This is a genomic window from Streptomyces sp. NPDC031445, assembly GCF_055581365.1.
Genome location: NZ_JBVIJO010000002.1, coordinates 1 through 55814, shown reverse-complemented (window position 1 = coordinate 55814; position 55814 = coordinate 1). Strand labels below are relative to the sequence as shown.

Genomic DNA, 55814 nt, shown 5'->3' with positions numbered 1-55814 from the left:
GACGCCGCCGGCCACCGGGACGTCGTGATCGCCGGCTTCATGACCCACATGTGCGTGCTGTTCACCGCGCAGGGCGCGTTCCTGCGCGGCAACCGCCCCACCGTGGTCGCCGACGCCTGCGCGACCCGCCCCCTGCGCACCCCGCTCGGCGAGGTCCCCGCGACCCAGCTCCACCACAGTGCCCTCGCCACCGTCACGGACCTCTACGGCGTGGTCGCACCGTCGGCGTCCGCGCTGACCTGAGCCGGGAACACCGGGAGGTGACGGTGCGGCGCTGCTGCCTTGGAGTCCCGGTCAGCGGGCCCTTCCGATGAGTGAAAACCAGACGTCAGCGGTGATCGCGGAGCGGAGTGTTTGGGCGGCGGCAGGGAAGGGGTCAGAGCGGGAGGGAGGACAGGAGACGACCGTGACCGTCCTCGCGATCTTTCTACTCATCATCGGTACGCTCTTGGTCCTGATCGGGACGCTTCTGGTCCTTGTCGGGACGTTCCTGATCGCCATTGGGGTGGCCTTGATCTTGATCGGGGCGGCCCTGATCGTCGCGGGCACGTTCTTGCTGATCCGGAGACTTCTAGGCGGTCATCGAACGCGGTCTCACTCCTGGTGAACCCGAGGGCGGCCCTTCGGCGCAGCCACGACCGCCACCCGGCGGCCGGGCGTCCGCCCGGAACAGGCCGTCGGCCGTGCCCTTCCCGAGGAGGAAGAACACGGCCGACGGCCCACAGCCGGCCCAGGGGAGCGGCTTCCCGCTCCGGCCTGGGGCGACATCACACGTCGAAGTACAGCTCGAACTCGTGCGGGTGCGGGCGCAGCTGGAGCGGGGCGATCTCGTTCGTGCGCTTGAAGTCGATCCACGTCTCGATCAGGTCGGACGTGAACACGTCGCCCTGGAGGAGGAACTCGTGGTCGGCCTCCAGCGCGTCGAGGACGGCGTTCAGCGAGGTCGGGACCTGGGCGACGTTCGCGTGCTCCTCGGGAGCCAGCTCGTACAGGTCCTTGTCGATCGGCTCGGCCGGCTCGATCTTGTTCTTGATGCCGTCCAGGCCCGCGAGGAGCAGGGCCGAGAACGCCAGGTACGGGTTGCCGGAGGAGTCGGGCGCGCGGAACTCGACCCGCTTGGCCTTCGGGTTGGAGCCCGTGATCGGGATACGCATCGCGGCGGAGCGGTTGCGCTGCGAGTACACCAGGTTGATCGGCGCCTCGAAGCCCGGCACCAGACGGTGGTACGAGTTCACCGTCGGGTTGGTGAAGGCCAGCAGCGACGGGGCGTGCTTGAGGATGCCGCCGATGTAGTAGCGCGCCATGTCCGACAGGCCCGCGTAACCGGCCTCGTCGTAGAACAGCGGGTCGCCGCCCGACCACAGCGACTGGTGCACGTGCATGCCCGAGCCGTTGTCACCGAAGATCGGCTTCGGCATGAAGGTCGCGGTCTTGCCGTTGCGCCAGGCGACGTTCTTCACGATGTACTTGAAGAGCTGGAGGTCGTCGGCGGCGGCGAGCAGGGTGTTGAACTTGTAGTTGATCTCCGCCTGGCCGGCCGTGCCCACCTCGTGGTGCTGGCGCTCGACCTTCAGGCCGGACCGCTCCAGCTCCAGGGAGATCTCGGCACGCAGGTCGGCGAAGTGGTCGACCGGGGCCACCGGGAAGTAGCCGCCCTTGTAGCGGACCTTGTACCCGCGGTTGTTCTCGACGGCGCCGGTGTTCCAGGCGCCCGCCTCGGAGTCGATGTGGTAGAAGGACTCGTTCGCGGAGGTGGCGAAACGGACGCTGTCGAAGACGTAGAACTCGGCCTCGGGGCCGAAGTACGCGGTGTCCGCGATGCCGGTCGACGCCAGGTACGCCTCCGCCTTCTTCGCCACGTTGCGCGGGTCACGGGAGTACTGCTCGCCCGTGATCGGGTCGTGGATGAAGAAGTTGATGTTGAGCGTCTTGTCGCGGCGGAACGGGTCCACACGCGAGGTGGACAGGTCGGCACGCAGAGCCATGTCGGACTCGTGGATGGCCTGGAAACCACGGATCGACGATCCGTCGAAGGCCAGCTCCTCGTCCGGGTCGAACGCCTCAACGGGCACCGTGAAGTGCTGCATGACGCCCGGCAGGTCGCAGAAGCGGACGTCGACGAACTTGACGTCCTCGTCCGCGATGAACTTCTTGGCCTCGTCGGCGTTCTGGAACATCCAGCTCCTCCTACTCCCGACCGTCCTCGCCGGGGTGGTAGATCGTTCGTGCGGCCAGTGCGGTGGCACACGCTGGTCTCGACCCTAGGGATGGGTGATTTCTCGGGCGTGACCCATTTGTTTCGCAGAAGTTAACCGGCCACGTGTCCACCGTAGCCCTGACACACCCCTGTGCGTAGTGCCCGAAACCGGGCACAGTACCGTGGAGGCGTGGACAACAGGCAGGCAATCGGATCGTGGCTCTCCGGGCCGCGCGCGGCCTTGGAAGAGGCGGGCGCCGACTTCGGGTACCGGGGCGAACAGCTCGGCCTCCCGGAGCACGGGCCGAACTCGATCGCACGGCCCGGACGGCGCCTCGGCGCACTCGCCGTGGACTGGGCGCTGTGCGTCCTGATCGCATACGGCCTGATCACGGGCGGCTACCGGGCCCCCGCCACCAGCAACTGGGCGCTCGGTGTCTTCTTCGTCCTGAGCATCCTGACCGTCGGCACGGTCGGCTTCACCCCCGGCAAGCGGCTCTTCGGCATCCGGGTCGTGGCCCTGCGGACGGGCACGGTCAACCCCGGGCGCGCCCTGCTGCGCACCGTCCTGCTGTGCCTCGCGATCCCCGCCCTGATCTGGGACCGCGACGGCCGCGGCCTGCACGACCGGATCGCGCAGACGGTCGAGGTACGCATCTGACCGAACGCCCCCGCGGCTCCTCCGTGACCGGTCGCGCCGTGGGGGCCGGGCGGCACGGGGTCACGGCCCCGCCTCAGCGAAGCCTCACGGCGTCATGCGGGCCGCGTCATCGGGGCCGGGTCGTATGGGGCACGGCCTCGTGGCCCAGCGGTGCGCGACGGCGTGATGGCCCCGCCTCAGCGAAGTGCCACGGCGTCATGCGGGCCGCCCGTGGTCGGTCGCGTCGTCGGGGCCGGGGCGCACCGGGTCACGGCCCCGCCCCAGCGGACACGCCACGCGGCCCGCCCGTGACCCGTCGCGCCGTCGGGGGGGAGCCCCGAGGTGCCGCGGCCCCGCGGAGCGCCACCGCGCCGGGCCCGGCCGCCGGCGGCAGCCACCCGCGGCGGTCAGCCCCGCACCGCCGTCACCTCCTGCGCAGCACCGCCGCCAGTACCGACCGCAGCTCCGTCTCCGGGTCGGTCGCGGCGCTGGTCGCGCGCCAGGCGACGAAGCCGTCCGGGCGTACCAGCACCGCCCCGTCCGACGTCGTGCCGTGCAGCGCGGCCCAGTCACCGCCGTCTCCCGTGCCGTCCCCGTCGTAGGTGAGGTCGGCGTCCGCGCCCGTACCGACGCGGTACGCCTCCAGCCGTACGCCGTCCGTGCGGGCGATCTTCCGGGCGGCGGCGTGCCAGGCCCCGCCCGCGGCCGACCCGGCGTCGCAGAGCAGCACCAGCGAGCGCTCGTAGAGGTCGATCGTGGAGAGCCGGTCACCCGCGCGGCGCAGCCACAGGTGCGGCGCCCGGCTGCCCGGGTCCGCGGTCAGCCGCACCCCGTCGGGTACGACCGGCTGGGCGGGGTCGGCGCCGATGACGGCCCCCTCCAGATAGCGGTAGGCGAGGACGACGGGGAGGATGCCGCTGCGCGGGCCGCCGCCGACGCCGGGCGTGGGCGCGAAGCCCGGGTGGCTGTGCTCCACCGAGCGGGCGGAGGCGCGGGCGCTGGTCGCCATCGCGACGGGCCGGCGCTCGGTGTCGTAGGTCTCCAGCAGGTCGGGCCCGGCCCAGCCGTCGAGGACGGCGGAGAGCTTCCAGGCCAGGTTGTGGGCGTCCTGGATGCCGGTGTTGGAGCCGAAGGCGCCGGTCGGGGACATCTCGTGGGCGGAGTCGCCGGCCAGCAGCACCCGGCCGGCCGTGTACCGCTCGGCGACGCGTTCGGCGGCACGCCAGGACGCCTTTCCGGTGATCTCGACGTCCAGGTCGGGGACGCCGACGGCCAGCCGGATGTGCCGCTGGAGCCGCTCCTCGGTGAACTCCTCCAGCGTCTCGCCCTGCTCCGGGTGCCAGGGCGCGTGGAAGACCCAGTGCTCCTTGTTGTCGACCGGCAGCAGGGCGCCGTCGGCCTCGGGATTGGTGAGGTAGCAGCAGATGAAGTGCCGGTCGCCGACCGTCTCGGCGAGCAGCTTGGACCGGAAGGTGACGCTCACGTTCGCGAAGAGGTCGCCGGGGCCGCTCTGCCCGATGCCGAGTCGGCGCCGTACGGGGCTGCGCGGGCCGTCGCACGCGACCAGGTAGTCCGCGCGGACCGTGTACAGCTCGTCGCTGTCCCGGTCACGGACGAACGCCGTCACTCCTTCGGGGTCCTGTTCGAAGCCCTCCAGCTCATGGAAGTAGCGCAGGTCCCCGCCGAGCGCGCGGGCCCCCTTCAGCAGCACCGGCTCCAGGTCGTTCTGGCTGCACAGGCACCACGCCGTGGGGCTGAACCTCGCCAGCCCGCCGCCCGGGTCGATGTGCTTGAACAGCCATTCGCCGGCGTCGCCGACCAGGGTCGGGGTCTGCAGGATGCCATGGTTGGCCGCGAGCAGCGAAGCCGCCGCCTTGATGTCCGGCTCGATGCCGGCGACCCGGTACAGCTCCATCGTCCGCAGGTTGTTGCCGCGGCCACGCGGGTGGATCGAGGTCCCGGAGTGCCGCTCGACGAGCATGTGGGGTACGCCGAGACGGCCCAGGAACAGGGAGAGGGACAGGCCCACCAGCGAACCGCCCACGACGAGGACGGGCACCTGGTGATCGGCTTTGTGCTGCATCAAGGCTCCAGAGGCAGGGGGCGGGATGTGAGGCGCATTGCTGTTTCTGTGCCCTCTGGGACGGCTTTCGCGTGCTCAATCACCCACGTGGTTCACGCGAGTCGCGCGTTGTGCGGGGAGCGGCACAGGATCAAGAAGCGCTGACGTCGCGTCATCGGCGGCCGGCGTTCGCCTCTGCCCCCGTGAAGGAGATGCGCAGCATGACCACCTTGTCGGAAAAGATGTCGGACCAGTCGACGCGTCAGGTGTCGACGAGGGTCTCCCAGTCCGTGTTCGACGGCTCCCGTCTCCGGGTCGTCCTGCTCGTGGACGTCAACGACGGCGCCCAGCAGCAGTTCCTGGAGGCCTACGAGCAGCTGTGCAACCAGGTGGCGCAGGTGCCCGGCCACGTCAGCGACCAGCTGTGCCAGTCGATCGAGAACCCCTCCCAATGGCTCATCACCAGCGAGTGGGAGAGCGCCCCGCCGTTCCTCACCTGGGTGAACAGCGAGGAGCACGTGCGGATGGTGGAACCCCTGCACAGCTGCGTCCGGGACACCCGGTCGCTGCGGTTCCACATCGTCCGCGAGACCGGCGGCGAGCCGGCCGGGGCCGCGTCACGGCGCCGGCTCCAGGCGTCCCCGCGGATCGGGGACGGCGTGATCCGGCACGCGCTGACCTTCACGGTCAGGCCGGGCAGCGAGGAGAAGGTCGCGAAGATCCTCGCGGACTACGCCTCGCCCCAGGCGCGGGTCGACGAGACCACCCGGCTGTGCCGGACCTCCCTGTTCATGCACGGCAACCGGGTCGTGCGGGCCATCGAGGTGCGCGGCGACCTGCTCGCGGCGCTGCGGCACGTCGCCCGGCAGCCCGAGGTGCGGGCCGTCGAGGAGGCCATCAACCCCTACCTGGAGCAGGAGCGGGACCTGAACGACCAGGAGTCCGCACGGGTGTTCTTCACCCGGGCGGCGCTGCCGGCCGTGCACCACGTCACCGTGGACGAGTCCGCCGAGGGCGAGCGGCAGGCGCTGTACTACCCGGCCCGGCCGGACTGCGGGATGCGGCTGGCGGAGCTGCTCGCCCAGCAGGACGAGGCGGCGACGGAGGACCCGGACAGCCCGGTGCTGCGCAGCACGATCTTCCAGCGCGACGACGTCGTCGTCCGGCTGGTCGACGTACGCCCCGGCACCGGCGCCCGCGTCCCGCTGCCGGAGCCCGGCCGTCAGGCCGCGCTGAGCGCCCTGCTGGACGGCGAGCCCGTCGGCATGGGCCTCGTCACCGACCGCCGCTCGCCGGACGCCTGAGCCCGGCAGGCCAGCACACCAACGGAGGAACGTCGTGATCAAACCCCTTCCGAAGATCGTGGACCTCAGCGAGATCGAGCCCAACACCCGGCGCGGCGGCGATCTGCGCGCCATGCTCACCCCGGCCACGGTGGGCTCCACCAGCGGCTTCATGGGCGTGGCCATCGTGCAGCCCGGCGACCGCATCGGCGAGCACTACCACCCCTACTCCGAGGAGTTCGTGTACGTCCTGTGCGGACAGCTGGAGGTGGACCTGGACGGTGAGCCGCACCCGCTGCGGCCCGAGCAGGGGCTGATGATCCCCATGAACATGCGGCACCGCTTCCGCAACGTCGGCAACGTGGAGGCGCGGATCGTCTTCCACCTGGGCCCGCTGGCCCCCCGGCCGGCCCTCGGCCACGTCGACACCGAGGAGACGGAGGCCGTCGCCGTCGCCGTCGATCCGGCCGACCGGGCACGGGTCGGCTCATGAACCGGCGCGTGGCGGTCACCGGCATAGGCGTCGTCGCCCCGGGAGGGATCGGCGTACCGGCGTTCTGGGATCTGCTCGCCGACGGCCGTACCGCGACGCGGGGCATCACGTTCTTCGACCCGACCGGGCTGCGGTCCCGGATCGCCGCCGAGTGCGACTTCGAGCCCACCGCGTACGGCCTGGACGCCGAGCAGGTCGAACGGGCGGACCGGTACATACAGTTCGCCCTGGTCGCCGGCGCGGAGGCGGTCCGGGACTCCGGTCTCGACCTCGGCCAGGAGGATCCCTGGCGGGTCGGTGTCTCCGTGGGCACCGCCGTCGGCGGCACCACCCGGCTGGAGCACGACTACGTCCTGGTCAGCCATCGCGGGCAGCGCTGGGACGTGGACCACACCGAGGCGGAGCCGCAGCTGCACCGGGCGTTCTCGCCGAGCACCGTGGCCTCCGCGGTGGCGGAACGCTTCGGCGCCCAGGGTCCCGTGCAGACCGTGTCCACCGGCTGCACCTCGGGACTCGACGCGGTCGGCTACGCCTTCCACACCGTCCAGGAGGGCCGCGCCGACATATGCATCGCGGGAGCCTCGGACTCTCCGATCTCCCCGATCACCATGGCCTGCTTCGACGCGATCAAGGCCACCTCACCGAACAACGACGACCCCGCGCACGCCTCCCGCCCCTTCGACAACAACCGTGACGGCTTCGTCATGGGCGAGGGCGGCGCGGTGCTCGTCCTGGAGGAGCTGGAGCACGCCCGGGCCCGCGGCGCCCACGTGTACTGCGAGTTCGGCGGCTACGCCACCTTCGGCAACGCCTACCACATGACCGGCCTGACCAAGGAGGGCCTGGAGATGGCGCGGGCCATCGACACCGCACTGGACCAGGCGCGTCTCGACCCCACGGCGATCGACTACGTCAACGCGCACGGCTCCGGCACCCGGCAGAACGACCGCCACGAGACGGCGGCCGTGAAGCGGGCGCTGGGCCACCACGCCTACGACACCCCGATGAGCTCCATCAAATCCATGGTGGGGCACTCCCTCGGGGCGATCGGCGCCATCGAGCTCGTCGCGTGCGTCCTGGCCCTCGCCAAGCAGGTCGTCCCGCCGACCGCGAACTACGAGATCCCCGACCCCGAGTGCGACCTGGACTACGTCCCGCGCGTCGCCCGCGAACGGAAGCTGACCAGCGTGCTGTCCGTGGGCAGCGGATTCGGCGGATTCCAGTCCGCGGTGATCCTGACCCGGCCGAGGGAGTGAGGACACGATGAGCGAACCGCAGGACCGGCAGGCGGCCATCACCGGTATCGGGGTGGTCGCGCCCAACGGCACCACCACCGGCACTTTCTGGAAGGCCACGCAGGAGGGTCTCAGCGTCCTCGACCGGGTCACCCGCGAGGGCTGTGAGCACCTTCCCCTCAAGGTGGCCGGTGAGGTCCGCGCCTTCGAACCGGCCGCCACGATCGAGGAGCGCTTCCTCGTCCAGACCGACCGGTTCACGCACTACGCCATGGCCGCGGCCGACTTCGCACTGGACGACGCCCGGCTCGCGCTGGGCGACATCCCCGACGCGCCGTACTCCATCGGCGTGGTCACCGCCGCCGGGTCCGGCGGCGGCGAGTTCGGCCAGCGCGAACTCCAGCAACTGTGGGGCAAGGGGAGCCGGTTCGTCGGGCCGTACCAGTCCATCGCCTGGTTCTACGCCGCGAGCACCGGCCAGGTGTCCATCCGCCGCGGCTTCAAGGGACCCTGCTCGGTCGTCGCCTCCGACGAGGCCGGCGGCCTGGACGCCCTCGCCCACGCGGCACGGGCCGTGCGGCGCGGCACCGACGTGATCGTGGCCGGCTCCACCGAGGCGCCGCTCGCGCCGTACTCGATGGTCTGCCAGCTCGGCTACGAGGAACTGAGCCGGGAGACGGACCCGTCCCGGGCCTACCGCCCGTTCACGGACGGCGCCTGCGGGTTCGTGCCCGCCGAGGGCGGCGGGATGCTCGTGGTCGAGGCGGCCGGCGCCGCCCGGTCCCGCGGCGCCGACATCAAGGCCGTCGTGGCCGGACACGGGGCGACCTTCACCGGCGCCTCCCGCTGGGACCGGTCCCGCGAGGGGCTCGCCCAGGCCGTCCGGCAGGCCCTGGCGGAGGCCGGGTGCGCTCCCGAGGAGGTCGACGTCGTCTTCGCCGACGCCCTCGGGGTACCGGAGGCCGACCGGGCCGAGGCGCTGGCGATCGCCGACGTCCTCGGCGAGCACGGCACCCGGGTCCCGGTCACCGCGCCGAAGACCGGGATCGGCCGGGGGTACTGCGCGGCCCCCGTCCTGGACACCGCGGCGGCCGTGCTCGCGATGGAGCACGGCCTGATCCCGCCGACGCCGAACGTCTTCGACGTCTGCCACGACCTCGACCTCGTGACCGGCAGCGCCCGCGCCGCCGAACTGCGGACGGCGCTGATCCTCAGCCGCGGACTCATGGGGTCGAACTCGGCGCTGGTGCTGCGACGCGGCACCGCGCAGTGAGCACAGAAGGAGGAGAGCACATGCCCCAGATCACCGTGGAAGAACTCGCCGCGCTGATGAAGAAGGCCGCCGGCGTGACCGTCAGCCCCCAGCAGCTGAAGGAGAAGCCGGACACCGGCTTCGACGTCCTCGGTGTCGACTCGCTCGGCCTGCTCGGCATCGTCGGCGAGCTGGAGAACACGCACGGCACCCCGATGCCGGTCGACGCCGAGCGCTGCAAGACACCCCAGCAGTTCCTCAACCTCGTCAACAGCACCCTGATGGCAGGAGCCTGAGATGGCAGGACACACCCAGAACGAGATCACCATCGCCGCCCCGCTGGACCTGGTCTGGGACATGACCAACGACCTGGAGCGCTGGCCCCAGCTGTTCAGCGAGTACGCGTCGGTGGAGGTCCTCAAGAAGGAGGGCGACAAGACGACGTTCCGGCTCACCATGCACCCGGACGAGAACGGCACCGTCTGGAGCTGGGTCTCCGAGCGCGAGCCGGACCGCGCCACCCGCACCGTCAAGGCCCGCCGGGTCGAGACCGGGCCCTTCGCCCACATGAACATCCATTGGCGGTACGAGGAGGTCCCCGCCGGCACCCGGATGGTCTGGACCCAGGACTTCGCGATGAAGCCCGACGCGCCGGTCGACGACGACTGGATGACCGACAACATCAACAAGAACTCGAAGATCCAGCTGGAGCTGATCCGGCAGAAGATCGAGAAGGCGGCGGCCGGTGAGCGGCCCGCCCCGGCCCTGGCCGACTGAGCCGGACGACAGGAGACGACCGTGCACCAGGCCCTGATCGTCGCCCGCATGGCCCCGGGCTCCGCCCCCGACATCGCCAAGGTGTTCGCGGAGTCCGACCGGGGAGAGCTGCCCCACCTCGTCGGAGTCGTCCGGCGCAGCCTCTTCCAGTTCGGCGACGTGTACATGCACCTGATCGAGTCCGAGCGGGAGCCGGGACCGGCCATCGCCAAGATCACCTCCCACCCCGAGTTCAAGGAGGTCAGCGAGCGGCTGACGGCGTACGTCAGCGCGTACGACCCGCAGACGTGGCGGTCCCCCAAGGACGCCATGGCAGAGCGCTTCTACCTCTGGGAGCGCGACGCCGGCTGAGCGCTCCGCCGGACAGCGGCGAGGCAGTTCCCCGCGCCCCTTCGGGGCGCGGGGAGCCGGTCATGCGGGGACGATGCAGTCGAACGCGTGCAGGTACGGGTTGACCGGCCGGATGTCGCGGACCGCCAGGCCCGCCGCCTCCAGTCGGCCCACCATGCTGTCGGTGGTGTGCTTGGCCCCGCCGACGTTCAGGAGCAGCAGCAGGTCCATGGCCGTGCTGAACCGCATCGACGGGGTGTCGTCGACGAGGTTCTCGATCACCACCACCCGGGTGCCGGGACCGCCCGCCTCGACCACGTTGCCCAGCAGCCGGGCCGTGGACTCGTCGTCCCACTCCAGGATGTTCTTGATGATGTAGACGTCGGCCTCGACCGGGACGGCCTCCCTGACGTCGCCGGGCACGATCCGCGCGCGGTCGGCGAGGTCGCCGCCCTCGCGCAGCCGCGGCAGGGCGTTCTCCACCACCCGGGGCAGGTCGAGCAGGCTGCCGCGCATCGCCGGGTACTTGTCCAGCAGGCACGCCACCACATGCCCCTGGCCGCCGCCGAGGTCCGCGACCGAGCTGCTGCCGGACAGGTCCAGCAGGGCCGCCACCTCACGCGCCGACTGCTCGCTGGAGCGGGTCATCGCGCGGTTGAAGACGTCCGCGGACTCGGGGGCGTCCTCGTTGAGGTAGCTGAAGAACTCCTTGCCGTAGAGGTCCTCCACGACGTTCCGGCCGGTGCGCACGGCCTGGTCCAGCAGGGGCCAGGCGTCCCAGGTCCACGGCTCGGTGCACCACAGGGCGATGGCCCGCAGGCTGTCCGGGTCGTCCTCGCGCAGCAGCCGGGACATCTCGGTGTGGGCGAACGTGCCGTCCGGCCGCTCGGCGAAGACGCCGTAGCAGGACAGGGCGCGCAGCAGCCGGCGCAGCGGCTTCGGCTCGGCGCGCACCGCGGTCGCCAGGGTTTCCACGGTCATGGGGGCGTCCCCGAGCGCGTCGGCGACGCCCAGCCGGGCGGCGGCGCGGACCGCGGCGGCGCAGGCCGCCCCGAACACGAGCTCGCGCAGCCGCATCGGCGGGGGAGGGGAGGGGACCGTCCCCGGCTCCGGGGGAGCCGAGGGCGCGCGGGATGGTGCGGTCATGTGCCGCCTTCCTTCCTTGCGTGGATCGGGTTCGGCCGTCCGGTCAGCACAGGCCCGCGGGCTTGGAGACCCGGCAGGCGTTTCCGGTGAAGGCGTTGCCGGTCTTGGTGGCTTCCTGGTTGACGAGGTCCGCCGGGGAGTTGTCCGCCAGCTGGTTGCCGGTGATCCGGTTCTTCACGCTGCCGGCGCCCACGAAGCTCTTGAACAGGACGATGCCGCCCGACAGCGGGGACCTGCCCGAGTGGCCGGTGACCCGGTTCCGTGTCACCAGGACCTTCTCGGTGCCGGTCAGGACGATGCCGGAGCCCTGGAGATAGGGCAGCCGGGCGGTCTTGGGGCAGTACTTGTTGTTCTGCACGACCAGGTTGTCGCTGACGGCGAGGGCGCCGGCCCGCGGCTTGTTCTCGTCGCCGACGACGAACACGCCCGCGCAGTTGCCGAGGACGTAGTTGTGCGTGACGGCGAGGTTGCGCAGCCGGCGGACGGTGATGCCGATCCGGTTGCCCTCGAACCGGTTGTGGTCGACCACCGCGCCCCTGCTGTCCGTGGCCCCCTGCTCGGCCTTGACGTTGTTGGCGAGGAAGAGACCCGCGTCCCCGTTGCCGCGGGCGGTGTTGTTCCGGAACACCCCGCGGGTGGAGTGCTCCTGGGCGATGCCCCACTGGCCGTTGCGCTCGGCGATCACGCGCTTCACGGTCAGCCGGTCGGTGCCCATGGTGAAGACGCCGGACTTGGCGAAGCCGGTCACCTTGAGGTCGGAGACGGTGACGTCCTTGAGGGGCTTGTCCTTGCCCCCGACCACACAGATGCCGTTGCCGTCCGAGAGGCAGGTGACGGCGGCCTTCTTGCCGTGCGGGGCGGGCTTGGTCTTCTTCTGGGGAGGCTGGATCACGGTGCCGGGGCCCGCGCCCCGCAGGCTGAGGCCCGCCGTCTTCACCGTGACGCTCTCACGGTAGGTGCCGGCGAGCACGAACACGGTGTCGCCGGCCTTGGCGGAGTTGACCGCCTTCTGGATCGACTGACCCGGCTGCACCACGAGGGTCCTGTGGGCAGCGGACGCCGGAGTGGCACCGATGACCGTGCCGACGAGGGTCGTGGCGCATGCCAGGTACGCAATGTGTCGTTTTGTCACATTCCGAAGGCTAGGAGCGCATGAGCCGATTACCCGCCGGATACTCCGTTCGGCGGCGTGTCCACGGCAGGAGCCGGGTCAGCGGCCCCGGGGTCCGCCCTTGGGCAGCTTCATGCCCTTCGGCATCGGCCCCTTCGGCAGCGGCATGTTGCTCATCAGGTCGCCCAGCGCCCGCAGTCGGTCGGTGGTGGCCGTCACCTGGGGGCCGGTCAGCACGCGCGGGAGCTTCAGCATGGTCGTGCGGAGCTTCTTCAGCTCGACCTGGCCCTCGCCGTTGCCGACGATCAGGTCGTGCACCGGCACGTCGGCGACGATGCGGTTCATCTTCTTCTTCTCGGCGGCCAGCAGGCTCTTCACCCGGTTCGGGTTGCCCTCGGCGACCAGCACGATGCCGGCCTTGCCGACGGCCCGGTGCACCACGTCCTGGCTGCGGTTCATCGCCACCGCCGGCGTCGTCGTCCAGCCCCGGCCGATGTTGTCCAGCACGGCCGCGGCGGCGCCCGGCTGGCCCTCCATCTGACCGAACGCGGCCCGCTCGGCGCGGCGGCCGAACACGATCGCGGTCGCCAGCAGGGCGATCAGCAGGCCGAAGATGCCCAGGTAGACCGGGTGCCCGATCAGGAAGCCGATCGCGAGGAAGACACCGAGGGTGCCGATGCCGACGGCCGCGAGTACAAGACCGATCTTCGTGTCGGCCTTGCGGGTCATCTTGTACGTGAGGGCGATCTGCTTCAGTCGCCCTGCGTTCGCGGCGTCCGCCGCGGTTTCCTTCCTCGCCATGCCACGAAGTCTACGTGCCCCCGGGAGTGCGGACGACGGCAGTGCCCGGCGGGCGGAACGGGTCCGCCGGGGGCGGCGTCAGGACTGGCCGGCGGCCTGGTCGAGGAACCGCTGGGCCTCGACCCGGTCCTTGGCGCGGCGGCGGTCCTCCAGGACGCTGGTCCAGGCGTTGCGGCGGGCGGTGCGCTGGCCGCCGCTCATGAGCAGGGACTCCACGGCGCGCAGGGCGCCGGTGAAGGACGGGATGGCGGTGGCGCGTACGGGTGCGGCCTGCATGATCGAGGTCCCCCCTCTGAGCGATGGAGATGCGGGGCGTGATATGAGAGTCACTGATTGGTGTTACCAGGGCGTGACCGACCGGTCAAACACGCGTGAAGCCTTGATGTGAGGGGCTGGAACGCCGACGCGGCCCCGCCGGCGCCCTCATCAGCGAGGACGGTCGGGACCGCGTCGTCTCGGCCATTACCGGCCAGTAGGAACTTGTGCGCGAATTCACACGCGCGGCTCACACCGCCTGGGCGGCGACGTACGTGCCGCGCTTCTCCACGGCCATCTGGTACAGCCGCCCGGCGCGGTAGGAGGAGCGCACCAGCGGGCCGGACATCACACCGGAGAAGCCGATCTGCTCGGCCTCCTCCTTCAGCTCGACGAACTCCTGCGGCTTCACCCAGCGCTCCACCGGGTGGTGGCGCACCGACGGGCGCAGGTACTGGGTGATGGTGACCAGCTCGCAGCCCGCGTCGTGCAGTTGCTTCAGCGCCTCGCTGACCTCCTCGCGGGTCTCGCCCATGCCGAGGATCAGGTTCGACTTGGTCACCAGGCCGTGGTCGCGGGCCTCGGTGATGACCTTCAGGGAGCGCTCGTAGCGGAAGCCCGGGCGGATCCGCTTGAAGATGCGGGGGACCGTCTCGACGTTGTGCGCGAAGACCTCGGGGCGGGACGCGAACACCTCGGCGAGCTGCTCGGGAACCGCGTTGAAGTCCGGGGCCAGCAGCTCCACCTTGGTCCGGCCGCCCTCGCGCTGGGCCGTCTGCTGGTGGATCTGGCGCACGGTCTCGGCGTACAGCCAGGCTCCGCCGTCCGCCAGGTCGTCGCGGGCGACGCCGGTGATGGTGGCGTAGTTCAGGTCCATGGTGACCACGGACTCGCCCACGCGGCGCGGCTCGTCGCGGTCCAGCGCCTCGGGCTTGCCGGTGTCGATCTGGCAGAAGTCGCAGCGCCGGGTGCACTGGTCGCCGCCGATGAGGAAGGTCGCCTCGCGGTCCTCCCAGCACTCGTAGATGTTCGGGCAGCCGGCCTCCTGGCACACCGTGTGCAGGCCCTCGCTCTTCACGAGGTTCTGCATCTTCGTGTACTCGGGGCCCATTTTCGCCCGGGTCTTGATCCACTCGGGCTTGCGCTCGATGGGGGTCTGGCTGTTGCGGACCTCGAGGCGCAGCAACCGCCGCCCGTCAGGGCTTGGCATTTGCTTCCCGTCGGGTGCGACTGCGGACACGACCGGCTCCCTGTGACTTCGATTCTTCGGCGCACCCCAGGGTACGCCCGTACTGTGTACGCCCTGCCGCCCGGGCCAACCCCGCTGTCGCAGGGCGCATTCCCCGGCGGACGATCAGGCGGACGCCTTCTCGATCACCCGCGGCCTCAGGTCCGCGTGCTCCAGGACGTCCCGCAGGTGCTTCTCGACCACCGGCAGGACCTCCTCGACCGTGACGTCCCGGCCCAGCTCGTTCGCGAGGGAGGTGACCCCGGCGTCCCGGATGCCGCACGGGATGATCCGGTCGAACCAGGCGTTGTCCGGGTTCACGTTGAAGGAGAAGCCGTGCATCGTGACGCCCTTGGCGACCCGGATGCCGATCGCGGCGATCTTCCGGTCCTCACGGCGCTGGCCCGCGTTGGAGGGGGCGTACTCCGGGCCGTTCAGCCGGGGGTCGAACTCCTCGTCGGTCAGCCGCGGGTCGAAGTCCAGGGACAGCCCTCCGAGCGCCGGCCGCTGCTCGACCGGGTCGCCGAGGACCCAGACGCCGCTGCGGCCCTCCACCCGGGTGGTCTCCAGGCCGAACTCGGCGCAGGCGCGGATGATCGCCTCCTCCAGCCGCCGCACGTGCGCGACCACGTCCACCGGGCGGGGCAGCTTCTGGATCGGGTAGCCCACCAGCTGGCCCGGACCGTGCCAGGTGATCTTGCCGCCGCGGTCCACGTCGATGACCGGGGTGCCGTCCAGCGGGCGCTCACTGTCCTCCGTGCGCCGGCCGGCCGTGTACACCGGGGGGTGCTCCAGGAGCAGCACGGTGTCCGGGACCTCGTCGGCGAACCGGGCGGCGTGCACCCGGCGCTGCTCGTCCCAGGCCTCCTGGTAATCGACGGCATCCGCACCGAACCCCATGCGGACGAACCGCAACTCACTCACGGCAAGCGCCTCCCTCAGCGACCGGTGTGTCAGGCACGTGACGCGCCCTCGCCACTGTACGTCCGACCGGAGTACGTCAGCCCTGCGGGCGTTCCTCACACGATCGGATGAATGCGGGGCGAAATGTGCGACCATCTGCTCACTCTCCGCTACATTCGCGCCGTTCGTGAGGCCATAAGGGCTGCTCAAAGGCAATCCGGGCACATCGACCGGCCCGGAAGGCAGGAGACCGCACCGCAGATGACGGACCGACCCGCGCAGCGCACCCCCAACCGCCAGCTCGCCGCGCTCATCGCAGAAGCGGGGTTCTCCAACGCGGGTCTGGCCCGTCGCGTCGACCAGCTCGGCCTGGAACACGGGCTGGACCTCAGATACGACAAGACCTCGGTCACCCGGTGGCTGCGCGGCCAGCAGCCACGCGGCACCACCCCCGCCCTGATCGCCGAGGTCTTCACCCGCCGGCTCGGGCGCCGGCTCACCGCCCAGGACCTCGGCCTGGACGCGTGTGCGCCGGTGTACGCCGGGCTGGAGTTCGCGGCCACCCCCGAGGAGGCCGTCGACATCGTCAGCGGGCTGTGGCGCAAGGACTCCGGCAGCCACGCCGAACTGCGCAAGATCGCCTTCACCCCGGCCGGGCTCGTGGTGCCCAGCCGGGACTGGCTGATCGGCAAGGCCGACGACCGGGTGGCCCGCGAGCCGGCACCCCGGGTGCCGGCGCAGGGGCGGCCCGGCGCGGCCAGGGCGCCGCAGCAGGCGCCGCTGCTCCCGCCGCGGCTGCGGACGCACGCCGAGCGGGCCCCCGGCCACAGGGTCACCGGCGGCGACATCGCCGCGCTGCACTCGGTGGGCGAGCTGTTCCGCACCCTCGACGACCGGTTCGGCGGCGGCCACGCCCGGCAGGCGCTGGTGCGCTACCTGGAGCACGAGTGCGAGCCGATGCTGCGCGGCAGCTACGACGAGCAGACCGGCCGCCGGCTGTTCGGCGCCGCCGCCGATCTGACCCGGCTCGCGGGCTGGACGTCGTACGACATCGCCGCGCACGGGCTCGCCCAGCGGTACTTCGTGCAGGCGCTGCGGCTCGCCCAGGCGGCCGGCGACCGGGCCTACGGCTCCTACGTCCTGGTCACCATGAGCCGCCAGGCCGTCTACCTCGGCCACGGCAGGGAGGCCGTCCAGCTGGCCCGGGTCGCCCAGCAGGGGGTCGGCACCGGCGGCCCGCCGGTCGTCCAGGCGCTGCTGCACGCCTCGGAGGCGCGGGCGCACGGCGTGCTCGGGGAGGTGCGGGCGTGCACGGCGGCGCTCGTGCGGGCCGAACGCGCCCTGGAGGCGGCCCGGCCCGGGGACGACGTGCCGTACTGGGCCGCCTTCTTCGACGAGGCGCAGCTCGCCGACGAGTTCGGCCACTGCCACCGCGACCTCCAGCAGTTCCGGGCGGCCGCGCAGCACGCCGAGCGGTCCCTCCAGCTGCGGGCGCCCGCCTATGCCCGCAGCCGCCTGTTCTGCCGGGTCGTCCTCGCCACCGCCCGCCTCGGCCTCGGCGAACTCGACCAGGCGTGCGCGATCGCCGCGGAGGCGGCGGGGCAGGCCGCCGAGATGCGCAGCGTTCGCGCGGTGGAGTACGTGAAGGAGTTCGAGCGGCGGCTGGAGCCTTACCGGGACGCGGCGCCGGTGCGGGTGTACCGGGAGAAGACCGCGGCGCTGGGGTAGGCGCGGCCCCGCGCCGCCGGGCGCGTTACGCCGCCCTCGGCATCGTCGGCAGCGGGTCCGCGCTGTGCATCGAGCCCCTCGCGCCCAGGTCCGCCAGGATGGCCGACGCGGCGCGGTGGGCCGAGTGCAGGGCGCCCTGGACCGTGCTGGTGTCCCGGTGGTCGCCGCAGACGTAGAGACCGGCCAGGAGGCGCACCGGGCGGCGCAGGTCGTGGGGCGGGCGCATCGACGGGACCGCCTCCGGGGTGTGGTGCACGGCCAGCGTCTCCCAGCGGCGCGTGGAGGTGCCGTAGAGGCGGGAGAGGTGGATGCGGACGGCGGTGTCCACCCCTTCCGGGGGCGTGCCCAGCACGGTCGAGGAGATCAGGACGCGGCCGGCCGGTGCCCGGCTCGGGTCCACGTTGCTGAGGACCGCCGTGTGCGCCACCGGGCCGCCCCGGTCGGCGTCCAGCAGCAGCGAGCGGCCCGTCGGGAAGGCCGCCGCCGGTTCGTCCGTGGTGTGGTGGACCACCGTCACCGGGTGGAAGTCCGGCACCCTGAGTCCCGGCAGCAGTCCGGCCGCGGCGCGCGCGTCCGTCGCCAGCAGCACCGCCCGGCAGCGGATCTCCCCGTGCTCGGCGGTCGCCACCGAGGTCGTGGACACCGAGGTGACCCGCACCCCGGTGTGCACCGTGCCCGGCGGCAGCCCCCCGGCCAGCAGTTCCGGCAGCACCTCGGCGCCGCCCTCCGGCACGCACAGCCGTCCGCTCGCGAAGGCGCGCAGCGCCAGGTCGGCGCACCTGCTGGAGGTGGTCAGCTCCGGGTCGCACAGCAGCGCGGCGAGCAGCGGGCGCAGAAAGCCGTCGATGGTGCGCGCCGGGATCCCGCGCTGGGCGAGGGCGAAGGCGGCCGGCATCTCGGGGCGGGCCAGGAGGCGTTCGACGGGGGTGGCGGCGATCCGGCCGAGCGCCGCGCCCAGCCGGGCCTGGTCGACCGCGCCGCCCACCGGCGCGCCGGGCGTGACCGTCGTACCCCGGGGCGCGTTGGCGAGGGCGCGCACCACATGGAGTGCGCCCCGTGCGCCCCGTGCGCTCCCACCGCCCGCCGGCGCGCCCGCGCGATGGGTGCGGCCGTCGCGGTGCAGGAGCACGCCCGGTGCGAAACGGCGCACGGTCAGGGCGTCCAGGCCCGGACTCAGGCGGAGTTCGGGGTAGGAGGTGGACAGCAGTTGTCCGATGCGGTCGAGGCGGAAGCCGTCGACCTTCTCGGTCGACATGCGGCCGCCGACGTACGGGGCGGCCTCCAGGACCGCGGTGGTGATTCCTGCGCTGGTCAGCCGATGAGCCGCCGAGAGACCGGCGATCCCGGCTCCCACGATGACGACGTCCACCTGGTACGCGGGCTCAAGCACGAGGCCCTCCTGTGGGTTGCGCGACCGGTGGAGACGTGATGCCCCCAACAGGCGCGAGGGATACCCGAGTTGGGCTCGAGGGTAGGGGCGTGATCGGTCAGGGGCAGTCGCGCATCAACAGGGCACGGTCGCATGGAGGTCGCATACGGTCACTTTCGTTCGCCGGGGTTGTCAGCCGGCTCATTCCGCCGCGACCGTCCCACCCGCTCACGCCCGTTCATCCGCTCACCCCGCCGCGCGGATCGCCTCGTCGATGCCCGGGAAAGCGAACCGGAATCCCGACTCCAGCAACCGCCTGGGCACCACCCGCTGACTGCCCAGCACATCCCCGGCCATCTCCCCGAGCGCCGCCCGCAGCACCGGGGCGGGCACCGCGAACACCGCCGGCCGGCGCAGCACCCGCGCCATCGCCTCCGTGATCTCGGCGTTCGTCAGCGGCTGCGGCGCCGTCAGGTTGAACGGCCCGGACAGGCCGTCACCGTCGACGAGGTGCCGGATCGCGGCGACCTCGTCGTGCAGCGCGATGTACGACCAGTACTGCCGCCCGTCACCCAGCCGCCCCCCGAGCCCCGCTTTGAACAGCGGGAACAGCCGCCCCCACGCCCCGCCGCCCCGGGACACCACCAGACCCGTGCGCAGGAACACCGTCCGCACCCCGGCCTCCGTCACGGGCGCCGCCGCCTGCTCCCACTCCACGCACAGCGCCGACAGGAAACCGTCGCCCGGCGGCGCGTCCTCGTCCACCACCCGGTCGCCGGTGTCGCCGTAGAAGCCGATCGCGCTGCCGTTGACGAACACCCGCGGCGGCCGCGGCAGCGAGGCCGCCGCCCGCGCCAGCGCGGCCGTGCCCAGCACCCTGCTGTCCCGCAGCAGCCGCTTGTACTCCGGCGTCCAGCGCCGGTCGCCCACCCCCGCCCCCGCCAGGTTGACCACCGCGTCGCACCCGGTCAGCCCGGCCGCGTCGACGTGACCCCGCCCGGGGTCCCAGCGGACCTCGTCCGCGCCCCGGGGCTCCCGGCGCACCAGCCGGACCACCTCGTGCCCGTCCGCCGTCAGGGACCGCACCAGAGCGCTGCCGATGAGACCGGACGCGCCGGCCACCGCGATACGTGAACGTTCCATGGCCCCAGCATGACCGCACCGCGGGCCGGAAACCCGTTGGGGCCGCCCGGACGGCCCGCCGTAAGGTGATCACCATGCCGGAGCCGTACATACGCAACGCCCATGCCGCCGACGAGGAGCCGCTGGCCGCCCTCGACCGGGCCACCTGGTCCCCCCTGCACGCGGTGATGCCCCCGCCGCAGCCGCCCTACCAGCCCTTCTTCGACGAGCGGCACCCGCCGCAGGAGTACCTCGTCGCCGAGGCGGACGGGCGCGTCCTGGGCTACATCCGGCTCACCCACCCGACCCCGCTCGCCTCCAACGCGCACGTCCTGGCGATCCAGGGCTTCGCCGTCGCCGAGGAGGCGCGCGGCCGGGGCGTCGGACGCGCGCTGGTCCGGGCCGCCGTCGAGGAGGCGCGGCGGCGCGGCGCACGCCGCCTCACCCTGCGCGTGCTCGGGCACAACACCCCGGCCCGGGCGCTGTACGAGTCCGAGGGCTTCGCCGTCGAGGGCGTGCTGCCCGGCGAGTTCCTCATCGACGGCGCGTACGTCGACGACGTCTGCATGGGCCGCGCCCTGTGAGCCCGGTGACACCTACGAACTGACCAGCTCGCCCGTGTCCACCGGCACCGTCGCCGTGGCCGCGCGCCGGGCGTCGCCCGCCACCTCGGCCGCCGTCAGCGCGTACCCCGTCTCGGCGTCCGAGGTGGAGCGGGCGAAGACCACCCCGAACACCCGGCCGTCCGTGGTCAGCAGCGGGCCGCCGGAGTTGCCCGGCCGGACCGTGGAGCGGATCGCGTAGATCTCCCGGGTGACCGTGCCGTCGTTGTAGATGTTCTGGCCGGTCGCCCGCACCCGGTTCCCGACCGTCGCCGCCTGGAGGTCCAGGCTGCCGTCCTGGGGATAGCCCGCCACCACCGCCGAGTCCCCGCGCACCGCACCCCCGTCGAACCGCAGCACCGGGGCGCTGAGATCCGGCACGTACAGCACCGCCACGTCCCGGTCCGGGTCGAACAGCACCACCCGGGCCGCGTACGACGGCCCGACCCCGCCGACCCGCACGCTCGGCCGGTCGATGCCGGCCACCACGTGCGCGTTGGTCATCACACGCCGGGGCGCGTACACGAACCCGCTGCCCTCGCGGCCCTCCGTGCCCACGGCGCCCTCGATCTTCACCGTGCTCAGCCGGGCGGCGTTCGTCGCGGCGGGCGTGACGCTGTCCCCGGTCGGCCGGGCCACCCGGGCCGTCGACTCGTTCTCGAACGGGTTGAACACCTGCGGGAAGCCCGCCTCGGTCAGCGCGGAGGTGGCCCGCGAGAACCACGCGGGCGTGGTCTGCGGCATCGCCTCCTGCACCGCGCCCAGCACCGTCGAGTTCCGTATCGCCGTCGCCAGGGTCTGCGACGGGGCCGCGCTCAGCACGCTCGCCGCCACCCAGGCCACGATCAGCACCGCGACCGAGTTCGCCGCCGCGCCCCCCATCCCGTCCGCCACCCGCAGCGGCCCCCGGTCCAGCTCCCCGCGCAGCCGCAGCGCCAGCCGGCCCGCCAGCTCGTGCCCCACCACCGCCGGCACCAGCACCGTCAGCACCGCGAGCACCGTCGCCGTCGCGGTGCCCCGCTCCACCTGGCCCGTCACCCACGGCAGCACCCACACGCCGACGGCCGCGCCGCCCACGAACCCGGCCAGCGAGACACATCCGGCCACCAGTCCACGGCGATAACCGGACACCGCGTAGACGATGATCACCAGTACGAGCACCAGGTCGAGCAGGTCCACCGAGCCGCCTCTCTCTCCACCTCTCCCTACGGACGGGAGCGGTCCGCCGATCAGCCACGCGCGACGCGAGACCGCCACCGGGGCCGCGGCACCGGCCACGTACGTCTGTACCACCGGAAACGACCCGGACCCGGACGATGGTTCCACCAGGTGGCACAGCGCACATCACGGGCACGCGCACAGCAGGGCCACAGGCGGCACGCAGCCCGCGGTCTCCGTACCGACGCCGTGGCGGGTCCGCGCGCCGCCGTCACCGCGTCCGCCCTCGACCAGGCCGACGCGGCCCCGGGTCCCGTGGGACGGACGGGGCGTCGACGACGGGCGCCGGCGCCGCCCTCACCCCCTGAAGCGCTGCCACAGGCGGGGATAGCGCTGCGCGAGCACCCGGTCGTCCTCCAGGTCCAGGGGCGTGCCCGCCGGCTCGGCCGGCGCCGGGGCGATGCCCAGGTCCGGCGCGACGGTGCCGGTCAGCTGCTCGTACGCCTCGTCCGCCGCGTACCCCAGCTCCTCGCCGTCGCCGTCGATCTCCTCGTCGAAGTCGTCCAGCAGGTCGGCCAGCGCGTCCGGCTCGTGCACGGCGCCCTCGAACACCTCCCGGCCCTGGCCGATCAGCCAGCACCGGAAGAAGTCGAACGCGTCGTCGCTGCACCCGTCCAGCAGCAGCCAGGCCGCGCCCCACAGCTCCCAGCGGTAGGCGCGGTTGTAGCGGGCCTCGAAGTGCCGGGAGAAGTCCAGGACGAGATCGGGCTCCAGCCGGAGCAGCCGCTCCACCAGCGCGTCGGCCTGCTCCTCGGGATCGCCCCCGGCGACCTCGCGGGTGGCGTCGATCAGCTCCCAGAACTCCGTCTCGTCCATCACGCCACCAGCATCGGGCCTCGACCGACACGCCGCACGCGGAACACGGGCCACCCCACCGCCGACCCGCACGGCACCACCTCAACCCGGCCGGCCTGGTCACGGGCCGGGCGCACGGGGAGCACGGGGGAGCGGCGTCGGCTGTCCGTAAGGCGGTACAGCGCGGCGCACTGCTCGCGGCCTCAGCCGTCCGCACGGCGGCACAGCGCGGCGAGCCGGGCCGCGTCGGCCGCGCAGCGCTCGCGGAGGCTCGCCCGGTCGGCGCGGGGGCGGCGCGGGGGCCCCTCCCGGGCGCACGGGGAGCACGGGGGAGCGGCGTCGGCTGTCCGTAAGGCGGTACAGCGCGGCGCACTGCTCGCGGCCTCAGCCGTCCGCACGGCGGCACAGCGCGGCGAGCCGGGCCGCGTCGGCCGCGCAGCGCTCGCGGAGGCTCGCCGGGGCGGCGTGGTCGGTTGAGCGGGGGCGGACCCCTGCCGGGCGCACGCGGAGCGCGGCGGGTCGTCGTCAGCCGTCCGCACGGCGGTACAGCGCGGCGAGCCGGGCCGCGTCGGCCGCGCAGCGCTCCCGCAGGGTCGCCGGTGCCAGTACCTCCGCCTCCGGTCCCAGTGCGGTCAGCTGGCCGTGGGCGACCTCCTCCGACTCCACCGGCAGCGTCACCGTCACCCAGCCCTCGGCGTCCGGGGCGCCCGGGTCCGCCAGCGCCTCCCGCGCGCCGAGCGGATCGACGGTGTGCGGCAGCCGGCGCACGCCCTCGGGAGACAGCCGTACCACCACCTCCGCGCGCAGCAGCGACCGCGCGAACCGCTCGGCCTGCTCCGCCCAGAAGCCGGGCAGGTCGAACCCGGGATCGCGGTCGAACCGCTCGTCGAGCCCGCTCACCGCGGTGAACCGGTCGATCCGGTACGTGCGGAAGGCGCCGGCCCCGGCGACCCGCGCGCACAGGTACCAGACACCCGCCTTCAGCACGAGCCCGTACGGCTCAAGCCGCCGCTCGACCGTCCCGTCCCCGCGCCGGTAGCCGGCGTCGACCCGCCGGTCGTCCCACACCGCTTCGGCGATCACGGGCAGCCACGCGGGCGTCCCGGGCTCGCGGAACCAGGCCGGAGCGTCCAGGTGGAAGCGCTGCGCGGCGGTGTCCGGCGCGTCCCGCAGCGAGGGGAGCAGCGCCGCCGACACCTTCAGCCGGGCCGCCGAGGCCGCGTCCTGAAGCCCCATCTCGCGCAGCGCCCCCGGCACCCCGCTCAGGAACAGCGCCTCCGCCTCGCCGCGGGCCAGCCCGGTCAGCCGCGTCCGGTACCCGCCGACCAGCCGGTACCCGCCGGCCCGGCCCCGGTCGGCGTACACCGGCACCCCCGCCTCCGACAGCGCCTGCGCGTCCCGCGTCACGGTCCGCTCCGACACCTCCAGCTCGCGGGCGAGCTCGGCGGCGGTCATGGCCGGCCGGGACTGGAGGAGCAGGACCATCTTGATCAGACGTGCGGCGCGCATGCCCACATCATGCAAGAGGCCCCCGCCGCAGCGGGGGCCTCCTCACCTGGTGCGCGGTGCCTTACAGCCCGTACTTCTCCCGGGCCTCCTTGACCGCGGTCGCCTTCACCTCGCCGCGCCGGGCGAGCTGGGCCAGGGCCGCGACGACGATCGACTGGGCGTCGACGCCGAAGTGGCGGCGGGCGGCCTCACGGGTGTCCGACAGACCGAAGCCGTCGGCGCCCAGCGAGGACCAGTCCTGCTCCACCCACTGCGCGATCTGGTCCGGGACCTGGCGCATGTAGTCGGAGACCGCCAGCACCGGACCCTCGGCGCCCTGGAGCGCCTGGCGGACGTACGGCACCCGCTCCTCGCCCCGCAACAGCGCCGCGTCCGCCTCCATGGCGTCCCGGCGCAGCTCCGACCAGGAGGTCGCCGACCACACGTCCGCGGCCACGCCCCACTCCTCGGCCAGCAGCCGCTGCGCCTGGAGGGCCCAGTGGATCGCCGTGCCCGAGCCCAGCAGCTGGATGCGCGGGGCGTTGGCGGGCACGGACACACCCGCGGACTCGGCCGTGCTGAAGCGGTACAGGCCCTTGACGATGCCCTCGTCGATGCCGAGGCCCTGCGGCTTGGCCGGCTGCGGCAGCGGCTCGTTGTAGACCGTCAGGTAGTAGAAGACGTTCTGGTCCTCGCCCGGCTTGGCCTCGCCGTACATCCGGCGCAGACCCTCGCGGACGATCACCGCGATCTCGTAGGCGAACGCGGGGTCGTACGTCAGCGCGGCCGGGTTGGTGGCGGCGATGACCGGGGAGTGGCCGTCGGCGTGCTGGAGGCCCTCGCCGGTGAGGGTCGTACGGCCGGCCGTCGCGCCGACGAGGAAGCCGCGGCCGAGCTGGTCGCCGAGCTGCCACATCTGGTCGGCGGTGCGCTGCCAGCCGAACATCGAGTAGAAGATGTAGAACGGGATCATCGCCTCGCCGTGCGTCGCGTACGCGGTGGACGCGGCGATGAAGTCGGCCATCGAACCGGCCTCGGTGATCCCCTCGTTGAGGATCTGGCCGTTCGTGGCCTCCTTGTAGTACATCAGCTGGTCGCGGTCGACCGGCTCGTACGTCTGGCCCTTGGGGGAGTAGATGCCCAGGGACGGGAACAGGCTCTCCATGCCGAAGGTGCGCGCCTCGTCGGGGACGATCGGCACCCAGCGCCTGCCCGTCTCCTTGTCCCGGACCAGGTCCTTGACCAGGCGGACGAAGGCCATGGTGGTGGCCACGCTCTGGGAGCCGGAGCCCTTGTCGAAGGCGGCGAACGCCTTCTCGGCGGGGGCCGGCAGCGGGGCCAGCGCGTGCGTGCGGCGGGCCGGGGCCGGGCCGCCGAGGGCCGCGCGGCGCTCCTGGAGGTAGCGGACCTCCGGGGAGTCGGCGCCCGGGTGGCCGTAGGGCACCACGCCGTCGACGAAGTCGCTGTCCTTGATCGGCAGGCCGAGGCGGTCGCGCATCGCCTTGAACTCGTCCACCGAGAGCTTCTTCATCTGGTGGTTGGCGTTCTTCGACGCGAAGCCCTCGCCGAGGGTGTGGCCCTTGACCGTCTGGGCCAGGATCACGGTCGGCGCGCCCTTGTGCTCGACGGCCGCCTTGTACGCGGCGTAGACCTTGCGCGGCTCGTGACCGCCGCGGGAGAAGTGGAAACAGTCGAGGATCTTGTCGTCGCTCAGCAGCTTCGCCATCTCGGCGAGCACCGGGTCCTTGCCGAAGAAGTCCTCGCGGATGTAGGCGGCGCCGCGGGTCTGGTACGTCTGGACCTGCGCGTCCGGTACCTCGCGCAGCCGGCGTACCAGCGCGCCGGTGGTGTCGAGCTGGAACAGCTCGTCCCAGGCCGAGCCCCACAGCGTCTTGACCACGTTCCAGCCGGCGCCGCGGAACTGGGCCTCCAGCTCCTGCACGATCTTGAAGTTGGCGCGGACCGGGCCGTCGAGGCGCTGGAGGTTGCAGTTGATGACGAAGGTGAGGTTGTCCAGCTCCTCACGCGCGGCCAGCGCGAGGGCCGCCGTCGACTCCGGCTCGTCCATCTCGCCGTCGCCGAGGAAGGCCCAGACGTGGGAGGCGGAGACGTCCTTGATGCCGCGGTTGGTGAGGTAGCGGTTGAAGCGCGCCTGGTAGATGGCGGAGAGCGGGCCGAGGCCCATCGACACCGTCGGGAACTCCCACAGCCAGGGCAGACGGCGCGGGTGCGGGTACGACGGCAGCCCGTTGCCGCCGGCCTCCTGGCGGAAGTTGTCCAGGTGCTGCTCGCTGAGCCGGCCGTCGAGGAAGGCACGGGCGTAGATGCCGGGGGAGGCGTGGCCCTGGATGTAGAGCTGGTCGCCGGAGCCGTCCCCCTCCTTGCCGTGGAAGAAGTGGTTGAAGCCGGTCTCGTACAGCCAGGCCGCCGAGGCGAAGGTGGCGATGTGGCCGCCGACGCCGTGCTTCGCGCCGCGGGTCACCATGGCGGCCGCGTTCCAGCGGTTCCACGCGGTGATCCGGGCCTCCATCTCCGGGTCGCCGGGCAGCGCCGGCTCCGCGGAGGTGGGGATGGTGTTGACGTAGTCCGTCTCGAGGAGCTTCGGCAGCGCGATGCCGCCCGCCTCGGCGCGCTCCAGCGTGCGGCGCATCAGGTACGCGGCGCGGTGCGGCCCGGCCTCCCTGGCGACGGCGTCGAGGGAGGCCTGCCACTCGGCGGTCTCCTCCGGGTCGCGGTCCGGGAGCTGGTCGAGCGCGCTCGGCTGGATGGCGTTGGGGTCGGTCATGTCGCCGCCTTCCTCAGTCGAAGGGGTTCCCTCATCGGTAAGGGTTCGGGGGTGCCCTTGGTCTTTGGCAGGACAGGGCAGGCGGACCTCGAAGGCGGCGTCGTTGTGCGACTCCGTCGCGCGTCCGTCGGTGACTGTAACTCCCTGATCGATGATCGATCAAAGGGTTGAGGGCCAAAACCTCTTGATTTGGAGAAAGTCGGCACGGGGTGCCTTCGATTATGGCACCCGGTGACGCTGGAATGCCTCGTTTTCGCAGGTGAGCGCGGGGATGCTCGACTGGGTCAGGGGCGCGGGGCGCACCCCAGCACATGGGCCTTGACCAGCTCGGCGATCCGTGGGTCCCGGCGCTTGAACGCCTGGACCAGCTCCTCGTGCTCCTCCGCGTACGACTGCTGGACGGTGCCCAGCCAGCGGATCGACAGCGCCGTGAACACCTCGATGCCGAGGCCCTCCCAGGTGTGCAGCAGCACCGAGTTGCGGGCCGCGCGGACCAGCTCCCGGTGGAAGCCCACCGTGTGCCGCACCTGCGCCGTGCCGTCCGCCTCCCGGTCGGCCTCGTACAGCGCCAGGACGTGCGGCTCCAGCGCCGAGCAGTCCTCCGCGAGGCGGTCGGCCGCCAGCTCCGCCGCGATGGCCTCCAGACCGGCCCGGACCGGGTAGCTCTCCTCCAGGTCCGCCGCCGTCAGGTTCCGGACCCGGACGCCCTTGTTGGGGGCCGACTCGATCAGGCGCAGGGACTCCAGCTCGCGCAGGGCCTCGCGGACCGGGGTCTGGCTGACCTCCAGCTCGGTGGCGATCCGGCGCTCCACGATGCGCTCGCCCGGCTGCCAGCGCCCGCTGACGATCCCCTCCACGATGTGCTCGCGGATCTGCTCGCGCAGCGAGTGGACGACGGGCGCGGTCATGAGGGCTCCTTAGGGAGGGCTGACGTTTAGACAATACGGCCGGTTCGCACCGCGGGTGGGGCGCGTAGGGGTGCTGTGGCGCAGGTGAGACGAGGCTTACACGCTCCGTATGCCGACAAACACGAACACCCCGCCCGGAGAGGTTCCGGGCGGGGTGTTCGGTGAGGACGTGTCTTACAGGCCGAGCTCGACCTCGAACTCGCCCGCCTCCAGGATCGCCTTGACGGCCGTCAGGTAACGGGCCGCGTCGGCGCCGTCGACCAGGCGGTGGTCGTAGGAGAGGGTCAGGTAGGTCATGTCGCGGACGCCGATGACCGTGCCCTCCTCGGTCTCGATGACGGCCGGACGCTTGACCGTGGCACCGATGCCGAGGATCGCGACCTGGCCCGGCGGCACGATGATCGTGTCGAACAGCGCGCCGCGCGAACCGGTGTTGGAGATGGTGAAGGTCGCGCCGGACAGCTCGTCCGGGGTGATCTTGCTGGCCCGGACCTTGCCCGCCAGCTCCGCCGTGGCCTTGGCGATGCCCGCGATGTTGAGGTCGCCGGCGTGCTTGATGACCGGGGTCATCAGGCCCTTCTCGGAGTCCACCGCGATACCGATGTTCTCGGTGTCGAAGTAGGTGATGGTCCCCTCGGCCTCGTTGATCCTGGCGTTGATGACCGGGTGGGCCTTCAGCGCCTGCGCGGCGGCCTTGACGAAGAACGGCATCGGGGAGAGCTTGACGCCCTCGCGGGCCGCGAAGGAGTCCTTCGCCTTGGCGCGCAGCTTCATCAGGCGGGTGACGTCGACCTCGACGACCGACGACAGCTGCGCCTGCTCGTGCAGCGCCTTGACCATGTTGTCGCCGATGACCTTGCGGATGCGGGGCATCTTGACGGTCTGGCCACGGAGGGGGGAGACCTCCAGCGCCGGGGCCTTCTTGGCGGCCGGGGCGGCGGCAGCGGCCGGAGCCGGGGCGGCGGCGGCGGCCTTCGCGGCCTCGGCGGCGGCGACGACGTCCTGCTTGCGGATACGGCCGCCGACGCCGGTGCCCTTGACGGTGGCCAGGTCGACGCCGTTCTCGGCGGCGAGCTTGCGCACCAGCGGGGTGACGTACGCGCCCTCGTCCGTCGCCTGGGTGGCGGTCGGGGAGGTCGGCGCGGTGGCCGGGGTGACCGGAGCCGGGGCCGGGGCCGGGGCGGCGGCGGCCGGAGCCGGGGCAGCGGCGGCGGGGGCCGGGGCGGGCGCGGGAGCCGGAGCAGCGGCGGGGGCCGGGGCCGGGGCCGGGGCGGCGGCGGGCGCGGGAGCCGGGGCCGGAGCGGCGGCGGCCGGAGCCGGGGCAGCGGGGGCCGGGGCCGGGGCGGCGGGCGCCGGAGCGGCGGCCGGGGCGGCACCCGGGGCGCCGATGACGGCGAGCTTGGCGCCGACCTCGGCGGTCTCGTCCTCGCCGACCACGATCTCCAGCAGCACACCGGAGGTGGGCGCCGGGATCTCGGTGTCGACCTTGTCCGTGGAGACCTCGAGCAGCGGCTCGTCGGCCTCGACGCTGTCGCCGACCGACTTCAGCCAGCGGGTGACGGTGCCCTCGGTGACGGACTCACCGAGCGCGGGCAGGACCACGTCGGTGCCCTCGGCGCCACCGGCCGGAGCGGCCGGGGCGGCCTCGGCGGCGGGGGCCGGGGCCGGGGCGGCCGGGGCCTCGGCGGCCGGGGCGGGGGCGGGCTCGGCAGCCGGGGCCGGGGCCTCGGCGGCGGGGGCCTCGGCGGCGGCGGGGGCCGGAGCGGCGGCCGGGGCGCCCGTGCCGTCGTCGATCAGGGCCAGCTCGGCGCCGACCTCGACCGTCTCGTCCTCGGCGACCTTGATGGAGGCCAGCACGCCGGAGGCAGGGGCCGGGATCTCGGTGTCGACCTTGTCGGTCGAGACCTCGAGCAGCGGCTCGTCGGCCTCGACGCGTTCGCCCTCGGCCTTCAGCCAGCGGGTGACAGTGCCCTCGGTGACGCTCTCACCGAGCGCCGGAAGGGTTACGGAAACCGCCATGGTTTCGGTTGCTCCTAACGAATTGCGGAAGTCTGTGTCGTCGCGCCCGTTGACCGAAGGTCAGTCGTGGGAGTGCAGCGGCTTGCCGGCCAGGGCCAGGTGGGCCTCGCCGAGCGCCTCGTTCTGCGTCGGGTGGGCGTGGATGAGCTGGGCCACCTCGGCCGGCAGCGCCTCCCAGTTGTAGATCAGCTGGGCCTCGCCGACCTGCTCGCCCATGCGGTCGCCGACCATGTGGACGCCGACGACGGCACCGTCCTTGACCTGGACGAGCTTGATCTCGCCCGCGGTCTTCAGGATCTTGCTCTTTCCGTTGCCCGCCAGGTTGTACTTCAGAGCGACGACCTTGTCCGCGCCGTAGATCTCCTTGGCCTTGGCCTCGGTGATACCGACGGAGGCGACCTCCGGGTGGCAGTACGTCACCCGCGGGACACCGTCGTAGTCGACCGGGACGACCTTGAGGCCGGCCAGGCGCTCCGCCACCAGGATGCCCTCGGCGAAGCCGACGTGCGCCAGCTGGAGCGTCGGGACCAGGTCACCGACGGCGGAGATGGTCGGGACGTTGGTGCGCATGTACTCGTCGACGAGGACGTAGCCGCGGTCCATGGCGACCCCGGCCTCCTCGTAGCCCAGGCCCTGCGAGACCGGGCCGCGGCCGACGGCCACCAGCAGGACCTCGGCCTCGAACTCCTTGCCGTCGGCCAGGGTGACCTTCACGCCGTCCTGGGTGTACTCGGCCTTCTGGAAGAAGGTGCCCAGGTTGAACTTGATGCCGCGCTTGCGGAACGCGCGCTCCAGGAGCTTCGAGCTGTTCTCGTCCTCGACCGGGACGAGGTGCTTCAGGCCCTCGATGATCGTGACGTCCGAGCCGAAGGACTTCCACGCCGAGGCGAACTCGACGCCGATGACACCGCCGCCCAGGATGATCGCGGACTTCGGCACGCGGTCCAGGACGAGGGCGTGGTCGGAGGAGATGACGCGGTTGCCGTCGATCTCCAGGCCCGGCAGCGACTTCGGCACGGAGCCGGTCGCCAGCAGGACGTGACGGCCCTGGATCCGCTGGCCGTTGACGTCCACGGAGGTGGGGGAGGACAGCCGGCCCTCGCCCTCGATGTACGTCACCTTCCGGGACGCGATGAGCCCCTGCAGACCCTTGTACAGGCCCGAGATCACGTCGTCCTTGTACTTGTGGACGGCCGGGACGTCGATGCCCTCGAAGGTGGCCTTCACACCGAACTGCTCGCTCTCGCGGGCCTGGTCGGCGATCTCGCCCGCGTGCAGCAGGGCCTTGGTGGGGATGCAACCCCGGTGCAGGCAGGTGCCGCCGACCTTGTCCTTCTCGATCAGGGCGACGTCCAGGCCCAGCTGCGCCCCGCGCAGGGCCGCGGCGTAACCACCGCTACCACCGCCGAGGATCACTAGGTCGAAAACGGTGCTGGCGTCGTTCGCCACGTCACGTCCTCCATGCATGTGCGCCTTGCGCCGGTCGTCACTGACCGGCGGGCGGCTGGTGTCCGGCCGCTTGATGCTTCGGCCCTTCGGTGGGGGCCCTGTCCTGCCGGGCTCCATCTTCGCACTTGTCGGAGGCGATCGAGACGCGGGGCCGGTGTGTGAGACGTCCCACGTTCCCCGGCGAACCAAGGCGCGCGGGGGCAGGGGCGCGGGGAACTGCGCGAACAGCCCCGCGCCCCTGCGGACGCCGTACCGCGGACCGGACCGGGTCCTCGGGCGGCTCAGCCCAGGTCGCCCGCGGCGGTCAGCTCCGCGAGACGGACCAGCGTACGCACCGCCGTGCCCGTACCGCCCTTCGGCGTGTACCCGAAGGGGCCGCCCTCGTTGAACGCCGGCCCGGCGATGTCGAGGTGCGCCCACGAGATGCCCTCGCCGACGAACTCGCGCAGGAAGAGCCCGGCGACGAGGCCGCCGCCCATCCGCTCGCCCATGTTCGCGATGTCGGCCACGGACGACTCCATGCCCTTGCGCAGGTGCTCCGGCAGCGGCATCGGCCAGGCCGGCTCGCCGACCTCCTCCGCCGCCTCGTGCACCGCGGAGCGGAACGCGTCGTCGTTGGCCATCACACCGAAGGTCCGGCTGCCCAGCGCCAGCATCATCGCGCCGGTCAGCGTGGCCACGTCCACGATCGCGTCCGGGTTCTCCTGCGAGGCCGCCCACAGCGCGTCGCCGAGCACCAGCCGGCCCTCGGCGTCGGTGTTGAGCACCTCGACCGTCTTGCCGCTGTACATGCGCAGCACGTCACCCGGGCGCACGGCGGAGCCGGACGGCATGTTCTCGGCCAGCGCCAGCCAGCCGGTGACGTTGACCTGGAGGCCGAGGCGCGCGGCGGCGACGACCGAGGCGAACACGGCGGCGGCACCGCTCATGTCGCACTTCATCGTCTCGTTGTGCCCGGCCGGCTTCAGCGAGATGCCGCCCGAGTCGTAGGTGATGCCCTTGCCGACGAAGGCCAGGTGCTTCTCCGCCTTCGGGTGCGTGTACGACAGCTTCACCAGGCGGGGAGCGGCCGCGGAGCCGCCGCCAACGCCGAGGATGCCGCCGTATCCGCCCTTGACCAGGGCCTTCTCGTCGAGCACCTGCACCTTGATGCCGTGCTCCTTGGCCGCGGCCTGGGCGATGCCGGCGAAGGCGGCGGGGGTGAGGTCGTTCGGCGGGGTGTTGATCAGGTCGCGGGCGCGGTTCAGCTCCTCGCAGACCGCGACCGCGCGGGCGATCGCGCCCTTGTGGGCGGCGTCGCGCGGCTTGCCGCCGAGCAGCGCGGCCTCGGCCAGCGGCGCCCTGCCGTTCTTGGCCCTGGCGTTGGCGCCGTCCTGGCCGTTGCCCTTGTAGGCGTCGAAGGAGTAGGCGCCGAGCAGGACGCCCTCGCCGATCGCGCCGATCGCGCCGGGGCCGTCCACGGGCAGCGCGAAGGCGGCCTTCTTCGATCCGGCGAGCGCGCGGGCGGCCACGCCGGCGGCCTTGCGCAGCGCCTCGGCGTCGTAGCCGGCGCCGCCCTCCTCGCCGTCCTCGCCGTCCTTGGCGTCGGGCCGCGCGCCCAGGCCCACCGCCACCACGAGCGGGGCCTTGAAGCCGGCCGGTGCCGGCAGCTTCGTCAGCTCGCCCTCGGCACCCGAGGCGCCGAGGGTCTCCAGGACGCCGGCCAGCTTGCCGTCGTACGCCTTGTCCACGGCCTCGGCGCCCGGCGCGACGACGGGCCCCTGGGCGCCCTTGGCGACACCGATCACGATCGCGTCGGCCCGCAGGCCGGGCGCCGCGGCGGTGCTGAGAGTCAGAGCAGTCACGGTGGTGAGATCTCGCTTCCGATGTGAAGTTCGCTGTGGCCGAAATGGGGTGGGTCGACCGGGCCCGAGAGCCGACCCTAGGCCCAGGGCTGGGCACTGGTGGCAACCGGGGCCTTCACCCTGTCGGCGAACACCCGTGATGAGACTACGCCCGTTGCCGACGTGCCCCGAAGGGGCGCGGGACGTGCGGCCCCGGGCGGGAAGGCGCTAACGGCCGAGCGCCAGCACCACGAGTGCCGTGACCGCGGCCGTCTCCGCGACCGCGCCGAACACGTCACCGGTGACCCCGCCGAACCTGCGGACGCACCTGCGCAGCAGCAGGTCGGCGACGGCGGCGGCGACGGCCACCGCGAGCGCGGTGCGCGCGCCGTCGTACCCGCCGAGGCCGGCGCCCGCCGCCCCGGCCGCCGCGACGACGGCGAGCGCGACGGCCAGTGCCGTGCCCTTGGGGACCACCCCGGCCACCGCCGCCCCCAGCCCCTCCGGGCGGGCCGCCGGCACCCCGGCGCGGGCTGCCAGGGTGAGCGCCAGCCGGGCCGCGACCGCCGACACCACGGCCGCCAGGGCACCCCTGGCCCAGGAGCCGCCGTAGAGCTGCGCCAGTACGGCGACCTGGGCGAGCAGCACCAGGACGAGGGTGAGCACCCCGAACGGCCCGATGTCCGACTGCTTCATGATCCGCAGGGCGTCCTCGGCGGGTTTGCCGCTGCCCAGCCCGTCGGCGGTGTCGGCGAGCCCGTCGAGATGCAGCCCGCGGGTCAGCGCGGCCGGAACGGCGACCGAGGCGACGGCGGCGAGCGGCGGGCCGGCGCCGAGGAGGAGCAGCAGCAGGCCGAGGCCGGCCGCGCACCCGCCGACGACCAGCCCGGCCACCGGCGCGCACACCATGCCGCCGCGCGCGGCCCCCCGGTCCCAGCGGCGCACCCGCACGGGCAGCACGGTGAGCGTGCCGAAGGCGAACCGGAGTCCGTCCCGGAGGGAGGCCGAAGAAGCGGGGGAGGAGGGCGGGGAGGGCGGGGAGGGCGAGGAGGACGACGAGAACACCGCCGCAGGCTACCCGCCGCCCGCCCCGACCGGCCCCGGTCCCCGTCCGGCGGCCGTCCTCCCACCCCGGAGGGACAACGCGATCCTCCCCCGACCCCCGTAGGGATAAAGTGCGCACATGGGGCACTGGTGGGTGCGGAACGTCGTCGAGCCGGGAAAGCTTCCGTTGCTGCTGGCCCTCGCCGCCTTCGTGCTGACCTTCGTCGTGACCCGGGTCATCACCCGGCTGATCCGGGCGGGCCGGGGGCCGTTCGGGAACGTCAGGGCCGGCGGGCTGCACATCCACCACGTCGTCCCCGGCGTCGTCCTCACCGTCGTCGGCGGCTTCGGCGCGGTGGCCAGCGACCGGCACGGCGCCGGCGGGGTCGTCTCGGCCGTGCTGTTCGGCGTGGGCGCGGGCCTGGTCCTGGACGAGTTCGCGCTGATCCTGCACCTGGACGACGTCTACTGGAGCGAGGAGGGCCGCAAGAGCGTCGAGGTCGTCGTGCTCACCGCCGCCCTGGTCGGGCTGCTGCTCGCCGGCTTCGTCCCGCTCGGCGTCAACGACCTCTCCCAGCAGGAGCTGGCCGACCGCGGCACGGTCATCTCCAACATCGTCGCGAACTTCCTCCTCTCCCTCGTCGCCCTGCACAAGGGAAAGGCCCGCACCGCGCTCTTCGGGGTGATCGTGCCGCTGGTCGCGCTCGTCGGCGCGGTCCGGCTCGCCCGCCCCGGCTCCCCGTGGGCCCGCCGCTTCTACGGCCGCCGCCCCCGCGCCCGCGCCCGGTCCGCCCTGCGCGCCTACCGGCACGACCGCCGCTGGGCGCGGCCGAGCCGTGCCGTTCAGGACTGGATCGGCGGCAAGCCCGACCCCCGCCCGGCGCGTCTGCCCGGCCACCGCTGACCGCGGCCGCGGCCGGCCGGGGCCGTGCCGCGCTGCCGCGCCGCCGCCAGCAGACACAGCAGGCCCACCGCCATCAGCGCGGCCAGGTGCTCCTTGCCCGCCAGGTTCTCCTTGAGCAGCACCTCGACGACCATCGCCAGCGTCACCGCGCCCGCCGTCGTGTAGGCGCCGTACCGCCAGCAGACGAACACCGCGAGCCCCACGACGGCCGCTGAGGGGCCGGTGTCCACCACCTGCCCGTCGGTCCACGGCAGCCCGAACGGGGCGTGCGCGCCCAGGGTGATGCCGAGGCGCGCGTACAGGGTTCCGGCGAGCGTGGCGACGTAGGCGATGGTCAGCGTCCGCTTCCAGCCCAGGCACAGCTCGGCGATCCCGAAGACCAGCAGGATCTGCGCCAGCGCCCCCCACACCGGCAGGTCGAGCGCGGGCACGAACAGCGACAGGGGAGTGCGCAGCAGGGCGAGCCACAGCGGGTCGTCGGCCCGTACGGCGCCGAGGTCCTGCACCGGCTGGTACCCCCACGGCTGGTTCTGCACGTACTGCAGCAGCGCCGTCAGACCCACCGCCGCGAGCGTCGCCGGGGCCGCCGCCGGGCCCCGGCACCGCAGCGGCCCGCGCACGGCGGCGTACAGCGGCCCCCACTCGGCACGGGCCCAGCCGGCCGGCGTCCTCATCGGACGCCCCTCCTCGAACGTTCCCCCGCCGAGCGTCGTGGCCATCGAGCGTTCCCCCGTCGTAGGCGTCTCATCGGTACGTTTCCAAGTGCCTGCGGTGCAGCCACTTGGGAAGACCCGGCGCCTCCAGGAACCCCTCCGCGCGCGCCGACGCGAGGCCGATGCGCGGCAGGTCCGCGCTCTTCTCGAAGAGCAGGAACCGCGGCTCCCAGATGGGCCGGTACTTGGCGTTGGCGCGGTACAGCGACTCGATCTGCCACCAGCGCGAGAAGAAGCTGAGCAGCGACCGCCACAGCCTCAGCACCGGTCCGGCGCCGAGGCGCGCGCCACGTTCGAAGACCGATCTGAACATCGCGAAGTTGAGTGAGACCTGAGTGATCCCGATCTCCCCGGCCCGCCGCAACAGCTCGATGACCATGAACTCCATCAGCCCGTTGTCGGAGTCCCGGTCGCGCCGCATCAGGTCCAGGGACAGCCCGTGCGGTCCCCACGGCACGAAGGACAGCAGCGCCCGCAGCCGTCCCTCGGCGTCCGTGCACTCCAGCATCACGCACCGGCCGTCCCCGGGGTCCCCGAGCCGGCCGAGCGCCATGCTGAAGCCGCGTTCGGTGGCGCCGTCCCGCCAGTCGTCGGCGCGCTCCACGAGATGCGCCATCTCGTGGGCCGGGATGTCCTCGTGCCGGCGGATGCGCACCCGGTACTCGGCCCGCCGCACCCGGTTGTACGCCTGTCGGACGGTGCGCATCGCCCGGCCCTCCAGCGTGAACTCGGCGACCTCCACGACCGCCTCGTCCCCGAGTTCCAGCGCGTCCAGGCCGTGCCGGGAGTAGACGGTCCCGGCCTCCTCGCCCGCCCCCATGACCGCAGGGATCCAGCCGTGCGCCCGCGCCTGGGCGAGCCACGGGGCGATCGCCCCCGGCCACGCCTCGGGGTCCCCGATCGGGTCCCCGGACGCGAGGCTCACCCCGCCGACCACCCGGTAGGCGACGGCGGCCTTCCCGGTCGGCGACCACACGACGCTCTTCTCCCGGCGCAGCGCGAAGTAGCCGAGCGAGTCCCGGTCGCCGTGCCGCTCCAGCAGCTCGCGCAGCCGCTTCTCGTCGTCCTCGGTGAGCGGGTCGACGGCCCGCCGGGACCGGAAGGCGGCGTAGAACACGGCGAGCACCAGGGCCGTACTGAGCACGTTGATCGCCACGTTGGCCCAGTTGGGCGGGTCGATCCCGGGGAAGTGGGACTCCTCGGCCGCCACCGACACCAGGCGCAGGGCGCCGTAGTGCCAGCGTTCCGGGAACGAGGACCGGGCCGCGTCCGGCGCCTGGTTCGTGACCGTCACCAGCAGCCCGGCCAGCAGGCTCGCCACCAGCCCGCCGCCGACGGCCACCGTGGCCGCGAGCCGGGGGTTGGAGCGGTCGCCCTTGGCGTAGAACTCCCGGCGTCCGGCGAGCAGCGCGCCCACGAAGGCGGCGGTCAGCGCGAGGGAGACCCAGTTCTGCGGGTACCGCCGGATCTCCGGGAACGCCATGGCGAAGGCGAACAGCGCCAGGAACAGCCCGCTCATCACCAGGTTGAGGATCCAGGAGGCCCGCTTGCGGCGCCGCATGGTGATCGCGAGGAAGGCCGTGAACACTCCGGAGGCGAAGCCGGCCGTCAGCAGGTACGGCGTGAAGAAGTCGTCCTGGTTGTGCCGGCGCACGTCCTGGCCGAGCGAGACCCACACCGCGCTGAGGAAGTTGATGAAGGCGACGGTCCGCAGGTACCAGACGGCGAACGCGGCGGCCCGCCGGGAGGCCCCGGTGGACCGCCGCGCCGGCCCGCCCGTCCGCGCCGCCTCGGCTCGCTGCTCACCGGCAATCCGGACATCTTCCATGTCCAGGATCATATGGGCGCGGCTCCGGCGAACCATACTTTTCAGCCCGTCGGGGGCATCGGCCTCACATGTCCTTCTCCTCCGCCGGCTCCTTCCCGGCCTCCGGTTCCTTCACCGCTTCCGGCTCCTGGCCGGCCTGCGGCCGCTCCGGAAGCTCCGCCGCCAGCGCGGCGGCGGACCGCACCAGCGGCAGTGCCAGCAGCGCGCCGACGCCCTCGCCGACCCGCACCCCCTGCTCCAGCAGCGGCTCCAGGGCCATCCGGTCCAGCGCCTTCGCCTGCCCCGGCTCCCCGCTGTCGTGCCCGGCCAGCCACCAGTCCGGCGCCCGGAACGCGACCCGCTGCGCGACCAGCGCGCACGCGGCGGCCACGACCCCGTCGAGGATCACCGGCAGCTTCCGCACCGCGCACTGCAGCAGGAACCCGGTCATCGCCGCCAGGTCCGCCCCGCCCACGGTCGCCAGCAGCTGCAACTGGTCCCCGAGCACCGGCCGGGCCCGCCGCAGCGCGTCCCGCACCGCCGCGCACTTGCGCATCCACGCCAGGTCGTCGATCGCCTCGCCGCCCCGCCCGGTCACCACGGACGCGTCGGTCCCGCACAGCGCCGCGACCAGCACCGCCGCCGCCGTGGTCCCGCCCACGCTGACATCGCCGAGCACCACCAGATCGGTCCCCGAGTCGGCCTCCTCGTCGGCGACCGCGACCCCCGCCCGCAGCGCGGCCTCGGCCTCCTCCAGGGTGAGCGCGTCCTCGACGTCGATACGGCCGCTGCCCCGCCGCACCCGGTGCCGCGCCACGTCCGCGGGGAAGGCGGCCGGGTCGCAGTCCAGGGCCATGTCCACCACCCGTACGGGCACCTCCTGGCGGCGCGCGAGCACGGCCACCGGGCTCGCGCCCTCCAGCACCGCCCGCACCAGCTGCTCCGCACCGCCCGCCGGCCGCGCCGACACGCCCAGCTCCGCGATGCCGTGGTCGCCGGCGAACAGCACCACCCGGGGCCGTTCGACCGGCCGCACCGGCACGGTGCCGCGCGCGGCGGCCAGCCACTCGCCCAGCTCGTCCAGGCGGCCGAGCGCTCCCGCCGGCACGATCTGACGCTCCCGCCGGGCCTCGGCGTCACGGCGTACGCCCCCGTCCGGGCGCTCGATCAGATCGGTGAAATCGTCCAGATTAAGGCTGCTCATTCGCCGAACAGTACCGCCAGCGGGCGAACGCGCCCGCGCCACATCGCCACCACACCCCTACGACGTCTTTGCACCCCGGAGCGTGATCCCATACGTTCCGGTTTGCCGCGGAATGTCGCACAGGGAGCACGCCCATGCCGACCTCGCCCCTCACCCCGCAGATCACCACCCCGCACGACCCCTTCCAGGAGCCCCGCCGCGCGGACTGCCCCTGGTGCGGTTCTCCCCGCCTGCGCACCCGGCTGCGCGCGCCCGACCCGCTGCGGCACCGTTCGGGCAGGTTCGTCCTCGACGTGTGCCGGGACTGCGGCCACGCCTTCCAGAACCCCCGGCTCAGCGCGGAGGGGCTCGCCTTCTTCCACCGCGACTTCTACGAAAGACACCTGGAGGAGTTCGCCGCGCGGATCCTCCCCGCCCGGGCGGTGCGCCGCCGGCACCGCACCACCGCCTGGCGGCTGTCCGAACTGCGGGAACCGGAGAGCTGGCTGGACGTCGGCACCGGCCACGCCCGGTTCCCCGAGGCGGCCAGGGAGTTCTTCCCCTACACCAGCTTCGACGGGCTGGACCCGACGGCCCGGGTGGAGCAGGCGCTGCTGGAGGGGCGCGTGGAGGAGGCGTACCGCGGCTACCTCACGACCCCCGGCATGGCGGCCCGCCTGCGCGCCCGCTACGACGTCGTCACCATGTTCCACCATCTGCAGCACGCCCCCGACCCGCGGGCCGAGCTGCGCGCCGCGCTCACCGTGCTGCGGCGCGGCGGCCACCTGGTCGTCGAAGTCCCGGACCCGCGCTGCCTGTTCGCCACGCTGCTGGGCAGGTGGTGGCTGCCGTACGGCCAGCCGCGCCATCTGCACCTGGTGCCGCTCGCCAACCTCCGCGCGGAACTGCGCTCCCTGGGCTGCACGGTCCTGGTCACCGACCGCACGACCCCGCACGTGCCGTACGACCTCTCGGCGGCCGTCGCCCTCGCCGTGGCCCAGGCCCACCCGGTCGTCCAACTGGCGGCGGTCCCCGTCCAGTCCCTGGCCTCGGCCCTGGACCACGGCTGCGCCCCGCTGTTCCGCCGCACGCGCCTGTCCAACGCGTACCGGGTGGTGGCGCGGAAGGACGCGGGGTAGCCGGGCGTCAGCCCCGCAGCACCAGCGCCTGGCCCGCCACCACCAGCAGGACCTGCTCGCACTCGCTCGCGAACGCCGCGTTCAGGCGGCCCAGTTCGTCCCGGTAGCGGCGGCCGGAAGCCGTCGCGGGGACGATCCCGGAGCCGACCTCGTTGGACACCGCCACCACGGTCCGCCGGGTGCCCCGCACCGCGTCCGTCAGCTCCCGCACCCGCGCCCGCAGCGCCTTCTCACCCCCGCCCGCCCACTCCGCGTCGTCCCACGCCCCCACGGAATCCATCACGTCCGTCAGCCACAGCGACAGACAGTCGATCAGCACCGGCGGCCCGTCCTGCGCCAGCACCGGCACCAGGTCCGTCGTCTCCGCCGTACGCCACGACCCCGGCCGCCGCTCCCGGTGCACGGCCACCCGGGCCGCCCACTCGGCGTCCCCGCCCCGCGTGCCGCCCGTCGCGACGTACAGCACCTCCGGGAACGTCTCCAGCCGGCGCTCCGCCTCCACCGACTTGCCCGAGCGGGCCCCGCCCAGCACCAGCGTCCGCCGCGGCACGTCCGGCACCTCCTCGTACGCCCCCACCACCAGCGTCGTACCGTCCGGCACCGCCCGCGCCCCCGCCGCCGCGAGCCGGCGCCGCAACTCCGCGCCGGGCGGCACGTCGTGGTCCAGGTGGACGGCGAGCACATCCGTCGTGGGGCCGACCGAGCCGACCGCGCGGAGCCGGGCGAGCGCGTCGGGACGGCCCACGACGTCCGCGAGGAGCATGTCGTACGACTCCGCCGTCGCCCCCTCCAGCCCCGCAGGCGCCCCGCCCGGCGGCAGGTACAGCAGCCGCTGCCCGTCCGGCCCGGTCACCGCGTACCCGGTGCCGCCCGCGTCCATCGCCACGGCTCGCACCCGATGCCCCGTCAGCAGCGCCAACTCCCGCCCGTCCGGCACCCGGCCGGGCTGCGGCAGCCCGGCCGGCACCTCCACCGCCGGGCCGTCGTGCGGGTGCGACAGCAGCACCTGCCGTACCCCGCCCAGCGACTGCCCGGCGCGCGCCGCCGCGAACGCCGCGCCAGGCGTGAGGTCCAGCAGCAGCGTCCCGTCCACGAGCGCCGCGGTCGCGGCCCGCGCGTCCGGACCGAGCGCGGTCGCGCACACGGCACAGGAACAGTCGGGGCGAGGCAGTCCCGCCGGGGCACCGGTACCGAGCAGAGTTACTTCCACGCACCGATTTTCGCCTGCCCCCCGGCCTCCCGCGCGACCGGCCACCCGGATGATCCACCGCCTCTAACGGCCGACCCGGCTGAGCGCATACGCTGCGGGGGCAGGTGTTGGATCAAAGGAGGCCCAGATGACGGCATGGACGTGGCGGTTCGAGAAGGCCGACGGGACGGAGGTCCAGCCGGCGGTGCAGCCCGAGGAGTTCACCACGCAGGGGGATGCCGAGTCCTGGATCGGCGAGCACTGGAAGGCGCTGCTGGAGGGCGGGGCCGACCAGGTGCGGCTGTTCGAGGAGACGGCTGAGATCTACGGCCCGATGAGCCTGCACGCCGACGCGTGACCCGGCCGTGAACGGGGTGAGGAGGGGCCACCCTCCTCACTGCTCGCCCAAAGTCACCTCGGCCGTCTTCGCGGTGCCGTCCCGCTGGTAGGCGACCGCGGTGCGCCGGCCCGGCTTCTCGTCCGCCAGCGCCTCGGCGAGCGAGGTGATGGTGGTGACGGACCGGCCGCCCACCGCGGTGATGATGTCGCCGGCGCGCAGGCCCGCCCGGTCGGCCGCGCCGCCGGCGCGTGCGGTGACCACCGCGACCCCGATCGGCTGGTAGCGGTCGTTCACGACCGTCCGCGCGGTGATGTCGAGGGCCGCCCGCCCGGACTCGACGACCTTCCCCTCCCGGACGATCTGGTCGGCGACCGTCCGCACCATCGACGCCGGGATCGCGAACCCGATGCCGGGCGCCGCGCCGTTGCCGAAGGTCGGGTCGGCCGCCGCGAGCGTCGGGATGCCGATCACCTGCCCCGTGAGGCCGACCAGCGCGCCGCCGCTGTTGCCGGGGTTGATCGCGGCCGAGGTCTGCACCATGTTCGCGATCGTCGCGCCCGTGCCGCCGCCCGAGTCGCCCTCGCTGACGGTCCGCCCGGTCGCCGAGACGATGCCCTGGGTCACGCTGGACGACAGCCCGAGCGGCGACCCCATGGCCAGCACGATCTGCCCGACCTGCACCTTCTCGGAGTCCCCGAACACCGCCGGCTTCAGCCCGTTCGGCACCCGGTCCAGCCGGACCACGGCGAGATCCTGCTCGGGGTAGGAGTAGACGAGGCTCGCGGTGAGCGGTTCCTCGCTGTTGGCCGTGGTCACCTGGAAGGTCTTCTCCGACCCGACCACGTGCGCGTTGGTGACGATGTGCCCCTTGTCGTCGTACACCACCCCGGAGCCCAGGTCCCGGCTCGCCTGGATCTGCACGACCGACGGCAGCACCTCGCGGATCACCTTCTGGTACTGGCTCTGCAGGTCGTTCGCGGCCATCGGCAGGGCCGCCCGGGTGGCCGCCGCGGTGTCCCGTCCGGCCTGGGCGGCGGGGGCGGTGCAGCCGGCGGCGAGAGCCGCGCAGCACACCAGCGCGGCGGCCGGGACGGCTCTTCGGGGCCGACGCGCGCGGGTACGGGAAGCGTCCATGTCCCGAGTCTCACCGCACGGTGATCATCCGTCCCGCGGTGTTCCCCCGAACGGGCTCAGCCGCGTACCCCGCACAGGTGCAGCAGCGCCGCCACCCCGCGGTAGGGGTCCGTGCGCCCGGCCCGCTCCTCGACCGCGAGCAGGGTCTCCAGGTCGTCCGGGAGCGCCGCGCCGTCCGCCGCCGTGTCCGTGAAGACCCGCACGCCGTACCAGGCGTGCAGCGGGGCGGCGATGCCGTCGAGCGTGGCGGTGAGCGCCGCGAGCCGGTCGGCCCGCACCTCCAGGCCGAGGCGGACGGGGGTCCCCCCGTCCGAGTCCGTTCGCGGATGGGGGAGGTAAGAGGTGGTGTCGAAGGCCGCCAGGGCCGACGACCAGTCCCCGGACAGCCCCGGGCGCATGGCGAGCGCGTCGCCGTTGCGGACCAGGAGGGAGAGGAGGCCGCCGGGCGCCAGCACCCTGGCCAGCCCCGCCACCAGCGGGTCCGGCTCCTCCACGTACATCAGCACGCCGTGGCACAGCACCACGTCGAAGCTGCCCGGCAGGAAGTGCACGCCGGTGTCCCGCCCGTCGCCCTGCACCAGCCGCACCCGCTCCCGGATGCCCTCCGGCTCCCGGGCCACGGCGTCCCGCGCGGCGGCGATCATCGTCGCGTCCTGCTCGACCCCCGTCACGTGGTGGCCGAGCCGGGCCAGCCGCAGCGCCTGCGCGCCCTGGCCCATCCCCACGTCGAGCACCCGCAGCCGCTGCCCGACCGGGAACCGCCCGGCTATCTGCTCGTCCAGCTGCCGGGCCACCAGCTCCTGGCGCACGACGTCCCGCAGGCCGCCCAGCCCGTCCAGCCAGGCATCGGCCGAGCCCCCGGTGAAAGCGTCAGCGCTCAGGGCCGCTCTCCGCGCTTGACCTGCGGCTTCGGCAGCCGGAGCCGGCGCATCTGCAGGGACCGCATCAGGGCGTAGGCGACCGCGCCGCGCTTGTTCTCGTCCGGGAAGCGCTCCTGGAGCCGCTTCTTCAGCCGGAAACCGCTGACCGCCGCGTCCAGCACGATCAGCACGATCACGATCAGCCACAGCAGCAGCGCGATGCTCTGGATCGCGGGCACCCGCACCACGCTCAGCACCAGGATGACCACCGCGAGCGGCAGGAAGAACTCCGCCACGTTGAACCGCGAGTCCACCCAGTTGCGGGCGAACTTGCGCACCGGGCCCTTGTCCCGGGCCGGCAGGTACCGCTCGTCGCCGCTGGCCAGCGCCTGGCGCTGCCGCTCCAGGGCCTGGCGCCGGTCCTCGCGCTGGCGCTTCGCGGCCTCCTTGCGGTTGGTCGGCGTACGGGCGACGCTGCGGCGCTGGGACTGGGCCTCACTGCGCTTGGGAGTGGGCCTGCCCTTCGGGGCCTGCGGGTCGCGGGGCTGCTTGGAGAGGGTCACCTGCGCCTTGTCAGCGGTCGGGGCCTTCTCTTCCTTGGCACGGCTACGGAACACAAAACCCAAGGGTAAGGGCTGCACCGGCATGGACCCCAGCCCGTTGGGGAACGATCCGGCAACACCGGACGTCTTCAGGGGGACAGAGGGGACACACAGAGGGCTTCCGGCGGCACCTGGGTGGATCACCTACTCCCTACGCCGGAGCGGAACGGTCCGCAGTCGTCCTCGGGGATGAGCGCATCACCCCGCGAACAGTGCGGTAATGGAAGCAGGGCCCGTACTGTGGTCCTGTCGCAGGATCTGTGAGCTGGAGTCCGTCAGAAGGGGGCGCGCGAAGCCCATGAGCGGTGTCATGAAGCGTATGGGGATGATCTTCCGCGCGAAGGCGAACAAGGCCCTTGACCGGGCCGAGGACCCGCGCGAGACCCTCGATTACTCGTACCAGAAGCAGCTGGAGCTGCTCCAGAAGGTCCGCCGTGGCGTCGCCGACGTGGCCACGTCCCGCAAGCGCCTGGAACTCCAGCTCAACCAGTTGCAGCAGCAGTCCTCCAAGCTGGAGGACCAGGGCCGCAAGGCGCTCGCGCTCGGCCGTGAGGACCTGGCCCGCGAGGCGCTGTCCCGCCGCGCCGCGCTCCAGCAGCAGGTCACGGACCTCGAGACCCAGCACGCGACCCTCCAGGGCGAAGAGGAGAAGCTCACCCTGGCGGCCCAGCGCCTCCAGGCCAAGGTGGACGCCTTCCGCACGCGGAAGGAGACCATCAAGGCCACCTACACCGCGGCCCAGGCCCAGACCCGTATCGGCGAGGCCTTCTCCGGCATCTCCGAGGAGATGGGCGACGTCGGCCTCGCCATCCAGCGCGCCGAGGACAAGACCGCCCAGCTCCAGGCCCGGGCCGGCGCCATCGACGAACTGCTCGCCTCGGGCGCCCTGGACGACCCGTCCGGCATGCACAAGGACGACATCCAGGCCGAGCTGGACCGGCTCTCCGGTGGTACGGATGTAGAGCTGGAACTGCAGCGCATGAAGGCCGAGCTGGCCGGGGGCTCCCCGCAGCAGGCCATCGAGGGCGGCACCGGTCAGGGGCAGTCCCAGCAGCAGCCGCAGGACACCCCGCGCTTCGACAAGCAGTAGCCCGGCGCCGGGGCCCGAGCCGAGGAGGCCGACGTGATCGTACGGATCATGGGGGAGGGCCAGGTGACGCTGGACGACTCCCACGTCGTCGAGCTGAACAAGCTGGACGACGAGCTGCTGGAGGAGGTGCAGGGCGGCGACGAGGAGGGCTTCCGCCGCACGCTCGGCGCCCTCCTGGACTCCGTCCGCCGGCTCGGCACCCCGCTGCCGGACGACGCGCTGGAACCCTCCGAACTGATCCTCCCGTCGCCGGACGCGACGCTTGAGGAGGTCCGGGAGATGCTCAGCGACGAGGGGCTGATCCCCGGCTGAGCGGTGGCGGTCCCCTGGGGGCGGGATACCCGGTGGCCCGGGATGGGATGGGGATGGGGTGCGGTTTCGCGGCTGCGGGCCGTACGTGGCTGGTCGCGCAGTTCCCCGCGCCCCTCCGGGGGCTTGCCGGGTGCCGGTAGTGGTCGGCGCCCTGCCGGGGATGGCTGGTGGGCCCGTACTGTGCAGACCGTGAGCACTCTCGAACGTGCCCGGTGCGGCCTCAAGGCACACCCCCTGGCGGCGGACGCGGCGCTCGCCGCCGGCGTGCTGGCCTGCATGGTCGCCGGTTCCTTCGCCGCGCCCCAGGGTCACCACGGCCTGACCTGGGACGTCCACGCCCCCGCCGTCCTCAGCCTCGTCCTCATGCTGGCCGGCGCGGCGGCGCTCGCCTTCCGGCGCCGGGCGCCCAAGACCGTCCTCGCCGTCACCGGCACCGTCTCCCTGGTCGAGTGCGTCACCGGCGACCCCCGCGCCCCCGTCGCGATGTCCGCCGTCATCGCCCTGTTCACCGTCGCCGCGTCCACCGACCGCTCCACCACCTGGCGCCTCGGCCTGCTCACCATGACCGTGCTGACGGCCGCCGCCATGCTCGCCGGCCCGCTGCCCTGGTACGCCCAGGAGAACCTCGGCGTCCTCGCCTGGACGGGCATCGGCGCCACCGCGGGCGACGCCGTGCGCAGCCGCCGCGCGGTCGTCCAGGCCATCCGGGACCGCGCCGAGCGCGCCGAACGCACCCGGGAGGAGGAGGCCCGCCGCCGGGTCGCCGAGGAGCGGCTGCGCATCGCCCGCGACCTGCACGACGTCGTCGCCCACCACATCGCCCTGGTGAACGTGCAGGCCGGGGTCGCCGCGCACGTCATGGACAAGCGGCCCGACCAGGCCAAGGAGGCCCTCGCACACGTCCGCGAGGCCAGCCGCAGCGCGCTCGGCGAACTGCGCGCCACCGTCGGCCTGCTCCGCCAGAGCGGTGACCCCGAGGCCCCCACCGAACCCGCTCCGGGCCTGAGCCGCCTGGAGGAGCTGGCCGACACCTTCCGCAGCGCCGGGCTGCCGGTGTCCGTGGCCCGCGCCGACCAGGGCACCGAACTGCCCGCCGCCGTCGACCTGGCCGCCTACCGGATCGTCCAGGAGGCGCTGACCAACGTGCGCAAGCACGCGGGCCCCGACGCCGAGGCCGAGGTGAGCGTCGTACGCGTCGGCCCGAACGTCGAGGTCACCGTCCTGGACGACGGCCCCGGCGAGCCCGGCGCCCCCGGCGCCGGGCACGCGTCCGAGGACGGCGGCGGGCACGGGCTGCTCGGCATGCGCGAGCGGGTCACCGCCCTGGGCGGCACCCTGACCACCGGCCCCCGCTACGGCGGCGGCTTCCGCGTCCATGCGATCCTGCCCGTCAAGACGACGACGGCCCAGGGGGAACTTGTATGACCATCCGTGTCCTGCTCGCCGACGACCAGGCCCTGCTGCGCAGCGCGTTCCGGGTGCTGGTCGACTCCGAGCCCGACATGGAGGTGGTCGGGGAGGCCTCGGACGGCGCGGAGGCGGTCCGGCTGGCGAAGGAGCACGGCCCCGACGTCGTCCTCATGGACATCCGGATGCCCGGCACCGACGGCCTGGCCGCCACCCGGCAGATCGGCGCCGACCCGTCCCTCGCGCCGGTCCGCGTGGTCATCCTGACCACCTTCGAGGTCGACGACTACGTCGTCCAGGCGCTGCGCGCCGGTGCCTCCGGCTTCCTCGGCAAGGGCAGCGAACCGGAGGAGCTGCTGAACGCCATCCGGGTCGCGGCCGGCGGCGAGGCCCTGCTGTCCCCCGCCGCCACCAAGGGCCTGATCGCCCGCTTCCTCGCCCGGGGCGACGACGGCGACGGCCCCGACCCGGCCCGCTCCGAGCGGCTCGCCACCCTCACCGGCCGGGAGCGGGAAGTCCTCGTCCTGGTCGCCGGCGGCCACTCCAACGACGAGATCGCCGAGCGGCTGGCGGTCAGCCCGCTGACGGTGAAGACGCACGTCAACCGGGCCATGGCCAAGCTGGGCGCGCGGGACCGGGCCCAGCTCGTCGTCATCGCGTACGAGTCGGGGCTGGTACGTCCGAGGACGGACTGATCTCCCCCCGCGTCTACCGCGCGCGGAGTAGGGGCCGCCGGAGGAACGGCGAGGGCGGCTTCATCGCCCAGCCGCTCGCCGTGGTCGTCATCGGCGGCCCGATCACGTCGACCCTGCTGACGCTCCTGCTGGTCCCGACCCTCTACGCGATGCTGGAGCTCCGCGAGGAGCGCCGGGCGCGGAAGCGGGCGGCGAAGAACCAGCCGGCGCCGCGGAAGGAGCCGGAGCCGGCCGGGGTGTGACGGCACGACGAAGGGCCGGGTCCCGTCGCGGACCCGGCCCTTCCGGCTCGCTAGGGCAGCGCGAGCATCCGCTCCAGCGCCAGCTTGGCGAACGCCTCCGTCTCCTTGTCGACCTCGATGCGGTTGACCAGGTTGCCGTCGGCCAGGGACTCCAGCGCCCAGACCAGGTGGGGCAGGTCGATGCGGTTCATCGTCGAGCAGAAGCAGACCGTCTTGTCGAGGAAGACGATCTCCTTGCCCTCCGGCGCGAAACGGTTCGCCAGGCGGCGCACCAGGTTCAGTTCCGTGCCGATCGCCCACTTGGAACCGGCCGGGGCCGCCTCCAGGGTCTTGATGATGTACTCCGTCGAGCCGACGTAGTCCGCCGCCGCCACGACCTCGTGCTTGCACTCGGGGTGGACCAGCACGTTCACGCCGGGGATGCGCGCGCGCACGTCGTCGACCGAGTCCAGGCTGAAGCGCCCGTGGACCGAGCAGTGCCCGCGCCACAGGATCATCCTGGCGGCCCGCAGCTCCTCGGCCGTCAGCCCGCCGTTCGGCTTGTGCGGGTTGTAGACCACACAGTCGTCCAGGGACATCCCCATGTCGCGGACGGCGGTGTTCCGCCCCAGGTGCTGGTCCGGCAGGAAGAGGACCTTCTCCCCCTGCTCGAAGGCCCAGTCGAGGGCGCGCCTGGCGTTGGAGGAGGTGCAGATGGTGCCGCCGTGCTTGCCGGTGAACGCCTTGATGTCGGCGGAGGAGTTCATGTACGACACCGGGACCACCTGCTCGGCGACGCCCGCCTCGGTCAGCACGTCCCAGCACTCCGCGACCTGCTCGGCCGTCGCCATGTCGGCCATGGAGCAGCCGGCGGCGAGGTCGGGCAGCACGACCTTCTGGTCGTCGGAGGTCAGGATGTCGGCCGACTCGGCCATGAAGTGCACACCGCAGAAGACGATGTACTCGGCCTCCGGGCGCGCGGCCGCGTCCCGGGCCAGCTTGAAGGAGTCGCCCGTGACGTCCGCGAACTGGATGACCTCGTCGCGCTGGTAGTGGTGGCCGAGGACGAAGACCTTGTCGCCGAGCCGGGCCTTGGCGGCGCGGGCGCGCTCGACCAGGTCGGGGTCGGAGGGCGACGGGAGGTCTCCGGGACACTCGACGCCCCGCTCGCTCTTCGGGTCGGCCTCGCGGCCGAGCAGCAGCAGGGCGAGCGGAGTCGGCTGCACGTCGAGCTCCGGGGTCTGGGCGGTGGTCACGACACGCACCCTTTCTACTTTTCGTCTATCTGACGCTATCTATCATAACCGGTTCACGTCACTTTGACGATGGCCATAGCGTCCATGTGACGTGAATCCCGCCCGGGTCCCTCCACAGGCCGCTGTCGGCGCCCGGGACCATGTGCGAGCATGAAGCCGGAAGGAAAAACGCGACAACGACAATGCCCGGCCCGGAATGAATCCGCGGAAGCGCCGGTTGCACTCGTCGGCAAGCAGTCTCCGTACAACCCGGGAGAGATGTAGATGTCCGTATCGGACGAGACCACCACCGTCACCGACGGCATCATCCTGACCGACGCCGCCGCGGCCAAGGTCAAGGCCCTGCTCGACCAGGAAGGCCGCGACGACCTCGCGCTGCGCGTCGCCGTCCAGCCCGGCGGCTGCTCCGGCCTGCGCTACCAGCTCTTCTTCGACGAGCGCTCGCTCGACGGTGACGTGGAGAAGGACTTCGGCGGGGTCAAGGTCGTCACGGACCGGATGAGCGCTCCGTACCTCGGCGGTGCCACCATCGACTTCGTCGACACGATCGAGAAGCAGGGCTTCACGATCGACAACCCGAACGCGACCGGCTCCTGCGCCTGCGGCGACTCCTTCAGCTGAGCCGACGGCCGGCAGAGCCGCACGCTCTGACGGCCGGAAAAGGCGGCGGTCCCCTTCCGGGGGCCGCCGCCTTCACGTCTCCGCCCGGCCGCCGCCGCGGGGCCGGCGCGCCCGGTCAGCGCGGCTGGGCCGAAGCGTCCGGCCGCAGCGAGCCCGGCTTCGCCTTCGGGACCGCCGAACCGTCCGCCCCGACCACCGTCCGCCCGTCCAGCGGCGCGCCCAGGGTCACGGTCTTCACGTACTCCTTGGCGATCAGGACGCACACCCGGCCCGGCCAGGGCCGCTCGGTGACCGTCACCGTCACCCGGTCGCCGCTCTCCCGCGCCGAGGTCCGGTAGTCGGCGCACACCCCGCCGTAGAAGCTCAAGGTCAGCGTCCGCCCGTCGGCCGTGTAGCCGTTCACCTTCACGCTCCGGCTCTCCCCGGGCGCCGGGGACGACGCGGAGGGCTCCGGCGCCGGCGACGCGGACGCCGAGGTCAGGTACGCCGGGTCGACCGCCGGATACGTCACCGTGAACGCGCCGCCCGCGGAGGACCCGCGCACCCGGAACAGCCAGGACGGCACCAGCGTCTGCCGCCCGCCCACGGAGTGCGCGGCCAGCCCGAACACCGCCTTGTCGACCGTCACCGTGTCCCGGGCCGCCTTCGGCGCCCCCGTCGACGCGCCGCACGGCCGCTCCAGCCGGTCCTTCAGCGGCTCCGGGCTCGCGCACCCCCCGATCCCCATCCGGTGGGCGTCCCCCGCCGTCCCGTTCATCAGCGCCAGCGTCCGCGCCGCGCCCACCACGGGATACGTGTCCCCCTTCACCGGCGCCGCCAGCAGCCCGTGGCCGCCGACCAGCTCGCCGTCGCGGTCGACGGTCAGACCGGTCGTCCAGCCGTACGTGGGCAGCCCGCCGACCACCGGGTCCGCGTCGACCACCCGCCGGGCGCCCATGACCCGGCTCGCGTCGAGTTTCGCGCCGTCCAGCCCCGCCGCCTGAAGCACCGGTGCCGCCGCCTTCTCCGCCTCGGCCGCGCTCACCGGGTCGCCGGCCGGGGCGCCGGGGTCCTGGCCGCAGACGGTCACCTTCCGGCAGTTGTCGGTGCCGGGCGCGTACCGGTCGAAGCTCCAGCCGCCCGGCGCGTCCCGGTTCACCGTCAGCCTCGGCCCGGAGCCGTCCTGCCCGCCGACGCGCCAGATCCGCCCCTCGGCCACCGGCACGCCGTCGACCCCGAGCGCCTTCGCCAGCCGGGCCACCCGCTCCCGGCCGACCTCGGCCCGCGGCTCGTACACCGGCGCCGAGCCGGGCCCGTCGGGCAGCTCGCCCCGTGCCACGTACCGGGTGCCGTACGGGTCCGGCTCGCCGGGCGCGATCCCGCCGGTGCCGGAGCGCGCCCAGCCGTCCAGGGCGAGCGGCGGGGGAGTGCCGTGGGCCCCGCCGGGGGCGGCCGTGCCGCCCGTACGCTGCTCCGTGCCGCTGCCCGCGGCGAGGTAGGCGCCACCGCCGCCGATCAGGAGGACGGCCGCGGTGGCGACGGCGACGACGACGGCCGTGGGGCGCCGGCCCCCGGCCCGTCCCGCTCCCGCCGTCGCCGGCCGCGGGTCCGTGGGGGACTGGTCGCGCTCCTCGGGGGCGCCGGAGTTCTCAGACCGCTCGGTGTTCACCGCATCGCTCCCTCGCTGCCTCGTGTCCCGGGTCCCCCGCGGGGGACGGCGATGGGACGCGGGAGGGGAGCGCGCGGTTCCCGGGCCAGCGGCCCTCGGTCAGTCGCCGTAGTCCGACATCGCGTCCAGCAGCCGCGCGGACCGCGCCGGCACGCGCACCCCGTGGATGAGGGACGGCGGCACCGGCCGGGACTCGGTGTGCTCCGGGACCGCCCAGTGCGGGGCCATCCGGGCGCAGTCGCCGCGCAGCGCGGCGAGGTCGCCGTCGGGGTCGGCCGGGGCGGAAGAGGTGACCTCGAGGTTCGTCATGTTCGCACCGTAGGCACGTCCCGGGCCGCGGCAAAAGAGCTACTATCGGGTAGTTTCGCCAGCTTCAGTGGCGGCTTCCGACCGGGTAGCGTGAACTGTCGATCCGCCCTCCCGTCGCCCACCACCGCCCTTCCCGAGCGCTCACGCGCGCACCTTCTTATTTCCGCAGGAGAATCCCGTCGTGCGCATCGCAGTCACCGGCTCCATCGCCACCGACCATCTCATGACCTTCCCCGGCCGCTTCGCCGACCAGTTGGTCGCGGACCAGCTGCACACGGTTTCGCTCTCCTTCCTGGTCGACAACCTCGACGTACGCCGCGGCGGCGTCGGCGCCAACATCGCCTTCGGCATGGGCCAGCTCGGCACCGGGCCCGTCCTGGTCGGCGCCGCCGGCTTCGACTTCGACGAGTACCGGGCCTGGCTCGACCGGCACGGCGTCGACACCGAGTCGGTCCGCATCTCCGAGACCCTGCACACCGCCCGGTTCGTGTGCACCACCGACTCCGACCACAACCAGATCGGCTCCTTCTACACCGGCGCGATGAGCGAGGCCCGGCTGATCGAGCTGCAGACGGTCGCCGAGCGCGTGGGCGGTCTCGACCTGGTCCTCATCGGCGCCGACGACCCCGAGGCGATGCTCCGCCACACCGAGGAGTGCCGCTCCCGGAACATCCCGTTCGCCGCCGACTTCTCCCAGCAGATCGCCCGGATGGAGGGCGAGGAGATCCGGATACTGCTGGACGGGGCGACCTACCTCTTCTCCAACGAGTACGAGAAGGGGCTCATCGAGTCCAAGACCGGCTGGAGCGACGCGGAGATCCTGGCGAAGGTCGGCCACCGGGTCACCACGCTCGGCTCCCGGGGCGTGCGCATCGAGCGGACCGGCGAGGACCCGATCGAGGTCGGCTGCCCGGAGGAGGAGCGCAAGGCCGACCCCACGGGCGTCGGCGACGCCTTCCGCGCGGGGTTCCTGTCCGGACTGGCCTGGGGCGTCTCCCTGGAGCGCGCCGCCCAGGTGGGGTGCATGCTGGCCACGCTGGTCATCGAGACCGTGGGCACGCAGGAGTACCAGCTGCGCCGGGGCCACTTCATGGAGCGGTTCGTGAAGGCGTACGGCGACGAGGCCGGCCAGGAAGTGCGCGCCCACCTGCGCTGACACGGCCCCGGGCGACCGCTCAGCTCACCCGGCGTACCAGGTACGCCGTCCCGCGCTCCGCCGGTTCCTCCCCGACGTACTCCTGCCCCCGCATCTCGCACCACGCCGGGATGTCCAGGCGGGCCGCCTCGTCGTCGGAGAGGACCCGGACGGTCCCGCCCACCGGCACCCGGCCGAACACCTTCGCCAGTTCGATGACCGGGATCGGGCAGCGCTTGCCGAGGGAGTCGACGAGCAACTCTTCCCGACCGCCCCGGGTGACCGGGGCGGGCGCGCCCAGCTTCTCCCGCACCCCGGCCACCGCCCCGGGCAGCACCTCCAGGAACCGCTCCACGTCCGCCTCCGCCGTGCCGGGCGGCAGGGACACCCGTACGTTCCCCTCGCTCAGCACCCCCATCGCCTTCAGCACATGGCTGGGAGTCAGCGTGCTGCTCGTGCAGGAGGAGCCGGAGGACACCGAGAAGCCGGCCCGGTCCAGCTCGTGCAGCAGTGCCTCGCCGTCGACGTAGAGGCAGGAGAAGGTGACGATCCCGGGCAGCCGGCGCACGGCGTCGCCGACCACCTCCACGTCCGGCACCAGTTCCGGCACCCGCGCCCGGATCCGCTCCGTCAGCCCCCGCAGCCGTACCGCCTCCTGGGCCGCCTCGGCCCGGACCGCGCGCAGCGAGGCCACGGCCGCCACGATCGCCGGGATGTTCTCGAACCCGGGCGCCCGCCCCGACTCCCGTTCGTCCACCGGCCCTCGGGCGGCGAACCGCACGCCCTTGCGCACGACGAGCAGCCCGACCCCCGACGGGCCGCCCCACTTGTGCGCGCTGGCCGCGAGCAGCGACCAGTCGCCCTCCACCGGTCCCCAGCCCAGCGACTGCGCCGCGTCCACCAGCAGGGGCACCCCGGCCGCCCGGCACACCTCCGCCACCTCGGCCACCGGCTGCGCGGTCCCCACCTCGTGGTTGGCCGACTGCAGGCACGCCAGCGCGGTGTCCGGCCGGAGCGCGGCCGCGTACCCCGCCGGGTCGACGGCTCCCGCCCGGTCGACGGCCACCCGGGTGACCGTCCCGCCGTCCGCCTCGAACGCCTCCGCCGAATGGAGTACGGAGGAGTGTTCGACGGACGACACGATCAGGTGGTGTCCCACCCGCCGCCGTCCGGCCAACGCCCCCGCGACGCCCCTGTGCACGGCCCGGGTGCCGGACGACGTGAACACCACCTCGTCCGCCCGGCAGCCGACGGCCTCGGCAGCCGCCTCCCGCGAGGCGTCCAGCAGCATCCGGGCCCTGCGTCCCTCCCGGTAGAGCCGGGCCGGATCGGCCCATCCCTCGTCCAGGGAGGCCGACAGCGCCTGGCGGGCGACGGGATGGAGAGGAGTGGCGGAGGCAGCGTCAAAGTAGGCCATACGGCAACGTTAAGACCCCCGTGGAGGCGGCCGGCCCGGGGGCGCGGGCCGATGGCCCGAGCGGCTCCGCCGCGGGGTGCGACCAGCCACGACACTCCCGCGGCGGCCAATCAAGCGAACCACCCCACCCAGTAGGCACCCCTCCCCGCGAACCCCCGGAGAGGGTGGGCTAGGGTTTGGTCCGCATAAACATCCAAACCCCTGCCCGACGCAGGGCGGCGACCGACCAGCGAGAAGGCCGCAGCCGACCGCGCGGGCGAGACTCTCGGGAAGGCGCTACGTGAGTCCCAACGGCTCCGACCGCTCGCCGCGGCGCCCGATGCGGCGGAAGCTGCTGCAGGCACTGACCGCGGGCCTGGTCCTGGCGACCGCAACCGGTTGCACATACAAGGACTTCCCCCGCCTTGGCATGCCCACCCCCACCACGGAAGAGGCTCCGCGGATCCTCTCCCTGTGGCAGGGCTCCTGGGCTGCCGCGCTCGCCGTCGGCGTGCTGGTGTGGGGCCTGATCCTGTGGAGTGCCCTCTTCCACCGGCGCAGCCGCACCAAGGTCGAGGTTCCTCCGCAGACCCGGTACAACATGCCGATCGAGGCCCTGTACACGGTGGTCCCGATCATCATCATCTCGGTGCTCTTCTACTTCACGGCCCGGGACGAGTCGAAGCTCCTGGACACCTCGAAGAAGCCCGACGTCACGGTCAACGTGGTCGGCTTCCAGTGGAGCTGGGGCTTCAACTACATCGAGAACGTCCCTGGTTCCTCCGGTGACGCGAAGACCGACAAGAACCTGGACGCCATTCCGGACCCGCTGCGGAAGCAGTTCCCGGCCAACGCAGGCGGTGTCTACGACGTCGGCACGCCGGGCACGCGGAACCCGCAGACGAACAACCCCGGCCCGACGCTGTGGCTGCCCAAGGGCAAGACGGTCCGCTTCGTCCTGACCTCGCGTGATGTCATCCACTCCTTCTGGGTGGTGCCGTTCCTGATGAAGCAGGACGTCATCCCCGGTCACACCAACGCCTTCCAGGTGACCCCCAACAAGGAGGGCACCTTCCTCGGCAAGTGCGCCGAGCTCTGCGGCGTCGACCACTCCCGGATGCTGTTCAACGTGAAGGTCGTCTCCCCGGAGCGCTACGCGCAGCACCTCAAGGAGCTCGCGCAGAAGGGTCAGACCGGTTACGTTCCGGCCGGCATCGCGCAGACGAGCCACGAGAAGAACCAGAGGACGAACAACCTGTGAGCATCCTCAACGAACCCCAGGGTGCCGCGGCAGCTGAAGGCTCACACGCCGACGAGCTGCCGGTCCGGCGCAAGCAGCCCGGCAATGTCGTGGTGAAGTGGCTGACGACCACCGACCACAAGACGATCGGCACGATGTATCTGGCGACGTCGTTCGCGTTCTTCCTGATCGGTGGCGTGATGGCGCTGCTGATGCGCGCCGAGCTGGCCCGGCCGGGCCTGCAGTTCATGTCGAACGAGCAGTTCAACCAGGCGTTCACGATGCACGGCACGATCATGCTGCTGATGTTCGCGACGCCGCTGTTCGCCGGTTTCGCGAACTGGATCATGCCGCTGCAGATCGGCGCGCCGGACGTGGCCTTCCCGCGGCTGAACATGTTCGCCTACTGGCTGTACCTGTTCGGCTCGCTCATCGCGGTCGGCGGCTTCCTCACCCCGCAGGGCGCGGCGGACTTCGGCTGGTTCGCCTACTCCCCGCTGTCGGACGCGGTCCGCTCGCCGGGCATCGGCGCCGACATGTGGATCATGGG

General features: G+C 73.0%; 53 protein-coding genes and 1 pseudogene (1 of these 54 running past the window's edge). 24 read left to right on the top strand and 30 right to left on the bottom strand.

The annotated features are described in order from the left end of the window. On the top strand, positions 1-243 hold the end of the coding sequence (locus ACZ5DC_RS06535; RefSeq protein ID WP_468650046.1) for an isochorismatase family protein. Its footprint begins 348 nt before the window's first position; only the last 243 of its 591 coding nucleotides appear in the window; its start codon lies beyond the left edge, outside the window; its stop codon occupies positions 241-243. 163 nt (positions 244-406) lie between these two features. Then, entirely contained in the window at positions 407-607 is a 201-nt protein-coding gene (locus ACZ5DC_RS06530) for a hypothetical protein (protein WP_468650044.1), read from the top strand. 160 nt (positions 608-767) lie between these two features. Here the strand turns inward: ACZ5DC_RS06530 and glnA are convergent, their stop codons facing one another. Further along, complete coding sequence (gene glnA, locus ACZ5DC_RS06525) at positions 768-2177, bottom strand: type I glutamate--ammonia ligase (protein ID WP_366749231.1); 1410 nt, start codon at positions 2175-2177, stop codon at positions 768-770. A gap of 210 nt (positions 2178-2387) precedes the next feature. Between glnA and ACZ5DC_RS06520 the strand changes: the two genes are divergently transcribed. Then, positions 2388-2858, top strand: a complete 471-nt coding sequence (locus tag ACZ5DC_RS06520; protein ID WP_468650041.1) for an RDD family protein — start codon at positions 2388-2390, stop codon at positions 2856-2858. 403 nt (positions 2859-3261) lie between these two features. Here ACZ5DC_RS06520 and ACZ5DC_RS06515 read toward each other — a convergent pair whose 3' ends face one another. Further along, positions 3262-4920, bottom strand: a complete 1659-nt coding sequence (locus tag ACZ5DC_RS06515) for an FAD-dependent oxidoreductase (RefSeq protein WP_468650039.1) — start codon at positions 4918-4920, stop codon at positions 3262-3264. A 200-nt stretch (positions 4921-5120) separates the two neighbouring features. Between ACZ5DC_RS06515 and ACZ5DC_RS06510 the strand changes: the two genes are divergently transcribed. The 7 genes from ACZ5DC_RS06510 to ACZ5DC_RS06480 are packed head-to-tail and all read left to right on the top strand — an operon-like array spanning position 5121 to position 10290. Beyond that, positions 5121-6203, top strand: coding sequence for a SchA/CurD-like domain-containing protein (locus ACZ5DC_RS06510; protein ID WP_468650037.1), 1083 nt, complete (start codon positions 5121-5123; stop codon positions 6201-6203). A 34-nt stretch (positions 6204-6237) separates the two neighbouring features. Further along, complete coding sequence (locus ACZ5DC_RS06505; RefSeq protein ID WP_451073018.1) at positions 6238-6675, top strand: cupin domain-containing protein; 438 nt, start codon at positions 6238-6240, stop codon at positions 6673-6675. Continuing rightward, positions 6672-7931: a beta-ketoacyl-[acyl-carrier-protein] synthase family protein gene (locus ACZ5DC_RS06500; protein ID WP_468650035.1), complete on the top strand. Its 1260-nt coding sequence runs from the start codon at positions 6672-6674 to the stop codon at positions 7929-7931. Before ACZ5DC_RS06505 ends, ACZ5DC_RS06500 begins: the two co-directional genes overlap by 4 nt. Positions 7932-7938: 7 nt before the next feature. Then, positions 7939-9183, top strand: coding sequence for a ketosynthase chain-length factor (locus ACZ5DC_RS06495; RefSeq protein ID WP_468650033.1), 1245 nt, complete (start codon positions 7939-7941; stop codon positions 9181-9183). A gap of 20 nt (positions 9184-9203) precedes the next feature. Continuing rightward, positions 9204-9458, top strand: a complete 255-nt coding sequence (locus ACZ5DC_RS06490; RefSeq protein ID WP_014672284.1) for an acyl carrier protein — start codon at positions 9204-9206, stop codon at positions 9456-9458. A gap of 1 nt (position 9459) precedes the next feature. Next, positions 9460-9939, top strand: a complete 480-nt coding sequence (locus tag ACZ5DC_RS06485; RefSeq protein ID WP_366749225.1) for an SRPBCC family protein — start codon at positions 9460-9462, stop codon at positions 9937-9939. Positions 9940-9960: 21 nt separating this feature from the next. Further along, positions 9961-10290, top strand: a complete 330-nt coding sequence (locus tag ACZ5DC_RS06480) for a TcmI family type II polyketide cyclase (protein WP_366749224.1) — start codon at positions 9961-9963, stop codon at positions 10288-10290. A gap of 60 nt (positions 10291-10350) precedes the next feature. Here ACZ5DC_RS06480 and ACZ5DC_RS06475 read toward each other — a convergent pair whose 3' ends face one another. The 6 genes from ACZ5DC_RS06475 to lipB all read right to left on the bottom strand — a co-directional run bounded on the left by ACZ5DC_RS06475 (position 10351) and on the right by lipB (position 15734). Beyond that, positions 10351-11415, bottom strand: a complete 1065-nt coding sequence (locus ACZ5DC_RS06475) for a methyltransferase (RefSeq protein WP_366749223.1) — start codon at positions 11413-11415, stop codon at positions 10351-10353. 43 nt (positions 11416-11458) lie between these two features. Next, a complete protein-coding gene (locus ACZ5DC_RS06470) occupies positions 11459-12547 on the bottom strand; it encodes a right-handed parallel beta-helix repeat-containing protein (RefSeq protein ID WP_468650029.1) in 1089 nt (362 codons plus the stop codon). A gap of 78 nt (positions 12548-12625) precedes the next feature. Then, positions 12626-13327: a DUF4191 domain-containing protein gene (locus tag ACZ5DC_RS06465; RefSeq protein ID WP_468650027.1), complete on the bottom strand. Its 702-nt coding sequence runs from the start codon at positions 13325-13327 to the stop codon at positions 12626-12628. A gap of 78 nt (positions 13328-13405) precedes the next feature. Continuing rightward, a complete protein-coding gene (locus tag ACZ5DC_RS06460) occupies positions 13406-13603 on the bottom strand; it encodes an SCO2195 family GlnR-regulated protein (RefSeq protein ID WP_132783798.1) in 198 nt (65 codons plus the stop codon). 229 nt (positions 13604-13832) lie between these two features. Next, entirely contained in the window at positions 13833-14792 is a 960-nt protein-coding gene (lipA, locus tag ACZ5DC_RS06455; protein ID WP_366749220.1) for a lipoyl synthase, read from the bottom strand. A 144-nt stretch (positions 14793-14936) separates the two neighbouring features. After that, positions 14937-15734 carry a lipoyl(octanoyl) transferase LipB gene (gene lipB, locus ACZ5DC_RS06450; RefSeq protein WP_468650025.1) on the bottom strand — a complete coding sequence of 266 codons (798 nt, stop codon included), beginning with the start codon at positions 15732-15734 and terminating at the stop codon, positions 14937-14939. 240 nt (positions 15735-15974) lie between these two features. Between lipB and ACZ5DC_RS06445 the strand changes: the two genes are divergently transcribed. After that, positions 15975-17441: a regulator gene (locus tag ACZ5DC_RS06445; protein ID WP_468650023.1), complete on the top strand. Its 1467-nt coding sequence runs from the start codon at positions 15975-15977 to the stop codon at positions 17439-17441. A gap of 25 nt (positions 17442-17466) precedes the next feature. Here the strand turns inward: ACZ5DC_RS06445 and ACZ5DC_RS06440 are convergent, their stop codons facing one another. Together ACZ5DC_RS06440 and ACZ5DC_RS06435 are read right to left on the bottom strand one after the other, a co-directional pair. Further along, the gene (locus ACZ5DC_RS06440; protein WP_468650021.1) at positions 17467-18831 is read right to left on the bottom strand and encodes an NAD(P)/FAD-dependent oxidoreductase; all 1365 of its coding nucleotides are present in this window, start codon (positions 18829-18831) and stop codon (positions 17467-17469) included. A gap of 225 nt (positions 18832-19056) precedes the next feature. Then, entirely contained in the window at positions 19057-19953 is an 897-nt protein-coding gene (locus tag ACZ5DC_RS06435) for a TIGR01777 family oxidoreductase (protein WP_468650019.1), read from the bottom strand. Between the two features lie 74 nt (positions 19954-20027). Between ACZ5DC_RS06435 and ACZ5DC_RS06430 the strand changes: the two genes are divergently transcribed. Continuing rightward, a complete protein-coding gene (locus ACZ5DC_RS06430) occupies positions 20028-20516 on the top strand; it encodes a GNAT family N-acetyltransferase (RefSeq protein ID WP_468650017.1) in 489 nt (162 codons plus the stop codon). A gap of 12 nt (positions 20517-20528) precedes the next feature. Here the strand turns inward: ACZ5DC_RS06430 and ACZ5DC_RS06425 are convergent, their stop codons facing one another. The 9 genes from ACZ5DC_RS06425 to ACZ5DC_RS06385 all read right to left on the bottom strand — a co-directional run bounded on the left by ACZ5DC_RS06425 (position 20529) and on the right by ACZ5DC_RS06385 (position 34084). Further along, positions 20529-21713: a MarP family serine protease gene (locus ACZ5DC_RS06425; RefSeq protein ID WP_468650015.1), complete on the bottom strand. Its 1185-nt coding sequence runs from the start codon at positions 21711-21713 to the stop codon at positions 20529-20531. 336 nt (positions 21714-22049) lie between these two features. Beyond that, a complete protein-coding gene (locus ACZ5DC_RS06420) occupies positions 22050-22568 on the bottom strand; it encodes a DUF4240 domain-containing protein (protein ID WP_468651251.1) in 519 nt (172 codons plus the stop codon). Positions 22569-23072: 504 nt separating this feature from the next. Further along, complete coding sequence (locus ACZ5DC_RS06415) at positions 23073-24056, bottom strand: helix-turn-helix transcriptional regulator (protein WP_468650013.1); 984 nt, start codon at positions 24054-24056, stop codon at positions 23073-23075. A gap of 61 nt (positions 24057-24117) precedes the next feature. Next, positions 24118-26820, bottom strand: coding sequence for a pyruvate dehydrogenase (acetyl-transferring), homodimeric type (gene aceE, locus ACZ5DC_RS06410; protein ID WP_468650011.1), 2703 nt, complete (start codon positions 26818-26820; stop codon positions 24118-24120). A 284-nt stretch (positions 26821-27104) separates the two neighbouring features. After that, on the bottom strand, positions 27105-27728 hold the full coding sequence (locus ACZ5DC_RS06405; protein WP_468650009.1) for a GntR family transcriptional regulator: 624 nt from the start codon (positions 27726-27728) through the stop codon (positions 27105-27107). A 174-nt stretch (positions 27729-27902) separates the two neighbouring features. After that, the gene (gene sucB / locus ACZ5DC_RS06400; protein ID WP_468650007.1) at positions 27903-29747 is read right to left on the bottom strand and encodes a 2-oxoglutarate dehydrogenase, E2 component, dihydrolipoamide succinyltransferase; all 1845 of its coding nucleotides are present in this window, start codon (positions 29745-29747) and stop codon (positions 27903-27905) included. A 60-nt stretch (positions 29748-29807) separates the two neighbouring features. After that, positions 29808-31196: a dihydrolipoyl dehydrogenase gene (gene lpdA / locus ACZ5DC_RS06395; RefSeq protein WP_468650005.1), complete on the bottom strand. Its 1389-nt coding sequence runs from the start codon at positions 31194-31196 to the stop codon at positions 29808-29810. A 281-nt stretch (positions 31197-31477) separates the two neighbouring features. Then, a complete protein-coding gene (locus ACZ5DC_RS06390; RefSeq protein ID WP_468650003.1) occupies positions 31478-33040 on the bottom strand; it encodes a leucyl aminopeptidase in 1563 nt (520 codons plus the stop codon). A 207-nt stretch (positions 33041-33247) separates the two neighbouring features. Next, a complete protein-coding gene (locus ACZ5DC_RS06385; protein ID WP_468650001.1) occupies positions 33248-34084 on the bottom strand; it encodes an adenosylcobinamide-GDP ribazoletransferase in 837 nt (278 codons plus the stop codon). A gap of 118 nt (positions 34085-34202) precedes the next feature. On the opposite strand from ACZ5DC_RS06385, the gene ACZ5DC_RS06380 reads away from it, so the two are divergent. Continuing rightward, positions 34203-34967: a hypothetical protein gene (locus ACZ5DC_RS06380; RefSeq protein WP_468649999.1), complete on the top strand. Its 765-nt coding sequence runs from the start codon at positions 34203-34205 to the stop codon at positions 34965-34967. On the opposite strand, the gene ACZ5DC_RS06375 is transcribed toward ACZ5DC_RS06380, so the two are convergent. From ACZ5DC_RS06375 to cobT, 3 genes are all read right to left on the bottom strand, one after another. Next, the gene (locus tag ACZ5DC_RS06375; RefSeq protein WP_468649997.1) at positions 34907-35641 is read right to left on the bottom strand and encodes a hypothetical protein; all 735 of its coding nucleotides are present in this window, start codon (positions 35639-35641) and stop codon (positions 34907-34909) included. The genes ACZ5DC_RS06380 and ACZ5DC_RS06375 overlap by 61 nt on opposite strands. A 70-nt stretch (positions 35642-35711) precedes the next feature. Next, positions 35712-37508 (bottom strand): phosphatidylglycerol lysyltransferase domain-containing protein, encoded by a 1797-nt coding sequence (locus tag ACZ5DC_RS06370; RefSeq protein WP_468649995.1) that lies wholly within the window; start codon positions 37506-37508, stop codon positions 35712-35714. A 64-nt stretch (positions 37509-37572) separates the two neighbouring features. Beyond that, on the bottom strand, positions 37573-38691 hold the full coding sequence (gene cobT, locus ACZ5DC_RS06365; protein ID WP_468649993.1) for a nicotinate-nucleotide--dimethylbenzimidazole phosphoribosyltransferase: 1119 nt from the start codon (positions 38689-38691) through the stop codon (positions 37573-37575). 134 nt (positions 38692-38825) lie between these two features. Between cobT and ACZ5DC_RS06360 the strand changes: the two genes are divergently transcribed. Beyond that, complete coding sequence (locus ACZ5DC_RS06360) at positions 38826-39809, top strand: class I SAM-dependent methyltransferase (RefSeq protein WP_468649991.1); 984 nt, start codon at positions 38826-38828, stop codon at positions 39807-39809. Between the two features lie 7 nt (positions 39810-39816). Here ACZ5DC_RS06360 and ACZ5DC_RS06355 read toward each other — a convergent pair whose 3' ends face one another. After that, on the bottom strand, positions 39817-41019 hold the full coding sequence (locus ACZ5DC_RS06355) for a bifunctional adenosylcobinamide kinase/adenosylcobinamide-phosphate guanylyltransferase (RefSeq protein WP_468649989.1): 1203 nt from the start codon (positions 41017-41019) through the stop codon (positions 39817-39819). Positions 41020-41146: 127 nt separating this feature from the next. Between ACZ5DC_RS06355 and ACZ5DC_RS06350 the strand changes: the two genes are divergently transcribed. After that, positions 41147-41356: a hypothetical protein gene (locus ACZ5DC_RS06350; protein ID WP_030658323.1), complete on the top strand. Its 210-nt coding sequence runs from the start codon at positions 41147-41149 to the stop codon at positions 41354-41356. Positions 41357-41392: 36 nt separating this feature from the next. Here the strand turns inward: ACZ5DC_RS06350 and ACZ5DC_RS06345 are convergent, their stop codons facing one another. The 3 genes from ACZ5DC_RS06345 to ACZ5DC_RS06335 all read right to left on the bottom strand — a co-directional run bounded on the left by ACZ5DC_RS06345 (position 41393) and on the right by ACZ5DC_RS06335 (position 43979). Continuing rightward, a complete protein-coding gene (locus ACZ5DC_RS06345) occupies positions 41393-42472 on the bottom strand; it encodes a S1C family serine protease (protein WP_468649986.1) in 1080 nt (359 codons plus the stop codon). A 56-nt stretch (positions 42473-42528) separates the two neighbouring features. Beyond that, positions 42529-43266: a class I SAM-dependent methyltransferase gene (locus tag ACZ5DC_RS06340; RefSeq protein ID WP_468651249.1), complete on the bottom strand. Its 738-nt coding sequence runs from the start codon at positions 43264-43266 to the stop codon at positions 42529-42531. 83 nt (positions 43267-43349) lie between these two features. Then, positions 43350-43979 (bottom strand): DUF3043 domain-containing protein, encoded by a 630-nt coding sequence (locus ACZ5DC_RS06335; protein ID WP_468649984.1) that lies wholly within the window; start codon positions 43977-43979, stop codon positions 43350-43352. A gap of 253 nt (positions 43980-44232) precedes the next feature. Here ACZ5DC_RS06335 and ACZ5DC_RS06330 point away from each other — a divergent pair, with 253 nt between their 5' ends. From ACZ5DC_RS06330 to ACZ5DC_RS06310, 5 genes and pseudogenes are all read left to right on the top strand, one after another. After that, positions 44233-45024, top strand: coding sequence for a PspA/IM30 family protein (locus ACZ5DC_RS06330; protein ID WP_171157028.1), 792 nt, complete (start codon positions 44233-44235; stop codon positions 45022-45024). Positions 45025-45057: 33 nt separating this feature from the next. Beyond that, the gene (gene pspAA, locus ACZ5DC_RS06325; RefSeq protein ID WP_366749199.1) at positions 45058-45336 is read left to right on the top strand and encodes a PspA-associated protein PspAA; all 279 of its coding nucleotides are present in this window, start codon (positions 45058-45060) and stop codon (positions 45334-45336) included. 189 nt (positions 45337-45525) lie between these two features. Further along, entirely contained in the window at positions 45526-46761 is a 1236-nt protein-coding gene (locus ACZ5DC_RS06320) for a sensor histidine kinase (protein WP_468649981.1), read from the top strand. Then, on the top strand, positions 46758-47438 hold the full coding sequence (locus ACZ5DC_RS06315; protein ID WP_366749197.1) for a response regulator transcription factor: 681 nt from the start codon (positions 46758-46760) through the stop codon (positions 47436-47438). The genes ACZ5DC_RS06320 and ACZ5DC_RS06315 overlap by 4 nt, the downstream gene beginning before the upstream one ends. 47 nt (positions 47439-47485) lie before the next feature. Then, a pseudogene (locus ACZ5DC_RS06310) lies at positions 47486-47680 on the top strand (efflux RND transporter permease subunit); the annotation flags it as partial. A 50-nt stretch (positions 47681-47730) separates the two neighbouring features. Here ACZ5DC_RS06310 and nadA read toward each other — a convergent pair. Further along, positions 47731-48915 carry a quinolinate synthase NadA gene (gene nadA, locus ACZ5DC_RS06305; RefSeq protein WP_468649979.1) on the bottom strand — a complete coding sequence of 395 codons (1185 nt, stop codon included), beginning with the start codon at positions 48913-48915 and terminating at the stop codon, positions 47731-47733. Positions 48916-49179: 264 nt separating this feature from the next. On the opposite strand from nadA, the gene ACZ5DC_RS06300 reads away from it, so the two are divergent. Further along, positions 49180-49536, top strand: coding sequence for an iron-sulfur cluster assembly accessory protein (locus ACZ5DC_RS06300; RefSeq protein ID WP_028422454.1), 357 nt, complete (start codon positions 49180-49182; stop codon positions 49534-49536). Positions 49537-49651: 115 nt separating this feature from the next. Here the strand turns inward: ACZ5DC_RS06300 and ACZ5DC_RS06295 are convergent, their stop codons facing one another. Both ACZ5DC_RS06295 and ACZ5DC_RS06290 read right to left on the bottom strand, forming a co-directional pair. Then, a complete protein-coding gene (locus tag ACZ5DC_RS06295) occupies positions 49652-51184 on the bottom strand; it encodes a hypothetical protein (RefSeq protein WP_468649977.1) in 1533 nt (510 codons plus the stop codon). Positions 51185-51283: 99 nt separating this feature from the next. Further along, a complete protein-coding gene (locus ACZ5DC_RS06290) occupies positions 51284-51493 on the bottom strand; it encodes a hypothetical protein (RefSeq protein ID WP_366749193.1) in 210 nt (69 codons plus the stop codon). 181 nt (positions 51494-51674) lie between these two features. On the opposite strand from ACZ5DC_RS06290, the gene ACZ5DC_RS06285 reads away from it, so the two are divergent. Then, positions 51675-52649: a carbohydrate kinase family protein gene (locus ACZ5DC_RS06285; protein WP_366749192.1), complete on the top strand. Its 975-nt coding sequence runs from the start codon at positions 51675-51677 to the stop codon at positions 52647-52649. Between the two features lie 19 nt (positions 52650-52668). Here the strand turns inward: ACZ5DC_RS06285 and ACZ5DC_RS06280 are convergent, their stop codons facing one another. Beyond that, a complete protein-coding gene (locus ACZ5DC_RS06280) occupies positions 52669-54045 on the bottom strand; it encodes an aminotransferase class V-fold PLP-dependent enzyme (RefSeq protein ID WP_468649974.1) in 1377 nt (458 codons plus the stop codon). Positions 54046-54325: 280 nt separating this feature from the next. On the opposite strand from ACZ5DC_RS06280, the gene ctaC reads away from it, so the two are divergent. Together ctaC and ACZ5DC_RS06270 are read left to right on the top strand one after the other, a co-directional pair. Continuing rightward, the gene (ctaC, locus tag ACZ5DC_RS06275; RefSeq protein ID WP_468649972.1) at positions 54326-55285 is read left to right on the top strand and encodes an aa3-type cytochrome oxidase subunit II; all 960 of its coding nucleotides are present in this window, start codon (positions 54326-54328) and stop codon (positions 55283-55285) included. Next, positions 55282-55814 (top strand): cbb3-type cytochrome c oxidase subunit I (locus tag ACZ5DC_RS06270; protein WP_468649970.1); only part of this gene is annotated, 533 nt, incomplete at its 3' end. The genes ctaC and ACZ5DC_RS06270, both read left to right, overlap by 4 nt.

What these genes read in the sequence shown, in the direction of transcription:
- ACZ5DC_RS06515 (WP_468650039.1), bottom strand. Translation starts at nt 4,920, where the DNA reads ATGCAGCACAAAGCCGATCACCAGGTGCCCGTCCTCGTCGTGGGCGGT.
- cobT (WP_468649993.1), bottom strand. Translation starts at nt 38,691, where the DNA reads ATGAGCAGCCTTAATCTGGACGATTTCACCGATCTGATCGAGCGCCCG.
- ACZ5DC_RS06315 (WP_366749197.1), top strand. Translation starts at nt 46,758, where the DNA reads ATGACCATCCGTGTCCTGCTCGCCGACGACCAGGCCCTGCTGCGCAGC.
- ACZ5DC_RS06435 (WP_468650019.1), bottom strand. Translation starts at nt 19,953, where the DNA reads ATGGAACGTTCACGTATCGCGGTGGCCGGCGCGTCCGGTCTCATCGGC.
- ACZ5DC_RS06490 (WP_014672284.1), top strand. Translation starts at nt 9,204, where the DNA reads ATGCCCCAGATCACCGTGGAAGAACTCGCCGCGCTGATGAAGAAGGCC.
- glnA (WP_366749231.1), bottom strand. Translation starts at nt 2,177, where the DNA reads ATGTTCCAGAACGCCGACGAGGCCAAGAAGTTCATCGCGGACGAGGAC.
- sucB (WP_468650007.1), bottom strand. Translation starts at nt 29,747, where the DNA reads ATGGCGGTTTCCGTAACCCTTCCGGCGCTCGGTGAGAGCGTCACCGAG.
- ACZ5DC_RS06415 (WP_468650013.1), bottom strand. Translation starts at nt 24,056, where the DNA reads ATGCGCGCCGCACGTCTGATCAAGATGGTCCTGCTCCTCCAGTCCCGG.
- lipA (WP_366749220.1), bottom strand. Translation starts at nt 14,792, where the DNA reads ATGCCAAGCCCTGACGGGCGGCGGTTGCTGCGCCTCGAGGTCCGCAAC.
- ACZ5DC_RS06380 (WP_468649999.1), top strand. Translation starts at nt 34,203, where the DNA reads ATGGGGCACTGGTGGGTGCGGAACGTCGTCGAGCCGGGAAAGCTTCCG.
- ACZ5DC_RS06430 (WP_468650017.1), top strand. Translation starts at nt 20,028, where the DNA reads ATGCCGGAGCCGTACATACGCAACGCCCATGCCGCCGACGAGGAGCCG.
- ACZ5DC_RS06460 (WP_132783798.1), bottom strand. Translation starts at nt 13,603, where the DNA reads ATGCAGGCCGCACCCGTACGCGCCACCGCCATCCCGTCCTTCACCGGC.
- ACZ5DC_RS06445 (WP_468650023.1), top strand. Translation starts at nt 15,975, where the DNA reads ATGACGGACCGACCCGCGCAGCGCACCCCCAACCGCCAGCTCGCCGCG.
- ACZ5DC_RS06350 (WP_030658323.1), top strand. Translation starts at nt 41,147, where the DNA reads ATGACGGCATGGACGTGGCGGTTCGAGAAGGCCGACGGGACGGAGGTC.
- ACZ5DC_RS06280 (WP_468649974.1), bottom strand. Translation starts at nt 54,045, where the DNA reads ATGGCCTACTTTGACGCTGCCTCCGCCACTCCTCTCCATCCCGTCGCC.
- ACZ5DC_RS06290 (WP_366749193.1), bottom strand. Translation starts at nt 51,493, where the DNA reads ATGACGAACCTCGAGGTCACCTCTTCCGCCCCGGCCGACCCCGACGGC.
- ACZ5DC_RS06500 (WP_468650035.1), top strand. Translation starts at nt 6,672, where the DNA reads ATGAACCGGCGCGTGGCGGTCACCGGCATAGGCGTCGTCGCCCCGGGA.
- ACZ5DC_RS06345 (WP_468649986.1), bottom strand. Translation starts at nt 42,472, where the DNA reads ATGGACGCTTCCCGTACCCGCGCGCGTCGGCCCCGAAGAGCCGTCCCG.
- ACZ5DC_RS06330 (WP_171157028.1), top strand. Translation starts at nt 44,233, where the DNA reads ATGAGCGGTGTCATGAAGCGTATGGGGATGATCTTCCGCGCGAAGGCG.
- ACZ5DC_RS06360 (WP_468649991.1), top strand. Translation starts at nt 38,826, where the DNA reads ATGCCGACCTCGCCCCTCACCCCGCAGATCACCACCCCGCACGACCCC.
- aceE (WP_468650011.1), bottom strand. Translation starts at nt 26,820, where the DNA reads ATGACCGACCCCAACGCCATCCAGCCGAGCGCGCTCGACCAGCTCCCG.
- ACZ5DC_RS06375 (WP_468649997.1), bottom strand. Translation starts at nt 35,641, where the DNA reads ATGAGGACGCCGGCCGGCTGGGCCCGTGCCGAGTGGGGGCCGCTGTAC.
- ACZ5DC_RS06475 (WP_366749223.1), bottom strand. Translation starts at nt 11,415, where the DNA reads ATGACCGCACCATCCCGCGCGCCCTCGGCTCCCCCGGAGCCGGGGACG.
- ACZ5DC_RS06485 (WP_366749225.1), top strand. Translation starts at nt 9,460, where the DNA reads ATGGCAGGACACACCCAGAACGAGATCACCATCGCCGCCCCGCTGGAC.
- ACZ5DC_RS06465 (WP_468650027.1), bottom strand. Translation starts at nt 13,327, where the DNA reads ATGGCGAGGAAGGAAACCGCGGCGGACGCCGCGAACGCAGGGCGACTG.
- ACZ5DC_RS06335 (WP_468649984.1), bottom strand. Translation starts at nt 43,979, where the DNA reads ATGCCGGTGCAGCCCTTACCCTTGGGTTTTGTGTTCCGTAGCCGTGCC.
- ACZ5DC_RS06300 (WP_028422454.1), top strand. Translation starts at nt 49,180, where the DNA reads ATGTCCGTATCGGACGAGACCACCACCGTCACCGACGGCATCATCCTG.
- ACZ5DC_RS06510 (WP_468650037.1), top strand. Translation starts at nt 5,121, where the DNA reads ATGACCACCTTGTCGGAAAAGATGTCGGACCAGTCGACGCGTCAGGTG.
- ACZ5DC_RS06495 (WP_468650033.1), top strand. Translation starts at nt 7,939, where the DNA reads ATGAGCGAACCGCAGGACCGGCAGGCGGCCATCACCGGTATCGGGGTG.
- ACZ5DC_RS06405 (WP_468650009.1), bottom strand. Translation starts at nt 27,728, where the DNA reads ATGACCGCGCCCGTCGTCCACTCGCTGCGCGAGCAGATCCGCGAGCAC.
- ACZ5DC_RS06420 (WP_468651251.1), bottom strand. Translation starts at nt 22,568, where the DNA reads ATGGACGAGACGGAGTTCTGGGAGCTGATCGACGCCACCCGCGAGGTC.
- ACZ5DC_RS06370 (WP_468649995.1), bottom strand. Translation starts at nt 37,508, where the DNA reads ATGGAAGATGTCCGGATTGCCGGTGAGCAGCGAGCCGAGGCGGCGCGG.